Origin of the sequence: Phytobacter sp. MRY16-398 (assembly GCF_003925915.1) — a bacterium.
In the GTDB taxonomy this organism is placed as follows: Bacteria; Pseudomonadota; Gammaproteobacteria; order Enterobacterales; family Enterobacteriaceae; genus Phytobacter; species Phytobacter diazotrophicus.
Genome location: NZ_AP018756.1, coordinates 805,389 through 863,059, shown reverse-complemented (window position 1 = coordinate 863,059; position 57,671 = coordinate 805,389). Strand labels below are relative to the sequence as shown.

The 57,671-nt window shown below is 50.6% G+C and carries 52 protein-coding genes and 5 pseudogenes (2 of these 57 cut by a window edge); 18 read left to right on the top strand and 39 right to left on the bottom strand.

Annotated elements, in window-relative coordinates; translation table 11 throughout:
* A protein-coding gene (locus MRY16398_RS04140) for a DsbA family protein (protein WP_107223490.1) crosses the window boundary here: on the top strand, positions 1-303 show its end. It extends 333 nt beyond the left edge of the window; 303 of the gene's 636 nt are visible here — the last part of the coding sequence; its start codon lies off the left edge, out of view; it ends in the stop codon at positions 301-303.
* 110 nt (positions 304-413) lie between these two features.
* Here the strand turns inward: MRY16398_RS04140 and MRY16398_RS04135 are convergent.
* A pseudogene (locus MRY16398_RS04135) lies at positions 414-1,514 on the bottom strand (IS3 family transposase).
* Positions 1,515-1,749: 235 nt separating this feature from the next.
* Between MRY16398_RS04135 and MRY16398_RS04130 the strand changes: the two are divergent.
* From MRY16398_RS04130 to MRY16398_RS04120, 3 genes are all read left to right on the top strand, one after another.
* Positions 1,750-2,106, top strand: a complete 357-nt coding sequence (locus MRY16398_RS04130) for an ArsR/SmtB family transcription factor (RefSeq protein ID WP_107223491.1) — start codon at positions 1,750-1,752, stop codon at positions 2,104-2,106.
* A 276-nt stretch (positions 2,107-2,382) separates the two neighbouring features.
* Positions 2,383-5,289, top strand: coding sequence for a heavy metal translocating P-type ATPase (locus tag MRY16398_RS04125; protein WP_165157984.1), 2,907 nt, complete (start codon positions 2,383-2,385; stop codon positions 5,287-5,289).
* A 224-nt stretch (positions 5,290-5,513) separates the two neighbouring features.
* Positions 5,514-6,251: a peptidoglycan DD-metalloendopeptidase family protein gene (locus MRY16398_RS04120; RefSeq protein WP_107223492.1), complete on the top strand. Its 738-nt coding sequence runs from the start codon at positions 5,514-5,516 to the stop codon at positions 6,249-6,251.
* Between the two features lie 87 nt (positions 6,252-6,338).
* Here the strand turns inward: MRY16398_RS04120 and MRY16398_RS31220 are convergent, their stop codons facing one another.
* Positions 6,339-6,701 carry a zinc ribbon domain-containing protein gene (locus tag MRY16398_RS31220; RefSeq protein WP_107223493.1) on the bottom strand — a complete coding sequence of 121 codons (363 nt, stop codon included), beginning with the start codon at positions 6,699-6,701 and terminating at the stop codon, positions 6,339-6,341.
* Between the two features lie 231 nt (positions 6,702-6,932).
* Positions 6,933-7,898 (bottom strand): cation diffusion facilitator family transporter, encoded by a 966-nt coding sequence (locus tag MRY16398_RS04110; protein WP_125123882.1) that lies wholly within the window; start codon positions 7,896-7,898, stop codon positions 6,933-6,935.
* A gap of 345 nt (positions 7,899-8,243) precedes the next feature.
* Between MRY16398_RS04110 and MRY16398_RS30835 the strand changes: the two are divergent.
* Positions 8,244-8,518 (top strand): annotated as a pseudogene (locus tag MRY16398_RS30835) (phage integrase family protein); the annotation flags it as partial.
* Positions 8,519-8,628: 110 nt separating this feature from the next.
* Positions 8,629-9,749, top strand: a protein-coding gene (locus tag MRY16398_RS04100) for an IS3-like element ISSen4 family transposase (RefSeq protein WP_087451024.1) whose coding sequence is annotated in 2 segments (ribosomal slippage) — positions 8,629-8,887 and positions 8,887-9,749 — 1,122 coding nt in all. Because the reading frame shifts where the segments join, the coding sequence is not laid out codon by codon here.
* 30 nt (positions 9,750-9,779) lie between these two features.
* On the opposite strand, the pseudogene MRY16398_RS04095 reads toward MRY16398_RS04100, so the two are convergent.
* The 11 genes and pseudogenes from MRY16398_RS04095 to MRY16398_RS04045 all read right to left on the bottom strand — a co-directional run.
* A pseudogene (locus MRY16398_RS04095) lies at positions 9,780-9,986 on the bottom strand (DNA topoisomerase III); the annotation flags it as partial.
* A gap of 17 nt (positions 9,987-10,003) precedes the next feature.
* The gene (locus tag MRY16398_RS04090; RefSeq protein WP_125123881.1) at positions 10,004-10,720 is read right to left on the bottom strand and encodes a PFL_4669 family integrating conjugative element protein; all 717 of its coding nucleotides are present in this window, start codon (positions 10,718-10,720) and stop codon (positions 10,004-10,006) included.
* Between the two features lie 313 nt (positions 10,721-11,033).
* On the bottom strand, positions 11,034-12,248 hold the full coding sequence (locus MRY16398_RS04085) for an STY4528 family pathogenicity island replication protein (RefSeq protein ID WP_125123880.1): 1,215 nt from the start codon (positions 12,246-12,248) through the stop codon (positions 11,034-11,036).
* Positions 12,249-12,323: 75 nt separating this feature from the next.
* Positions 12,324-12,554, bottom strand: a complete 231-nt coding sequence (locus MRY16398_RS31370; RefSeq protein ID WP_125123879.1) for a ParE family toxin-like protein — start codon at positions 12,552-12,554, stop codon at positions 12,324-12,326.
* Entirely contained in the window at positions 12,541-13,143 is a 603-nt protein-coding gene (locus MRY16398_RS04075; protein WP_125123878.1) for a DUF2857 domain-containing protein, read from the bottom strand. Before MRY16398_RS04075 ends, MRY16398_RS31370 begins: the two co-directional genes overlap by 14 nt.
* A gap of 84 nt (positions 13,144-13,227) precedes the next feature.
* A complete protein-coding gene (locus MRY16398_RS04070) occupies positions 13,228-13,950 on the bottom strand; it encodes a DUF7168 domain-containing protein (RefSeq protein WP_458575210.1) in 723 nt (240 codons plus the stop codon).
* 13 nt (positions 13,951-13,963) lie between these two features.
* On the bottom strand, positions 13,964-14,215 hold the full coding sequence (locus MRY16398_RS04065) for a TraR/DksA C4-type zinc finger protein (RefSeq protein ID WP_125123876.1): 252 nt from the start codon (positions 14,213-14,215) through the stop codon (positions 13,964-13,966).
* 3 nt (positions 14,216-14,218) lie between these two features.
* Positions 14,219-15,868 carry a ParB family protein gene (locus MRY16398_RS04060; RefSeq protein ID WP_125123875.1) on the bottom strand — a complete coding sequence of 550 codons (1,650 nt, stop codon included), beginning with the start codon at positions 15,866-15,868 and terminating at the stop codon, positions 14,219-14,221.
* Positions 15,865-17,226: an SPI-7-type island replicative DNA helicase gene (gene dnaB-PI, locus MRY16398_RS04055; RefSeq protein WP_125123874.1), complete on the bottom strand. Its 1,362-nt coding sequence runs from the start codon at positions 17,224-17,226 to the stop codon at positions 15,865-15,867. Before dnaB-PI ends, MRY16398_RS04060 begins: the two co-directional genes overlap by 4 nt.
* A complete protein-coding gene (locus tag MRY16398_RS04050) occupies positions 17,226-18,140 on the bottom strand; it encodes a ParA family protein (RefSeq protein ID WP_125123873.1) in 915 nt (304 codons plus the stop codon). The genes dnaB-PI and MRY16398_RS04050 overlap by 1 nt, the downstream gene beginning before the upstream one ends.
* Before the next feature lie 419 nt (positions 18,141-18,559).
* Positions 18,560-19,711: pseudogene (locus MRY16398_RS04045) on the bottom strand (IS3 family transposase).
* Positions 19,712-19,865: 154 nt separating this feature from the next.
* Between MRY16398_RS04045 and MRY16398_RS04040 the strand changes: the two are divergent.
* Positions 19,866-20,381 (top strand): hypothetical protein, encoded by a 516-nt coding sequence (locus MRY16398_RS04040; protein ID WP_125123872.1) that lies wholly within the window; start codon positions 19,866-19,868, stop codon positions 20,379-20,381.
* 189 nt (positions 20,382-20,570) lie between these two features.
* Here the strand turns inward: MRY16398_RS04040 and MRY16398_RS04035 are convergent, their stop codons facing one another.
* The 3 genes from MRY16398_RS04035 to MRY16398_RS04025 all read right to left on the bottom strand — a co-directional run bounded on the left by MRY16398_RS04035 (position 20,571) and on the right by MRY16398_RS04025 (position 21,911).
* Positions 20,571-21,065, bottom strand: a complete 495-nt coding sequence (locus tag MRY16398_RS04035) for a hypothetical protein (RefSeq protein WP_232034376.1) — start codon at positions 21,063-21,065, stop codon at positions 20,571-20,573.
* Positions 21,066-21,129: 64 nt separating this feature from the next.
* Complete coding sequence (locus MRY16398_RS04030; protein ID WP_125123871.1) at positions 21,130-21,621, bottom strand: GNAT family N-acetyltransferase; 492 nt, start codon at positions 21,619-21,621, stop codon at positions 21,130-21,132.
* Entirely contained in the window at positions 21,618-21,911 is a 294-nt protein-coding gene (locus MRY16398_RS04025) for a type II toxin-antitoxin system TacA family antitoxin (RefSeq protein ID WP_125123870.1), read from the bottom strand. The genes MRY16398_RS04030 and MRY16398_RS04025 overlap by 4 nt, the downstream gene beginning before the upstream one ends.
* A gap of 600 nt (positions 21,912-22,511) precedes the next feature.
* Between MRY16398_RS04025 and MRY16398_RS04020 the strand changes: the two genes are divergently transcribed.
* Positions 22,512-24,701, top strand: coding sequence for a TonB-dependent siderophore receptor (locus tag MRY16398_RS04020; RefSeq protein WP_125123869.1), 2,190 nt, complete (start codon positions 22,512-22,514; stop codon positions 24,699-24,701).
* 73 nt (positions 24,702-24,774) lie between these two features.
* Here the strand turns inward: MRY16398_RS04020 and MRY16398_RS04015 are convergent.
* The 4 genes and pseudogenes from MRY16398_RS04015 to MRY16398_RS04000 all read right to left on the bottom strand — a co-directional run.
* Positions 24,775-24,915, bottom strand: a pseudogene (locus tag MRY16398_RS04015) (type II toxin-antitoxin system TacA family antitoxin); the annotation flags it as partial.
* Between the two features lie 141 nt (positions 24,916-25,056).
* Entirely contained in the window at positions 25,057-27,954 is a 2,898-nt protein-coding gene (locus tag MRY16398_RS04010; RefSeq protein ID WP_125123868.1) for a LamG-like jellyroll fold domain-containing protein, read from the bottom strand.
* 57 nt (positions 27,955-28,011) lie between these two features.
* Positions 28,012-29,721 (bottom strand): fascin domain-containing protein, encoded by a 1,710-nt coding sequence (locus MRY16398_RS04005; protein WP_125123867.1) that lies wholly within the window; start codon positions 29,719-29,721, stop codon positions 28,012-28,014.
* Positions 29,722-30,391: 670 nt separating this feature from the next.
* Positions 30,392-30,976, bottom strand: a complete 585-nt coding sequence (locus MRY16398_RS04000; protein WP_110295758.1) for an NAD(P)H-dependent oxidoreductase — start codon at positions 30,974-30,976, stop codon at positions 30,392-30,394.
* Positions 30,977-31,091: 115 nt separating this feature from the next.
* Here MRY16398_RS04000 and MRY16398_RS03995 point away from each other — a divergent pair, with 115 nt between their 5' ends.
* Positions 31,092-31,685, top strand: coding sequence for a TetR/AcrR family transcriptional regulator (locus MRY16398_RS03995; RefSeq protein ID WP_125123866.1), 594 nt, complete (start codon positions 31,092-31,094; stop codon positions 31,683-31,685).
* A gap of 63 nt (positions 31,686-31,748) precedes the next feature.
* Here the strand turns inward: MRY16398_RS03995 and MRY16398_RS03990 are convergent, their stop codons facing one another.
* The 5 genes from MRY16398_RS03990 to MRY16398_RS03970 all read right to left on the bottom strand — a co-directional run bounded on the left by MRY16398_RS03990 (position 31,749) and on the right by MRY16398_RS03970 (position 38,264).
* Complete coding sequence (locus tag MRY16398_RS03990) at positions 31,749-32,789, bottom strand: substrate-binding domain-containing protein (protein WP_125123865.1); 1,041 nt, start codon at positions 32,787-32,789, stop codon at positions 31,749-31,751.
* Positions 32,790-32,818: 29 nt separating this feature from the next.
* Positions 32,819-34,228 carry a sucrose-6-phosphate hydrolase gene (locus tag MRY16398_RS03985; protein ID WP_125123864.1) on the bottom strand — a complete coding sequence of 470 codons (1,410 nt, stop codon included), beginning with the start codon at positions 34,226-34,228 and terminating at the stop codon, positions 32,819-32,821.
* The gene (locus tag MRY16398_RS03980) at positions 34,228-35,598 is read right to left on the bottom strand and encodes a sucrose-specific PTS transporter subunit IIBC (protein WP_039078053.1); all 1,371 of its coding nucleotides are present in this window, start codon (positions 35,596-35,598) and stop codon (positions 34,228-34,230) included. The genes MRY16398_RS03985 and MRY16398_RS03980 overlap by 1 nt, the downstream gene beginning before the upstream one ends.
* Before the next feature lie 69 nt (positions 35,599-35,667).
* Positions 35,668-37,185, bottom strand: a complete 1,518-nt coding sequence (locus tag MRY16398_RS03975; RefSeq protein ID WP_079497112.1) for a carbohydrate porin — start codon at positions 37,183-37,185, stop codon at positions 35,668-35,670.
* Positions 37,186-37,337: 152 nt separating this feature from the next.
* Positions 37,338-38,264 (bottom strand): aminoimidazole riboside kinase, encoded by a 927-nt coding sequence (locus MRY16398_RS03970; protein WP_071194562.1) that lies wholly within the window; start codon positions 38,262-38,264, stop codon positions 37,338-37,340.
* A gap of 274 nt (positions 38,265-38,538) precedes the next feature.
* On the opposite strand from MRY16398_RS03970, the gene MRY16398_RS03965 reads away from it, so the two are divergent.
* The 4 genes from MRY16398_RS03965 (at position 38,539) to fucR (ending at position 41,877) form a co-directional block, all read left to right on the top strand.
* Positions 38,539-39,093 carry a DsbA family protein gene (locus MRY16398_RS03965; protein WP_039078056.1) on the top strand — a complete coding sequence of 185 codons (555 nt, stop codon included), beginning with the start codon at positions 38,539-38,541 and terminating at the stop codon, positions 39,091-39,093.
* A 74-nt stretch (positions 39,094-39,167) separates the two neighbouring features.
* Entirely contained in the window at positions 39,168-40,037 is an 870-nt protein-coding gene (gene yghU, locus MRY16398_RS03960; protein WP_071194560.1) for a glutathione-dependent disulfide-bond oxidoreductase, read from the top strand.
* A gap of 134 nt (positions 40,038-40,171) precedes the next feature.
* Positions 40,172-41,158, top strand: coding sequence for a sensor domain-containing diguanylate cyclase (locus MRY16398_RS03955; protein ID WP_110295752.1), 987 nt, complete (start codon positions 40,172-40,174; stop codon positions 41,156-41,158).
* Positions 41,155-41,877 carry an L-fucose operon activator gene (gene fucR / locus MRY16398_RS03950; protein WP_039078059.1) on the top strand — a complete coding sequence of 241 codons (723 nt, stop codon included), beginning with the start codon at positions 41,155-41,157 and terminating at the stop codon, positions 41,875-41,877. The genes MRY16398_RS03955 and fucR overlap by 4 nt, the downstream gene beginning before the upstream one ends.
* Here fucR and hybG read toward each other — a convergent pair.
* From hybG to MRY16398_RS03900, 10 genes are all read right to left on the bottom strand, one after another.
* Positions 41,868-42,122: a hydrogenase maturation factor HybG gene (hybG, locus tag MRY16398_RS03945; protein ID WP_125123863.1), complete on the bottom strand. Its 255-nt coding sequence runs from the start codon at positions 42,120-42,122 to the stop codon at positions 41,868-41,870. The two genes, fucR and hybG, sit on opposite strands and share 10 nt — an antisense overlap.
* 2 nt (positions 42,123-42,124) lie before the next feature.
* Positions 42,125-42,469: a hydrogenase maturation nickel metallochaperone HypA gene (hypA, locus tag MRY16398_RS03940; RefSeq protein ID WP_071194557.1), complete on the bottom strand. Its 345-nt coding sequence runs from the start codon at positions 42,467-42,469 to the stop codon at positions 42,125-42,127.
* Positions 42,462-42,938, bottom strand: a complete 477-nt coding sequence (hybE, locus tag MRY16398_RS03935; protein WP_039078062.1) for a hydrogenase-2 assembly chaperone — start codon at positions 42,936-42,938, stop codon at positions 42,462-42,464. Before hybE ends, hypA begins: the two co-directional genes overlap by 8 nt.
* Positions 42,931-43,425 (bottom strand): HyaD/HybD family hydrogenase maturation endopeptidase, encoded by a 495-nt coding sequence (locus tag MRY16398_RS03930; protein ID WP_110295751.1) that lies wholly within the window; start codon positions 43,423-43,425, stop codon positions 42,931-42,933. The genes hybE and MRY16398_RS03930 overlap by 8 nt, the downstream gene beginning before the upstream one ends.
* Positions 43,425-45,128, bottom strand: coding sequence for a hydrogenase 2 large subunit (gene hybC, locus MRY16398_RS03925; protein ID WP_039078064.1), 1,704 nt, complete (start codon positions 45,126-45,128; stop codon positions 43,425-43,427). The genes MRY16398_RS03930 and hybC overlap by 1 nt, the downstream gene beginning before the upstream one ends.
* On the bottom strand, positions 45,125-46,297 hold the full coding sequence (gene hybB, locus MRY16398_RS03920) for a Ni/Fe-hydrogenase cytochrome b subunit (RefSeq protein WP_039078065.1): 1,173 nt from the start codon (positions 46,295-46,297) through the stop codon (positions 45,125-45,127). Before hybB ends, hybC begins: the two co-directional genes overlap by 4 nt.
* On the bottom strand, positions 46,287-47,270 hold the full coding sequence (gene hybA, locus MRY16398_RS03915) for a hydrogenase 2 operon protein HybA (protein WP_125123862.1): 984 nt from the start codon (positions 47,268-47,270) through the stop codon (positions 46,287-46,289). The genes hybB and hybA overlap by 11 nt, the downstream gene beginning before the upstream one ends.
* 2 nt (positions 47,271-47,272) lie before the next feature.
* Positions 47,273-48,400: a hydrogenase 2 small subunit gene (gene hybO, locus MRY16398_RS03910; protein ID WP_125123861.1), complete on the bottom strand. Its 1,128-nt coding sequence runs from the start codon at positions 48,398-48,400 to the stop codon at positions 47,273-47,275.
* Between the two features lie 227 nt (positions 48,401-48,627).
* On the bottom strand, positions 48,628-48,915 hold the full coding sequence (locus tag MRY16398_RS03905) for a DUF2623 family protein (protein WP_125123860.1): 288 nt from the start codon (positions 48,913-48,915) through the stop codon (positions 48,628-48,630).
* 65 nt (positions 48,916-48,980) lie between these two features.
* Complete coding sequence (locus MRY16398_RS03900; protein ID WP_125123859.1) at positions 48,981-50,630, bottom strand: methyl-accepting chemotaxis protein; 1,650 nt, start codon at positions 50,628-50,630, stop codon at positions 48,981-48,983.
* A gap of 1,099 nt (positions 50,631-51,729) precedes the next feature.
* Here MRY16398_RS03900 and MRY16398_RS03895 point away from each other — a divergent pair.
* The 3 genes from MRY16398_RS03895 to MRY16398_RS03885 all read left to right on the top strand — a co-directional run bounded on the left by MRY16398_RS03895 (position 51,730) and on the right by MRY16398_RS03885 (position 55,350).
* Positions 51,730-52,770 (top strand): aldo/keto reductase, encoded by a 1,041-nt coding sequence (locus tag MRY16398_RS03895; RefSeq protein ID WP_107223713.1) that lies wholly within the window; start codon positions 51,730-51,732, stop codon positions 52,768-52,770.
* 214 nt (positions 52,771-52,984) lie between these two features.
* Positions 52,985-54,211, top strand: coding sequence for an ATP-grasp domain-containing protein (locus tag MRY16398_RS03890; RefSeq protein WP_039078070.1), 1,227 nt, complete (start codon positions 52,985-52,987; stop codon positions 54,209-54,211).
* 26 nt (positions 54,212-54,237) lie between these two features.
* Positions 54,238-55,350, top strand: a complete 1,113-nt coding sequence (locus tag MRY16398_RS03885; protein ID WP_172600618.1) for a phosphoserine transaminase — start codon at positions 54,238-54,240, stop codon at positions 55,348-55,350.
* Between the two features lie 48 nt (positions 55,351-55,398).
* Here MRY16398_RS03885 and MRY16398_RS03880 read toward each other — a convergent pair whose 3' ends face one another.
* On the bottom strand, positions 55,399-55,905 hold the full coding sequence (locus MRY16398_RS03880; protein ID WP_039078072.1) for an ESA_00282 family adhesion-associated protein: 507 nt from the start codon (positions 55,903-55,905) through the stop codon (positions 55,399-55,401).
* A 103-nt stretch (positions 55,906-56,008) separates the two neighbouring features.
* Here MRY16398_RS03880 and MRY16398_RS03875 point away from each other — a divergent pair, with 103 nt between their 5' ends.
* Positions 56,009-56,413, top strand: a complete 405-nt coding sequence (locus MRY16398_RS03875) for a hypothetical protein (protein WP_039078073.1) — start codon at positions 56,009-56,011, stop codon at positions 56,411-56,413.
* Positions 56,406-56,876: a cytoplasmic protein gene (locus MRY16398_RS03870; protein WP_125123858.1), complete on the top strand. Its 471-nt coding sequence runs from the start codon at positions 56,406-56,408 to the stop codon at positions 56,874-56,876. Before MRY16398_RS03875 ends, MRY16398_RS03870 begins: the two co-directional genes overlap by 8 nt.
* Positions 56,877-57,069: 193 nt before the next feature.
* Here the strand turns inward: MRY16398_RS03870 and exbD are convergent, their stop codons facing one another.
* Together exbD and exbB are read right to left on the bottom strand one after the other, a co-directional pair.
* Positions 57,070-57,495, bottom strand: a complete 426-nt coding sequence (exbD, locus tag MRY16398_RS03865) for a TonB system transport protein ExbD (protein WP_125123857.1) — start codon at positions 57,493-57,495, stop codon at positions 57,070-57,072.
* Positions 57,496-57,501: 6 nt separating this feature from the next.
* A protein-coding gene (gene exbB, locus MRY16398_RS03860) for a tol-pal system-associated acyl-CoA thioesterase (protein WP_039078076.1) crosses the window boundary here: on the bottom strand, positions 57,502-57,671 show its 3' end. 565 nt of this gene lie beyond the right edge of the window; the window shows 170 of its 735 coding nt (coding positions 566-735); the start codon falls outside the window, past its right edge; the stop codon is at positions 57,502-57,504.

Genomic DNA, 57,671 nt, shown 5'->3' with positions numbered 1-57,671 from the left:
GACCGCGTATTGATTGCACTTTTCAAAGAGCAGAGCAAATGGGCAAGTAATACCGCTTCCGACAGTGACCTTTCCAAAATATGGCAAATCGCAGTCTCTGCAGGCCTGAATGAACAGCGAGCACGTGATTATCTGACAGAAAATAAGTTCTCCAACGTTATAAGTCGAGATCTTAAACAAATTGAAGAGTTAAAAATCACGAGAACACCCACTTTTTATGTAAATGGCGAAAAACTTGAACAGCTTGAACCGGATCAATTTAAGCAACTGGTAAATAAGAAAATACGTGAGGCAAAATCGTAAAATAAGAGTCCGGAGATTATCCCCCACAATACTTTTATTTAAGTATTGAGTATGAAGGCCTGCTAAATATTAGCGGGTCTTTGACCTGCCCTCAGTATTTGATACAACCGTCAGTTTGTAATATCTGTTTTCTTACTGTCTAATTTCCCATTTAGCCACCGTGCCGCAAACTCTGATGGCGTCTGATAATTTAGTGCTGAATGTGGATAACACTCGTTATAATTTTGCCGCCAGTCATTAATGGTTTTCCTGACGTGAATGATATCTCTGAACCCGTGCTCATTCAGACATTCATCGCGAAAGCGACCGTTAAAACTCTCGATAAATCCGTTCTGCGTTGGCTTGCCCGGCTGAATTAAGCGCAACTCGACACCATGCTCAAAGGCCCATTGTTCAAGTGCGCAGCAGGTAAATTCCGGGCACTGGTCGGTTCTTATCGTCGCCGGATAGCCTCGAAACAGTGCAATGCCGTCCAGAATACGTGTGACCTGAACGCCTGAAACCCCGAATGCGGCAGTGATCGTCAGGCACTACTTCGTGAAACCATCCACACAGGTCAGGCACTTAATCCGGCTACCGCTGGCGAGTGCATCCATGGCGAAATCCATCGATCGGGTCAGGTTCGGCGCTTCCGGGCGTAAAAGCGAAAGCCGCTCAGTCGCCAGCCCTTTACGACTCCGTCTGCGTTTTACGCTCAGGCCGTTACCGCTTGTGATTAACGCAAAGGGCTTCACGCCGCAGAAACTGCCAGATACGCCGGTAACCAAAGCGCCGGCGTTCAAGTGCCAGCTCTGTGATGCGGACAGATAACTGCGCGTCAGCAACTGGTCGCTGAACTGCATAACGGCAGGTAGACAGGGACAGACCTGCCAGCCAGCAGGCACGACGTTGCGGCAGACCCGTTGCCTCACACATGACTTCCACGGCTTCACGCTTCTGGCCTGTCGTCATAACTTTCGGCCCAGAGCCACCTGAAGCGCCTCCTTATCCAGCGTGGCTTCGGCGAGCAGCTTCTTGAGGCAGGCGTTCTCCTCTTCAAGTGACTTAAGCCGCTTCACTTCAGGGACTTCCATGCCGCCAAACTTCTTGTGCCAAGTGTAGAAAGTGGCGTCTGAAATAGCATGCTTGCGGCAGAGTTCCTGGGTAGAAACCCCGGCTTCGGCCTCATGGAGGATACTGATGATCTGTTCGTCAGAAAAACGCTTCTTCATGGGGATACCCTCACGTTGCTAATGAAGACATGACTAACATCGAGATGTATTTATCAACGGGGAGCAGGTCAAAACGGTATGTTCGATAAGTTAGCGTAGGTTAGCCATTGATTGCTTCAGTCGAATAATTTTTAGAAAAAAAAATCAATTTGTGACAGTATATCGTTACATTGTGCGACCTTGCGATGTCGGACGTGCTGAGATTACTGACTCTACTTAAAGGTACTTTTTACATATGAGCATTCAAAAATCAGTAGGGAACCCAGAGCATGACATTCCAGTTGTTCCCGCATTGACTGCTAATGATGTCATGATTCTCGCTGAGACTTTTCGTTTACTAGGGGATCCATCTCGTCTAAAAATTTTGCTGTGCTGCATGGAAAACTCATCCTCAGTTAGTGACATTGCCGAAAATGTCGGTTTATCTCAATCTCTCGTTAGCCACCATTTACGTTTACTTCGTGGCGCACGCTTGGTCAAAGGAGAAAGGCAGGCCCGCCAAGTTTTTTACAGTATTGCAGATAAGCATGTCAGTCAGGTTTTGATGGATATGGCTACTCACATATCAGAAGAACATCCAGAAGATCAATAAATACAGTCACTTAATACCCCTGCGTTCAACCCCTGCCATACGGGGGTTTTTAATTATTCGGAACACCTTCGCCTATATCCATATTGATATATCTCATTGAAAATAATATTTATTATTTCACTACTAAGCGAATTCTCCTCCTGGAATTGATAATGAAAAAAAACCATAAACAAACAATACTTGAACATGTATTCATATGTGCTAGTATCCATCTTAGACATAATGGTCAACAAAAAAACTACGCGAAGAGGTCCAGAGGGTATGGATAGGAGTGACATGCACTTACTGCCAATAGATTTTGAGAAAATTCGATTCCGTGTAGAAGGAATGAATTCCGCGAGCAGTGCAGAAAAAATAGAGAACGAATTAGCACTTATCGAAGGTGTATCTAACATTGACGCTGATTTTACTAGTGAAATACTTTCGTTACTTAGGCTTAAAACCTGTCCAACTACTATTAGTGAAATCGCGCGGAAAATTAGTTCGTTAGGATTTAGTGTTATAGATCTCAATATTCAGATTGCTTTGACTTCTGGAAGTGATTCCGTTGCTGATCATCAGCACGAAGATGGGAAATACAAAAAGAATAGCGGCTGCTGTGGGCATGAGCATGCTAATAAGAACAAGCCACACCGCAGACATAGCTGCTCAAGACTTAGCCATAGTGAGGAAGATGGATGTTCCGGGCACGAGCATGCAGACGAGCTTTCAAAGCAAACCAGTTTTAAAAGCTATAATCTTATTCGCAAAAAAGAACATAGTTGTTCCGGGCATGGCCATAACCAGATGGAGAAGGAACAAGAAAGTCATATTGCTCATATTCATGATAGTCATGGCCACCACCGTGGTGATCATAATCACGACCATGATCATAATCACGACCATGATCATAATCACGACCACGACCACGACCACGACCACGACCACGACCACGACCAGTGTAATGATGGCTCACATGCAGGAGTTAAGCATTTTCATTCAGATCATGGTCCCTGTTCTACGGATGAACAATTTGTAGAAAAAGAGACTTTAAATACCCCAAATGTTTCTATGCGGGTCGAAGGCATGGATTGTGCAAGCTGTGTTGGTAAAATTGAAGCAGCCCTTTCACGCCTCCCAGGTATTTCAGAAACTCGAGTAAATTTCACGTCAGAGACGTTAGAATTATCTCTTCAACCAGATACAACCCCGGTGTCTGATGTTATAAAAATGATTAAGAGTCTTGGGTTTGGTGTTTCAAATGTATGTAATAGCTCTTCGGACAAAGATAAACCCCTAGAATCGTTAATTAATGCAGAAACAAAGAGTCAAAGATGGTGGCAGTCAAAAAAAGGTAAGCATGTAGTTGGTTTGGGAATCTTAATGGGAGCAGCTTATATAGTTGCAAAATCATTCCCATTGGAGGCTGAATATATTTTTGTTGCCGCTGTTATGGTAGGTATTATCCCATTTCTGAAAAGAGCATTTGCTCTCGCTATTTCTGGTTCGCCTTTCTCCATTGAGACTTTAATGGTTGTGGCATCATTAGGTGCACTTTTGATTGATGCAGCTGAAGAAGCCGCAGCTGTTGTATTTTTGTTCGCAGTGGGTGAACTCCTTGAAAGCGTTGCCGCAGGCCGGGCGCGTGCCGGTATAAAATCGCTTGTATCACTGGTCCCTAAAACAGCAGTTTTGCTTGACAGCACTGGTGGGCAGCGCACTGTTTCAGCAAGTGAGCTAGCACTCAATGATCGTGTTTTAATTCGTCCAGGAGATAGAGTTCCGGCCGATGGGGATATTATCCAAGGACAGTCAAGTCTGGATGAATCACCTATTACAGGCGAATCAACTCCAAAGCAAAAATCAGCTGGTGAAAACGTATTTGCAGGGGCTATAAATATTGATGGAGTCCTTGAGGTAAAGGTCCTAAAAACGGCATCTGACAATACAATATCACGAATAATACAGTTAGTTGAACAGGCGCAATCTTCCAAAGCACCAACAGCACGTTTCATTGAAAAGTTTAGTCGGTATTATACCCCTGCAGTAATGGCTATTGCTGCTCTGGTCATTGTGATACCTCCATTATTCTTGAACGTAGAGTGGGAAACCTGGCTTTATCGAGGCCTTGCTTTACTACTAATAGCATGTCCTTGTGCGTTGGTCCTGTCTACTCCGGCTGCCATAGCGTCCGGTCTTGCGGTTGCAACACGCCGTGGCCTTTTAATAAAAGGTGGCAATGCGCTCGAAACAATAGGACGCATTCAGACAATCGCGTTTGATAAAACAGGCACATTGACTGAAGGCAAACCACAAGTCACCAAAGTTGTCCCTTTCTGGGGGCATAGTGAAAATGATATTCTTGCTTTAGCAGCCGCTGTAGAGGCAGGTTCTAATCATCCTCTGGCAAAAGCAATTATCGGACAAGCCGCAGCGAATAAGCTTGTTATCCCAGAAGCAGCAAACGCATTCGCTACTGCAGGTAAAGCAGCACATGCGACAGTCGGGGAAATGAAACTGGCCGTTGGCTCCCCCTCCTTTGCTTTAGAAAAATCTAGGGTTTTCTCTCAGCAAATCGATCAAATCGCTGAACTTGAAACCAGGGGTAACACCGTGAGCGTGCTTCTAGATGAAGAACAGCGCTCTGTATTGGGGTTAATAGCATTGCGCGATGAGCCTCGGCAGGATGCAAGGGAAGCGATTTCGAAGCTAAAAGCCATGGGTGTTCGTTCTGTAATGTTGACTGGTGATAATAAAAGGACTGCAGAGGCAATAGCTGGGAACCTTTCCATTGAATGGAGAGCTGAATTACTACCTCAGGACAAGCTGTATCTCATTAATGGCATGAAGCGTGAAGCGATAATCGCCATGGTTGGTGACGGAATAAACGATGCTCCCGCTTTAGCTGCAGCTGACGTAGGAATCGCGATGGGAGGTGGAACAGATGTTGCTCTGGAAACAGCCGATGCAGCGCTATTGAAAAGCCGGGTTTCAGATATTGCTCACCTAGTATCGCTATCTCGCGCAACGATGGCAAATATTCACCAAAACGTACTTTTCGCTATTTCTTTAAAAGGCATTTTTTTGATTACCAGTGTAATGGGGCTAACTGGTTTATGGGTAGCAGTTTTAGCTGACACTGGGGCGACAGCCTTGGTAACATTAAACGCATTACGGTTGCTTCGGTTCAAAGATAAGAATTAGTACAGAATAATATTTTAGTTAATTGTTTACTATCATATTATCCGCCAAATTACTCACCCTCTATTGTTGCATAGCAGTTGCAAGCAATTGCTATGCAATCTCAAAGAAAACTCCAGTTACAATTTTAAATTCTGAATTTTTGATATGAATCTCTTTCTTGAGATGACAATTACATTTTGCTCGGTTATTATCCAGCTTTACTTAAAAAAAGTGACAATCTAATCATGTATTCTGCAGATATAGTCAAGGATGATATCTATGTTTCTTCTGACCTCAACGGCCTAGAAACAAGTGAAACTATCCTATTGCAAAAATCGTTACCCCCTAATTCAGACTTACAAAAGCTGACGAAAAACGGAGAAATTCGTTTGGTTATTGATAAAAAACTAGGAAAGCCTACTATTGTTGCATATAAAATAGAAACAAAAAAAAGCGAGTTTTTTGCTTATCGAATCTCGGAGTTAAAATACACAGTTTTAACCAACCCTAAACGTTCTGGAAACTTCAGTTACCCTAAGCCTTCTAAAGCCCGCCTCAGCTCTACATTTAATCCAGTAAGAAAAAATCCTGTTTCGGGTAGAAAGCGTCCTCATAATGGTGTCGATTATTCAATGCCTATTAATACACCAATTGTAAGTGTAACTGGAGGTGTTGTATCAAAAGCAGAATGGAATAGTTCAATGGGGAATTACATAGAAATAAAAAGTAAAAATGGAGTCAAAACCCGCTATTTGCATCTGAATAAAATCCTTGTAAAAAAAGGGCAAAAAATATCTGATGCCCAGGACATTGCGCTTTCCGGGAATAGTGGGCGTTCATCAGGACCTCATCTTCATTATGAACTAATCGTTAATAATAAGCCTGTTGATTCTTTGGCATTTAAGCCAACACTAATTAAAGACAATGAGCTTAGTGCTCATGCTCTGAGTCATATTAAACAGTATGAGGAATATCTTGATTGATTTGAACTTACTTCAAACATTACTTGGATTAAGCATATACCCAACATCCATGTTGGGATTAACATCGTATTTTTAGTAGGTTACAACTTATCGTAATGTTGGTTGTCCACATTGGCCACAAAATCGATCTCCAACCTTAATAGTTGAACCACAACTCCCACATTCAGATGGGCTTTGTTTTTCCCCACACTGGGGGCAAAAAAGATCAGTTCCCCGAATCATTCCTCCGCATTTCGAGCAATTAGTTTCTAGCTGAGAGGAAGGTAAAAACGAGGTATTTCCTGTAGGCTTACTTACATCTGTATGTCTTTCTCTTACAACTTCATAATTTTCATTACCGTATTCATGCGTACTTGCATGATGTTTTTTCTGCCGATGACCTGTAGAGTGACTTCTTTCACCATGAGAGTTGTCGTGGTGTCCTGTTAATAACTTTCGTAGAAAACTCATTGTCGACTCCAAAATATATAAAGTGGCCTTACTCAAGGAATACCAGAGAGTTTGTAAAATATTTCATGAGGTATTGCAATAAAAACATTTCTTTTAAATTTAATTTTGGTTTGCTGCATGGAATAACATGTCCCCTGCGGTTACAAATCAGAAGTAGTTAGATAACTAATCATGATTTGTTGTGGGCACCACTTCTTAAAAAGTTAGAATCAGAGAGCATTGTCAATTAGATTACAGATGCAACTTTTGAAGTTTACCTCTCGGATCCACCTGTACCGTCACATGATTAACTGCATGATTTTCTTTTAGCCACCTTGCCACTATTGCAGGCAATAATATAGGGTCCTGTTCAATGGCTGGGGTAACATGAACTGTAGCAATGATTGTATCATCGGTTAAGGTCCATGCGTGGAAATGGCCAACCTCATCAATTTCCGGCAATTCTTTGAGCCCTTGTTCAATTAACTGAGAATCCATGTTTTTGGGTACAGCTTGAATCAACACATCAATAGATTCTTTCACTAGTTTCCAGGCCGACTTCACAACCAACAATGAGACAAACACAGAAAGGATTGGATCAAGGATAGTCCACCCTGTGAACATTATGCCTATGGCCGCAGCGATTGCCCCTATTGAGCCAAGCAAATCTCCAACAACGTGTAGTAATGCCCCTTTGAGATTACCATCCTCTTTGTTACCAGAAACTAAAATCCATGCACCGATAATATTAATGACGAGTCCTATAGTAGCAACAATTAACATAGGGCCTGCCAGCACCTCTGTTTTGCTACCAATCCTCTGAACTGCTTCCCACATAATCCATACAACAAGCAGCAACAGTGCAGAGCCATTAGCCAGAGCAGCTAAAACTCTAATACGATGAAAACCATATGTCCGTTTATCATCTGCTGGACGTTTCGCCACTCTATAAGCGACTAAAGCAAGCAAAAGAGCAGCAGCATCTGAAATCATATGCCCTGAATCTGCGATAAGTGCCAGTGATCCAGAAAGAATCCCTCCTACCGTCTGTATCAGAGCGTACCCAAATGTAAGTATAAAAACGAAACGAATTCGTCGTTCGCTTCCGTCGGAAACAGATTGTTTGTGGTCGTGGTCGTGGTCGTGGTCGTGGTCGTGGTCGTGGTCTTTAGCTGTGATTTCCTTTGGAACCGATTTATTAGGGTTATTTTCACGCATGTCATTTTCCAAATTGAATTCGCATGATTGCAAGATAAAAATATTATAGTTCCCGCTATGTTAAAATAAAGAAACAAGCACTATTTCATATTAAAAAAAGTTTCATGGATCGCCTTATCGCCACGAAGATCACGCATGCAATTGATTTTATTGATATATATTTTTTTACAAAAATGCAGCGTGATTTTATTGAATATAACAATGTGGATGTCTTATGTTTTTAAAACATCAACGTAATATTATTACGTATCAACTACTCCTTAAATGAATTTTAATTTAAGAATGAATTTCTGGCTCGGTTGGTTTCTTCATCCTTGCCGGTTTGTGTGTTTTTTCTAAAGCTACTCAGATAAAGCACGCATCTGGCCCACCACTGCTCGTACCGTTCGCACCTAGCTTGCGAAAGCCGTGGCCACCGCAGCGGCCTACTACATAACCTTCTCTGTACCGGTCACGCCATACTCGTTCCGCCTCGCCTACACAATGCATATGCTCTACGTTGGTATTCTACTGACGGTAATGGCGAGTAAAACATCAGCTCAACAGAATTGTATAACAAAGTTTTTACACCCGATGTCGCTGCGCGTCACCGGATCCAGTTTCATATGCCCGGTACATAGGCAATCGAACAATCAAAACTATTAATGCCGTTATGTAATTGACCTGCTCCCCGTTGATTAGTACACCCCGATGTTAGTAATGTCTTCATAAGCCACATGAGGACATCCCCATGAAGAAGCGTTTTTCCGACGAACAGATCATCAGTATTCTCCGCGAAGCCGAAGCTGGGGTACCCGCCCGTGAACTCTGCCGCAAGCATGCCATTTCCGATGCCACGTTTTACACCTGGCGTAAGAAGTATGGCGGTATGGAGGTGCCTGAAGTTAAGCGCCTGAAGTCGCTTGAGGAAGAGAACGCCAGACTCAAGAAGCTGCTTGCCGAAGCCATGCTGGATAAAGAGGCGCTTCAGGTGGCTCTTGGGCGAAAGTACTGACGACAGACCAGAAGCGGGAAGCCGTGATGTTGATGTGTGATGCGACCGGTCTGTCGCAACGTCGTGCCTGCAGGCTTACAGGTTTATCCCTGTCGACCTGCCGCTATGAGGCTCACCGTCCGGCTGCTGATGCGCATTTATCAGGGCGCATCACTGAGCTGGCACTGGAGCGCAGGCGTTTTGGCTACCGTCGTATTTGGCAGTTGCTGCGCCGTGAAGGGCTTCATGTTAATCATAAGCGCGTGTACCGGCTTTATCACCTCAGTGGCCTGGGCGTAAAACGCAGAAGACGTCGTAAAGGGCTGGCAACAGAACGTCTGCCGCTGCTCCGTCCGGCGGCGCCCAATCTGACCTGGTCGATGGATTTCGTCATGGACGCACTTTCCACCGGTCGCAGGATCAAGTGTCTTACCTGCGTCGATGATTTCACAAAGGAATGCCTGACGGTCACTGTTGCCTTTGGGATTTCAGGCGTTCAGGTCACGCGTATTCTGGACAGCATTGCACTGTTTCGAGGCTATCCGGCGACGATAAGAACTGACCAGGGGCCGGAGTTCACTTGCCGTGCACTGGATCAATGGGCCTTTGAGCATGGTGTTGAGTTGCGCTTAATCCAGCCGGGCAAGCCAACGCAGAACGGATTTATTGAGAGCTTTAACGGACGATTTCGCGATGAATGTTTGAATGAGCACTGGTTCAGCGATATCGTTCATGCCAGGAAAATTATTAATGACTGGCGGCAGGATTATAACGAATGCCGCCCGCACTCCACGCTGAATTATCAGACACCGTCTGAATTTGCAGCGGGCTGGAGAAAGGGTCATTCTGAGAATGAAGATTCCGACGTTACTAACTGAGTGTTGTATCTAATCGTGGGGGCAGGTCAGAGGCACGATAGGCAATGCACTGATATTCCAGGGTTTGCCGAACTCTTTACCGTATGCTTCCGGAGGAGCGGTTTCCAGAAGGTGGCCGACAGCCCAAGTGACAGTTTCTCCGGGACCGGAGATAAACCCGTCACCACGTTTCGTCAGACCAAGAACACCCGCCAGGTCTCGACCCTGTGAGGGTTTTTCGCATATGAATAGCCGCATGTTCCCTCCTGATAGAGTTATAAGACCTTATGTCGCAGGCGAAGGAGGTTAACGCTGGCTTCATTAATCTGAGGCGAGAAAGCTGAACGTTTTTGGCCAAGCAAAATTTCTATGTTAGGTTCTCCGAAATCTGTGCAGGCTTGTCGCCAGACATCATTGTTTTCTACAGCATCAAACCTGGTAGCAGGTACCTGGCGGTAACGTAATACCACCCCATAGATTTCACGTAAAAGGCGGCTGCCATCACTCAAAAAATCGTATCTCTGATTACGAGAGAGAATGCCGTAATGTGAGGCTTGTAAAACACGTTTCGCAAACTGATCAAATCCCATCAACAAAAAGACACACCGGTACCCAAGAGGTGTTCCACTGAAGACTGTCAGATCAAGTGTTTCACTGGCCTGAGCATCAGAAATCGATACTCCCGTGGGTATCTGTATGACTTTATCTAATCCTGTCAACAGTCCGTTCATTTGTGTCGAGGCATCCTCAATTTTTTTCTCTAGCTCGAACATCGCCACATCTGCCCAAGGATTGTTTTGCAGAGAGTCCTTATTAATCTGTGTAGCCCGATGTAAAAACTGAGGCATTCCCATTATGGGTTGCTTACCCTTTTTACCGTCCTCTCCTCTCTCTGCTTTTCGCCCTGTCCACAACCCGATTGCATAATTGGTGTGAAGCTCGATCTTCAGCTCAGACTGAAGAGAACCGGCTCTGCTTTTACTGTCTGCCATCGTTGCCACCTGTAATCAGTTAAGATGAAGCGGCATAGTCCTGAATTTTCGACATTTACAACAATCTGAAACTCATTTTCTGTTCGGAAAAATTCCATGCTGTTACTTATTTAATCTTGCTGCGCCCCGCAGCAAGATTATTTTTTAACCACCTGCAGTTCTAACCGATGCAGTAATCACTTCGGCTGTAAAATATTTACTGTTTGAAAGCATTTCGCAGTATGTTTTTTGACCTTGCTGCGCCCCGCAGCAAGAATACTTTTCAACCATTAAATTTTATTGCCCAGTCTATTAAAAATCACTTGCAAGGGATTTAAACAAGCCTGGCGCGAATTTCCGCTAATGCAGCCCTAACCTGCTCCTGAGAAGCTTTGTGTTCTGGAAGTCTGAGGTCAGGTTTAACCAAAGTAGTACCTGCTGTAAGGGCACTATTTGTTCCGTTTGAGCTCTGCAGAGCGGCTTTAGGCGCAACAAGTTCACCTGCTCTGGCACGCTTGAGCATGGTAAACATCCAGCCAACTGGATTACTGATTTTATTCTGGGCAAGTTGTTCGCACAGCAGCTTTAGCAGAAGCTCGGACATCTCAGTAGGCAGGCCACCGAGTTGTTCGAGAAGCATATCGCGATCCTCGTCACTCAAACTTGCCAGGAATGTTTCCGGCAGTTTGATATCGACTGGTACTACGTACGTTTTTTTAATCACACTTTGTGTGAAAGAACGTACGTTACGGTTCGAATTTCGAACCCCGGTGTAACTCCTTGATTTATTACTGAGTTCGGATTCCGAACCCGGTAAAAAACCGGTGTATTCACTACTGAGTTCGGATTCCGAACTCAGTGAATTCTGTTTGTTTTTTAAGTTTTTCTTACTGGGTTCGGATTCCGAACTCGGTTTAGTGTCTTGCCCCTGCTTTACGGGTGTTGAAGGTGAACTGAGCCTCCCTTCAATCAGTGCCAGTCGACTGTGGCGGTGGCGCATACCCGGATCCTGCAAAATATCATTGAGTACCGTTAAGGCCGTCAAACGAACGGATTTGTTTTTGCTATTACAGCTGGTTTCCAGTAGCTCCAGCCAGCCAGGATCAAATGTCTCGCAATCACGTAGTCCCAGCGGCTCATCATGCTGGGCGTAAATATTGCCTCTGACACGTCCGTGGCCATCTCGCACACGCTTACACAGACTCAGCCAGCCCGTAAGCCGAAGCATGAGAAGTGCACGACTAACAGTTTCCCTGGAAGCTTTTTCAGCATGTGGGGAGGCAAGTTGCAACTGCAGCTCGTCGTAAGTGGGGAATATCGCCCCCTCATTTTGCTGGGCATATAGTCTGATCATAACCCACGCGGTTTTATCGAGCGGAGAGAGCCGGTTATCAAGAAACAGGCGACGCGGAAAAGCATCATGCACATTTCCGACAAAAAGAAGACCGCTACGCTCCTGGCTCACATCGCCGGCACAGACTCGTTGCTCCAGGTTTTTCTGCATACGTGACAGTGTCAGCGACACGATACTGTCGGGAGGTAATCCCATCCTTTGCTCCTCTTTTAAAAAACCGTGGCAGAGCGCCGGGCACTAAACCCGGCACTCTGCTTTGGTGGTCGCTGCCTACTTACGTATTTCGCGGTTATAGGTTTTGTGATCCATGAGCAGCCACTGATGGCCGCCATCCTTACTAAGCAACCGCCAGAATGGCCCCACGTTCATTTTTAGATAACCGTTTTGCTCTAACCTGCAGAAGACTTTTCGACCAGCACGAAGGGATTCCATGAGTCTACCCGCCTGTCTACGAACGGCGGGAGACACCTGTTGCCGGTGGCTGAAATCAGACAATTGCATTAGGCCTCCGACCGTTTTTGTGCACTTCCAACTGACGTGCTTCACGACACCACAGGCACACTTTGGTCCAGACAGCTGTCAGTGAAACATCATGCAGCTCACTGGCCAGCATCATTACTTCCAGCGCCTGATGTGAATCCGGCGAATCCAGTCCGGAGGCTTTCCAGTGCTCCCAGACGGCATTGTCCTGGACTTCCGTCAGGGACTGGGTTCGTCCCTGGCGTGTTTCAATCCCTATGAGACGGCGGCGCGAGCTGACCTCAGAGGGTGAAAGACCGAAATATTTATCCAGCAATTCCATGCTGCCACCGAGTTCAAGAGTCCGATCGATCATCAGAAGCCGCTTCGCTTCGTTACGAGCCTGGTTGAGCATCAGCCAGAAGTTGTCGTGGTTAATCTGGAAGTCCAGCACCGATACATGCGACTGATTGAGGTAGTGCAATTCATCAATACTGAGCTGGCTCAGCGCGCGAATTTCTTCCAGGGACATCCCGATGGATTCACAGCGGCGCACATTTCCGGCTTTAATATCCAGCAGCAGTGCTGAAAGGATCGTCAAAGTTGCCTGGGGTAAATTGAGCTGGCTCACAGTAAACCTCCTGTATTTATCTGGCCTGCAACAAGAAACAAATCCACAACCCAGCCTGTCAAACAGGCTCCCCATAACAGAACGTTAGTCATGATGTGCCTCTCCAGAACCAATCGAATCAAGCGCCCTGCCACCATTCAGGCCGTGATGAATTTCCGCGTTGCTACCGGAGACCCATCCAGCAATGCGTGCTGACTGGTCACCCCGGCAGGCTTTGGCCTCACGAACAGTAAGTGCAATGGTAGGATTGTCTTTAAGACGGTGAGAGAGCCAGTGCTGCAAAGCGCTACTTTCTTCTCCGGTGGGAGCAAAAGATTTAAGCACCAGCCAGACGCCAGTAACCCAGCCTTCGCGGAACTGATCGGCTCGGCTACGTAGAGTACGGAGGAGAATCCTACGCCCTTTATAAGTAGCCATATGTCGCTCTGTACTGATACGCAACTGACGTTGCAAGACTGTAAAAATATACTGAGCGACTGACGGCCTCTCACGGAAACCATAAAAATGGACAGAGCGCCGCTGCCGTTGGTGGCCTGCCGCTGTCGTATGTACGTGCCAGCCAAACCAGCAACGGCATCCCGAGGCCATGCAAACCACAGTGGCCAATGAACTTAGCCAGGCGGGTACTTTGCTGGCATTACTGACAAGGTTGTAGCAAACAGCCTCCCGAATCTCCGCACCTGCCAGCATCTCAGCCGACAAGTTGTGACGGAGCATGAGGCGCTGGGCTAGCGCCAGTGCACGTGCTGCTTCATGCTGATTGCTGTTCCGAGTCCCCAGAGCCATAAGGCGCTGGATACGTTGCATTAGTTTAAGGTCATCATGCATGATGACCTCCCCGCGTCCCGGAGAAATGAAGGCTGTAGCGTTCTTTAACATCCTGGCAGCCTGCACACAGCGTAACCCCGGGAACAGCTTTTTGACGCCCCGGAGGGATGGGGGCGCCGCATCCCTCACAAACCGTACTGGAGGGTTGTCCGGTGTGCACCTTTGCACGAACGGCATCAATGCCACGCTGGATAAACAGAGCCGTACTAGCCTGTGCCATTTCATCATTCAGATCTTCAGACATCAGTTACTCCCCCCTGGCAGCATCGCGCTGCAACTCACGCAACCTGCGGATCACACGAATGAGCCGCAGCGCCTTAACAACATGCACATCATCAAGAACAGGCGTATCGCCCACCGACTGAGAGCCGATGAAGTTCAGGCAGAACATGAAGTGATTAAATTCACGATTCGGTACCTGCCCTGAGATGCCTGCGAGGAAAAGAGCAAACTCACCACTGCTTTCAGAAACGCTAAAACCCGCAGAGCCAGCAGATTTATCTTCGGTAACGCCGCCAACACAACCCATTGCCTCGGTCAGTTCAAATGCCAGTCGGTAAGACATGTCCTGCAGATGCTCAACGTCATCCAGAAGCGACGGGATATGCCAGATATCGGTAACCGGCTCCAGTCCGGTTGCTGCAAACGCTATGGAACTGACAGGCCCTTCGTCTTTACCAACTTCATGGAAAGCCGATTCAAGCGCGCCAGAAATGACAGACTTACCGCCATAGAGATCATCCTGAATCTCTACCTTGGAGGTGCTGCCAGTGTTAACACTGTTGCTCTCCGGAAGTGTTAAATCCTCTGCGTTTGCAGGTGCAGGTTCGGGGCGAGACGGCGTCTGGAGGGTGCCTGAACGTAACCCAACGTTGGGTTGTGATATGCTGTCCCCGGGTGGCAACACTGTTGAATCAGGGAGATCAGGGCTGCCTTGAGCAATTGTGCTGGCGGCACGCTCAGGCATCGTAGTGAGAAAAGGTGTGGGAGGTGGCTCGCCAAACTGCTCGCGGCGTTTTTGCTCTTTCGGATCCAGTTCAATCAGCCAACGGTCATAATTGAGGCTTGGGTGTGGGAGCGCGTTTAGAAGCTGCCCGATGAACTCATCACGGAAAAGCTCCAGCGAAAAGTTATCGGGTTCATTAAAGGCACAGCAAGCCGAACCAAAAACATCATCCAGAGTTGAGTCAGGCTTAACATCATTACAGAAAGACTTCCAGACTTTGTTAGCAGATGAACGCAATCCCAGCAGAGGTATAACTTGTCCTCTGCTCATACCGGACTCAAGCAACTTTGGCATATGAGGGTAGATATAATTCAGCGTATCTTCCATCCGGCTGATACTAGAGTTATCAATTGGATACCCTTCCTGATTAAGCAAATCAGAAAGCTCACGCAACGTGACAGTTCGCCCAAGTTGTGACTCCCATATCACCCTCGCTTTGTGCACCCCGAATGCTTTTTCTATATAGCTAAGATCACCACGAACTTCGTTCTCAGCCAGATGACCAATGAGACTCTTAAGCCGCCCCTGCCAAGGTTTGAAGATGGTATGAATGCGATAAAAACCTTCATCTCCTGTCTCTTGCCAGAGTTCGCATAAAATCTGGTAACGAGTGTTCCCGCCATCACTAAAGATGAACACATCCGGATAATCCGGGTTGCGCGTCACTTTCGGTACTGAGTCCATCCCACGAGCCCTGATAGACGATTTTATTTCGTCATAGCGAGGGTTACGGCTAGTACGAGGGTTGTCAGGGTTCGGGCGTAGCTGGTCGAGTGTCAGCACCATCGCCATTTCATTGACTGGTAAGGGTATTGCCGGAGTCTGAACGGCAACTTGAGGAGATTTACCCCGCATCAGCATGGCTGCACCTAAATCACGAACATTGCTCATGCGTGGCTCCTTGCAGATGATTCAAACTGCGAAAAACGCGTGTATCGTCCTTCAAACTGCAACTTAATCGTGCCGAGTGGTCCCTGACGCTGCTTACTGATGATGATTTCAGCAAGCCCCTTATCCTCACTGTCGGCGTGGTAAACTTCATCCCGGTAGATAAATACGATCAGGTCAGCATCCTGTTCCAGCGCGCCGGATTCACGTAAATCGCCGTTGTTAGGGCGCTTATCCTGACGGCTTTCAAGCGCCCGATTGAGCTGGGAAAGCGCAACGACCGGGCAAGCCAGCTCTTTTGCCAATGCTTTAAGGGAACGGGAAATCTCAGAGATTTCCTGCGTGCGGTTTTCCTGATCCGGGGCTCGCATTAATTGCAGGTAATCAATCCCAATGATGGAAGGTGCGCCATAACGGCGTGCGTTACGACGCGCTCGAATACGTAACATGGAAGGTGTAAGGCCGCTGGAATCATCGATAATCAGACGGGATTCCAGCTCAACAAAGGTTTTATAGGCATGAGAAACCCTTGCCCAGTCCTCATCACCCATCTGGCCGCTCTTGAGGCGAGTCAGGTCCACATTTCCCACTGAGGAAACCATGCGCATGAGGATTTGCTCTGTAGGCTGCTCCAGGCTGAAGAACTGGCCCCGTGAATCCTCTTTTTTCAGTAGGTGATTAAGAAGAAGGCTGAGGAGAAAAGCTGTTTTACCCATAGAGGGACGGGCAGCGATTAAAATAAGATCACCCGCCTGCAACCCACTGGTCAGTTCATCAAATTGATCAAAACCTGTGGGTGCACCAGTGATGCCGTCCGGGATGCTGAAACGGCGTTCAAGTTCGGTCAGCAGCTTCGTCATACCGTCGATAAGTGTCTGCGCCTGTTGAGGCTCTGCGCGTTCTGCAAGTCGGGTAATTTTCTGCTCGGCGTCTTCCATAATTTGGGCAATATCTGCCCCGGGTTTCGTAACAGTTGCAATGATGTCTGCGCCGATACGGGCCAGCTGTCTTGCCTGGCTGTACTTCGCCACAATTTCACAGTAGGCGACGATATTCGCAGCGCTGGGGGTGTTTTTAGACAGTTCGGCCAGATAAGCGAAGCCCCCAAACTTCTCCAGGCCTTTTTCGTTCTGATTTTCAAGGCTGTCAGAGAGGGTAATCAGGTCAATCGGCTTACCTGCGTTGATAAGACGAGCCATTTCTCGAAAGATTGTTCGATGAACGCCGTAGTAGAAATCATCACTGCTGACCAGCAGCAAAACTTCATCCCAGCATTCATTATCCAACATCAAGCCACCGAGAACCGACTGCTCCGCATCTCTTGAAAACAGACCATCAGGTGAGTGTTTATTCTCAGACATTATGCCCCCTCACCTGCTTTGGCTAATGCATCAAATTTGTCCTTCCACTCAGGGAATAATTCAGTCGCCAGTTGATACATTGAGGCGAATGCAGAATCACTTTTACGGCTCGTATTTTTTTCAAGACGATGCACCGGCACACCTTTTACGTGGCCATGAACATAAATGGTCAGGTCATAAATGCAGGTGTTCAGGAGGTCGATGTGAATTTTGTCGGCATGCACGCTGTAGCGTTTTTCCTGAACGATTTGTTTGACCTGTTCAAGTGTTTCTACCGACAGATTGTCGTAGTCCATGCAATTGATAAGCAGTTTTGTTTCGGGGAGCTGAATCCCAAATGCACTGTACGGAAGCAGCTCTTCCATCAATGCTACAGTACCGCGCATAAACTCCCTGACATCAGGGAGAATAGGTTTTGCAACTCCGACCATTTCACCCGATGAGGCCAAGATAATCAGCTCAGACATTACTGAGCGTGATCCCTGCGAATCGATAATGATCACACCGTATTGACTAAAGAGTGGATGCATGAGCGCATTACGGAGCCGAACGCGGCCATCAGCTGCATTTAACATCGCTGTAGGAAGAAAATTACGGGGGTCGTTGGATACGATAATATCCAGGTTATCGATCGTTGTACGAGAGATGAGATTGTCAGGGTTTGAAAGGTCGGCTGTCTGCATCAATAGCTCGTACAGACCGCACGGGGCTTCGTAGCTAAGGGGAAAGATGCTACTGGCAGTTGGCTGAGCATGGTCGCCATCGAGCAATAGAGTTTTTATACCTGCATCAGCAAGGAAACCAGCCAGATTGGCGGACTGAGTAGATTTACCTTCACCACCTTTGGTTGATACTACAGGCAATACCCGAGGTTTATGCGCGCGGGCAGTATAATCGATTGAATTTGAATGCATTTCCACACCTGATTAGTAATCAGGATGCGGTCTAACAAAATAAGATCATCAGCCAATAGAATTTAACAATTGAACACGGGGATTGAAAATCCCCGTGTCCTTGGTTCGATTCCGAGTCCGGGCACCACTATTTATAAGGCCTCGCTGAAAAGCGGGGCTTTTTCCTTTCTTCGCTACGGTAGATTTCTGATCGTTGCAGCACGTTATTTGGTTGCTGGATTCTTCGTCGTTTTCTTAGTTGTTCTTTGCTTTTAAAAATATCTATACCCTCTAACGCGTCTATCTCTTGTCCCCCAGCTACGGTCTTTCTACGATCAGTTAAGGTTTCTCTCATTTCTAGTTGTTCATAATGATGCAACAGCGCGGGGGAAGCGGGGGAATTGGCATTTTGATCCTACCCACGTAATGTGGACACAGCCCTAAGCGAGGTTCTGGTTTTCAAATTGTTCCGGACTGAGACCGCCACAGGCACTGTGACGACGCCACCGGTTGTAATCGCACTCAATATAATTAAACACTGCTGTCCGCATTATTTCCCGGCTGGCAAACTCCTCTCCGTGGATACATTACACCTTCAGCGTGTGGAAGAAGCTTTCCGCATAGGCATTGTCGTAACAACAGCCTCTGGCGCTCATACTGCCCTGTAAATTATGGCGTTTCAGTAAGCTCTGGTAATCCATGGAACAGTACTGACCGCCGCGGTCGCTATGCACGATGACATTTTCCGGACGTTTACGCCGCCACAACGCCATCTGTAACGCATCGCAGGCAAGTTGTGCCGTCATCCGACCAGCCAGTGACTGACCGCGACCACAGGTCGATAACCACGGCCAGATAAAGCCGACCTTCACCGGTACGAAGATACGTGATGTCACCCACCCACTTCTGATTCGGGCCACTGGCGTAAAAGTCCTGCTTCAGCAGATTCTCTGAGACTGGCAGACCATGTTCACGGTAACTGACCGGGCTGAACCGGCGCGAAGCTTTCGCCCGCAGTCCCTGCCGACGCAGGCTGGCCGCCACGGTTTTTATGTTATACACCCGTCCCTGAGCACGAAGCTCATCCGTCAGGCGTGGCGCACCATAGCGCTGTTTTGCGTCACTGAATGCCTCCCGGACCACGTTATCACAGACAAGACGGAACTGCTGACGCCGGCTTATCTGATGACGACGCTGATGCCAGATGTACCAGCCGCTACGGGCAACCTGAAGTACACGGCACATGGCTTTGATACTGAACTCAGGCTGATGTTTTTCGATGAAGACATACTTCATTTCAGGCGCTTCGCGAAGTATGTCGCGGCCTTTTGGAGAATGACCAGTTCCTCAGCTTGTCCTGCCAGTTGACGCTTAAGACGGGCTATCTCAGCGGACATCTCTTGTTCGCGTTCAGAAGAAGAGTGCTGATTTTGCTGTTTGCTTTGCCAGTTGTAGAGCTGTGATTCATACAGGCTAAGCTCGCGGGCGGCTGCGGCCACACCAATGCGTTCAGCCAGTTTCAGGGCTTCGTGACGAAATTCAGGCGTGTGCTGCTTACGTGGCTTTTTGGTAGTCGATACAGGCTTTGTCATGTGAGTCACCTCTGATTGAGAGTTTACTCACTTAGTCGCGTGTCCACTATTGCTGGGTAAGATCAAACATCCAATATCAACAAACTCTATTGACGATCTCATCAGTATGGAATGCAATAGCGACGATACATATTTAAAAGAAAAAACAACAAGCATGTCCTGGATGATTCCCACCTTAATGGGATGGTGTGTAATCCTGAAAAAGGAAAAAGGATATCGCTCATTATTAACAGGTATAAAAGAATCATATACTAAAATATGCTCTCAGCTATGGCATCCAACGAATGACCTTTATAAACATCTTTACTTTCATCCGGCACAATCCTTCACTGGTGAGACCGAGGCACCAATAACATTTTCGGATAGTATGAGTGATTATAAGAACAGAATAGATGAGCTACGGGAAAACGAGCGATATAATATTTTCAAAGATTCAAGTGCGGTACAGGCAGGTTTAACTATACTCGATTTCATTGCCTGCCGACATTTTAGAACACCTGTACCCCCTGTTCTTTGGTATGGAATGCAAAAAAACAGAGTGATAACTGACATTTTTTGTATTTTATATCACTTCTCACCGATGGGCAGTATCTTGAAGCCCATTGGTACCTTTGAGAAGTATCTTTTGATTCATGATGTTCCCAGCCTGTTCTTTACTAAAGAGTTTTAATCCAGAGCGTCTGCTTAAGTAGAGATAACTGATATTTATACCGTTCAGTCACTAATTTTAAAGCAATTGCGCCAAGAGACATGCCAAAAATTAATGCCCAGACGAACCCTAGCCAGATATCAGCATAGCCAGAAAAACCGTCCCCCCAGAGAAAAAACGAAAAATTAACATTCCATCCAAAAAGTTCTTTCATAAACAGAACCGAAAATGCCAGTAACGCAAATACCGCTGTTTTCTCACCAAAAAAGACTTTGACTCGATTTTCATTGGCGGTAATTTTTTTATCAGTTGAAATTCTGCGTACTGGAGTTCATTTGCATCATAGCGGCTCAATGCTGCTACATGCCCTTCATCTTCCTGAACTTCCTTCAGAAAACGAGTCAAAGTCATTGTTTTCCATTTAAATAGACCTAATAACATCAGTACTGGCTCAACTAATAAAGTAAATATTCCACTCAGCATCATCAAAATGAATAAAAATTTACTCACTAGGATGAATAGCTTCTCAGGAAAAAATGTGTAGATCCCAAGAGGGAGTAACATTAACAGTAGGAAAATAAAACTAACGATCAACCCACGTAAAGAAAGTCTTTTAGCTAGAAGCTCTAATGGATCGGCCTGATTTAATGTAGTGCGCTCGCAACGATTCAAATATCCCAGTATTTCATCAACCCGATACAACATTTCTATTCCCTGAGTAATTTTATCTAAGCATAGAATTTAATGCAGAATGGTAGAAATATATCTGCTAAATACTCTCCACCAAATCCCCCAACGTCACCATCAACATCATCGGATCCATCGGCGACGGCTCAAACCCCACCCGCAGGTAAAACTCCCGCGCTTCATCCGACAGGGCGTGCACCAGCATCCCGCGAATGCCGATAGTCTCCGCCACCTGAATAACCCGCAGCCCGGCGTCGCGAACCAGCGCCCGCCCGACGCCCTGCCCGTGCAGTGATTGATCCACAGCCAGACGTCCCAGCACCACCACCGGGATCGGATCGGGCATATTGCGACGAAAGCGACCGGGGGCGGTGTTGGTCGTTACCGCGCTGGACGCCAGCGAGTAATACGCCTGTACGTTAGAATCGCTGCCGCAACATACAAAGGTACGCGATGCGCCAGTGACCTGATTTTTCATCGCCCGTTGTTTGAGCCACTTATCCATAGAATCCATGCCGCAACAGAACGGGGTAAGAATATGCCCGGTATGAAGCGGTTCTGGAGCAGAGATCATTTTTCCTGCTCCCACGGCGCAGGGGTCTGCATAGTTTTACGCAGTGCAGCGTTAGGCGCAGGCGCCTGATCTAGACGAGCCAGAAACTCCTCATAAGCCTGCGGATCGGCCATAATGATGCGTTGCTCAATCAACGCTTCCTCAGCGGCAGCGCGGGCGGCTTCCAGCACAAAGTCAGTGCGGTTTTTCCCTCTGGCCTTCGCTGCCCGGTCGATAAGATCACGCTCGGCGGGCCTGATGCGCAGATTCAGAGTTTCGCGTTTCATCGCCATACTGTTTGCGGCTGGCATGGTGTTGTCCTCCTGTGTTTCTGTGGATATTAAGTATACAACACGCGTAACGCAGATGTCATTACGATAAATTTTGAAGGAATAGACTCAGAGTATCGAACCGAAAGGTTTTCTACTTATCTTTATCCACCTTTATGATTTTCAAGAGGAAATGAGGGTCACCCTCTGGGTCTTGACAATAAGTAGCACAAGAATTTTTGATAGAAATCAAATTGGTAAGTAATTAAATGTTCCCGAGTCCGGGCACCGCTATTCAGAGAACCTGCCCACAAGGCGGGTTTTTGCTTTTGGTTTCCCCTCCTCCTTCAGGCAGAAAATCGGTGTTAGGGGGAGCATTCCCTCTCTTTCCCGGATGGCGGCGCAAGCGCCTTATCCGGGCTCCCCCCCTTTAACTCTAAAGACTCGTCAAACATCACATTCCCGCACCATAAACCACATAAAAATCATGCCATTAGGGAAATATTTTTTAACATAAACTGTTTACATGGTAACGATAATTCATATCATCTTGATAATCACTATCACCACTAAGGTGATGCGCTTGCGGCACGGGAGAATCAACGCCGCCGTACCTTTGGATTAATCAGGATTACCACAATAATGAAACCTCGTTACTTTTGGACGTTAAGTCCTTGTTTACTGATAATGTTAAATGCTAATGCCGCAGCTGAAGGTCAAAAAGAAGAGACACTGGTGGTGGCCGCCAGCCGTGCGAATCACAGCATTACCGACATGGCGCAGACCACCTGGGTCATTGAACAGGCAGAAATTGAACAGCAGGTTCAGGGCGGTAAAGAGTTCAAAGAGGTGCTGGCGCAGTTGATTCCCGGTATGGATGTCAGCAGCCAGGGCCGCACCAACTACGGTATGAATATGCGTGGTCGTTCGATGATGGTGATGGTCGACGGCGTGCGTTTAAACTCCTCGCGCAGCGACAGCCGCCAGCTTGATTCAATCGATCCATTTAATATCGCCCGCATTGAAGTTATCTCCGGCGCAACCTCCCTCTATGGCGGCGGCAGTACCGGTGGTTTGATCAATATCGTGACTAAAAAAGGCCAGCCGGAAACAGAAGTCGAGTTTCAGACCGGCATGAAGACGGGCTTTAACAGCCATAACGATAATGACGAAAACGTCGCGGCGGCGGTCAGCGGTGGCAACGACAATGCGTCCGGTCGTCTGTCGGTGGCGTATCAGCGCTTTGGCGGCTGGTATGACGGCAAAGGCAATGAGGTCAATATCGATAACACCCAGACCGGCCTGCAGTACTCAGACCGTCTGGATGTTATGGGCACCGGTACGCTGAATATCGACGCTCATCAGCAGTTGCAGCTCACCACTCAGTATTACAAAAGTGAATCCGACGGTAAGCACGGCCTGTACCTCGGCGAGAACTTCTCGGCGGTAACCGGTTCTGGCAAAGCATACAACAAAAACAACCTCGACTCCGACCGCATTCCGGGCACCGAGCGCCACCTGATCAACCTGCAATATTCAAACACCGATTTCTGGGGCCAGGACCTGCTCGCGCAGATTTACTACCGTGATGAAAGCCTGACGTTCTACCCCTTCCCTACCCTCTCCGGCGGCCGGGTGACCAGTATTGGCGCATCGCAGCAAAAAACCGATTTCTACGGCGGCAAGCTGACCATCAATAGCAAGCCACTGGAGGATTTAACCCTGACATGGGGCGTGGATGCCGAACATGAAACTTTCGACGCCAACCAGCAATTTTTTGACCTTAACAAAGCGGCGGCCAGCGGTGGCATGAAGCTGGACAACGCCTGGAACGTCGGGCGTTATCCGGGTTACAGCATCACCAACCTCGCTCCTTTCCTGCAAAGTAGCTACGACATCTCCGCTATCACCCTGAGCGGCGGCGTGCGCTATCAATACACAGAAAACCGGGTCGATGACTTTATTGGTTACGCGCAGCAGCAGGCGATTGCCACAGGCAGAGCCACCTCAGCAGACGCGGTGCCGGGCGGGAAAACCGATTACAACAACCTGCTGTTTAACGCAGGCATTCTGGGTCATCTGACGGATCGCCAGCAGTTGTGGTTTAACTTCTCACAAGGCTTTGAGATCCCGGATCTGGCGAAATACTACGGCTCCGGCACCTACCAGTTGAGTAATGGGCACTATCGTCTGGTCAACAGCGTGAACGTCAACGACTCAAAACTCGACGGTATCAAAGTCGATGCGTATGAGCTGGGCTGGCGTTTCACCGGGGATAATCTGCGCACCCAAATTGCTGGTTACTACTCACTTTCTGACAAAACCATCAACATCAATAAAACCGACATGACCATCAATATTGAAGATGACCAGCGTCGTATTTATGGTGTTGAAGGCCAGGTGGATTACTTCTTTACTGATAGCGAGTGGAGCACCGGCGCGAACTTTAACGCCATTAAATCGCAAACCCGCGTTGACGGGAAATGGCAAAAGCTGACGGTCGACAGTGCAAGCCCGTCGAAAATGAGCGCATGGGTCACCTGGGCGCCGGGCGACTGGACACTGCGTCTGCAAAGTACCCAGACCTTTGATCTCTCTGACGAAGCCGGTAAGCACATCGATGGCTATAACACCGTTGACCTGTTAGGCAGCTATGTACTGCCCGTGGGCAAGCTGAGCTTTAGCGTCGAAAACCTGCTGGATGAAGATTACACCACCGCCTGGGGACAACGCGCACCGGGCCTCTATAGCCCAACCTACGGTGCTGAGAACCTGTATACCTACAAAGGCCGCGGTCGTACCTTCGGCCTGAACTACTCGGTATTGTTCTGATGGCCGCTGCCGCCTGCGATGTGGGCGGCAGTTTTTGCCAAGAGCAGCTTCACTCCTTGAGTCGTGCGAAGCCTGCGCGGACAACGTCAAGAACGAAATCAGTTCGGTTCTTACCTCTGGCTTTCGCGGCACGATCAATTAGCTCCCGCTTCGCAGGTTTGATGCGTAAATTTAACGTTTCGCGTTTAGCAGAAATGCTATGTGAAACTGGCATAGTTAATTGCCCTCTCATTTTCTGAGCGTTAAATACACACGATGTAACGCTAACGCCATTACATGCGCACCTGACTCATTAAAAAACCCGCCCTGATGAACTGAGGGCGGGTTTGAGTTTTCTTGCGAGACAATTCAACACTCAGTTCTTCGAACCCCAGACAAATGCGCCCTGGTCTTGCGGACCGGTTCCTTTATAGACACACAGGTTGCCGTCATCCTGCATAATCAGGAAGAATTTGCCACCGTCGGCAAGCCGCTGTGTACCCCAAAGGTATTTCCCCTGGTTACCCATGGTACCAAAGTAGGTACAGAGGTTGCCGTCGGCTTGCACCACTGTAAAGAACTGTCCTCCCGGCCCCGTTTTCTGACTGCCCCAGACATATTTACCCTGATTATGGGGTGTGCCCTGATAAACGCAGAGGTTACCATCGGCCTGCATGATGGCGAAATATTGCCGATTGCTGGAAATCAACGTGCCATTCACCCCAAGCGGTTCCATCAGCGTGAGGTAATTGCTGCAGATATCGCTTGAGCCCGAAATACTGTGGGGGCCGGAATATTGCCACAGCGGGTTCCAGTACGAATTGATCATCTGGCTGACCGCATCCTTCCCTTCTACAAGATAATCAATCTCCGAGAGGAAGCCTGGGTAGAGATTATCGGAACCGACCACATACACCTCGTCATCGATAATCATAATCTTGGCGTGGTTGCCCGGTGCCGAGGGCACTTTGGAATAGATGTAACCACTGGCGTTGATCACTGCCCAGGCGGCACTGCCGATAACACCTTTCACCGGTGGCTCAACGGAAAGCGGCGGCTGTTTCAGGGTTGCCGTGTAACCTTCGGGGCTCAGATCCGGCCATTTGTAAGTCACCCCCTCCTGCGTTTTGTTCGCCGGGACTTTATCCGTGTAATACAGCGGCGCGATATGCAGACGTTTCAGGGCATTAGCACGTATACCGCCAGGGTCGCTAATGGGCGCATCCGTGGCGACATCATGCGTCATGTAATACTCCATCAGCTCGAATGTTCGGGAGGCACCAGAACCAAAAGAATATTGATCGCCCGCCGCGCCAGCCCCGGCATCCAGCGGCGAAACGACAATTTGCACCTGTAATGCCGTATTATTCAGTAACGCCTCCAGCAGCCACTGACAAACTTTATGATCGGACCAGTTTTTCTTCCATGCGCTCACCAGGTCCATCTGCGACATACGAATAGTCTTTTTGGCATGCTTGATGAGCTGTTCTTTCATGATCTCTGCCGCTTTCTGAAAGCTCGTTGCCGGGTCAGGGCCATTCCAGTATTTCCCCAGCACCAGATTACGCGTGGCGAGTTTGTACTCTTCAAATCCGGCATATTTCGTATAGATTACACGTAGCGGGAAGACCGGAAGTTTCAGATCCAGCAGCGTTTTTAAATCCTGATCGCGAATGTCCAGGCTCGCCGGGGCGTATTCCTCATGGTTTACCCCCTGTTCGCCGCCATCAGGCTGAACGCCCCCCTTATGAAGGGCAATAATCGCTTTTTGCTGGCCCTCGAGATAAGCCGCAACATCAGGTTGCACGAAGGGGTCGCGAGGTAATGTGGGATCGCTATCCTTGTTTTGCCAGCTCAGGTTGCTTACGTTCAGCGTCTCTTTGGTAATCAGGTCTTTGCCGCATACCCACATTTGATTTAGGAAAAGCTGCGACCCCTGCGCAGGCTTGCCGTGGACAACCACCGACACATCGTGCACGGGAGGATAGCTGCGAAACAGATCCATATTCAGGTTATGTCCGCCAACCAGTGCCGATGTGCCATCCATGCTGATAATTTTGGTGTGGTTCCACGTCATTTTCGTGTCGTCGACACCAATCACTGCGCTACCAAACACTTTGGCCTGAATCGCCGAAATGATCCCGGCACCGAGCCGATAGAACCGCCCCATCCAGATCTCGGGCATCACTTCCCACTCTTTACCGCGCTCCTGAATCAGGCGAATCAGCCCCGCTTTAAACTCGGTATAGTTAGCCGGTTCGCCAACCGGCGTGGTGGGGGTCTGGCCAAAAAAGAAGCGGAACTGTGTCGGCTGAGTTCTGCCCATGCGTTGAGTTAAACAGGTATCAATGGCGCCAAAAATCACCCGCTGCCAGTCCGGGTCCGGACTATTTAGTGAGGACACATCACAACGAAATTTGGTTTTTTGAATGATTTCATCAATGGCCCGGGAGAAATCCCTTTGTCGATTACGGGCCTGGGTCATAATATCCCGCCCGAAATCCATTCCCCAGATATGGGGCGTATCCATAATACGAATATACGACGGGCCGCTTAACTGATTGAAATAGCCTTTAACGGCCTGTTCAACCCGGTCGATAAAAGGCATATCCTCACCGGAAAAAACGCCGGGGGCGGAATATGCGACAGCGCCAACGGGGCTCGCATTATTATGGCTCGGTGACTGGTCCGTCGCATTCTGTCCGGCGAAAGTGTAATAAGTCACCAGGCCTGGCTCCGTGCCAGTCAGCGGTTGATTCATTTGCGTGCTAATTTGCGCTGCGGATAGTGCAATATTCCAGACGCGAACTTCATCGAGCTCGCCATTAAATTGATTATATTGTTCTTGTCGTTGCGCCGTGGCCCCAATGTACAGTGGCAAGGCGTTATTCACGTTGACAGGTGGTGTAATATTGTTTTTTGGGCTTGATGAAACTAGCGTGCCATCTACATAGACAGAGAGCTGGCTGTTCTGACGAACACCCGTTAAAAAATGCCAGTTTCCATCACTGATATGGGTGGCAACCGTATTAATTTCATAGAAGCCAAATCCATTATCCGTTGCGAGTTTAATCAGACCGCCAGGTTTAATGACCAGCAAAAAACCACCGTTACCGGCACCGCCTTCGGTTGCTTTGCGTGAAATAACGGTGCCGGATGCGCGGGTTTTTACCCAGCACTGAAGCGTAAAGTCACCTGTGCCAAAATTATAAACCGTGCTATTTGGCGCAGACAGATAAGACGGATTTCCCACTATATTGAGTGCATAGCTCATGATAATCTTTCCTGTGAATGATAATCAGGTATGTCCGTTAATTGGCTGGGCGTTGAATTATAAAAACGTCCATTTAACCCATCCGGCGTCGGTTCGTTCATTCGTGACCGGGTAGGCCATTGAATAAGGCGGGTTGCCAACAACGTTATCCATGTAGTAGCTATTTGCCGGGTTGATTCCATAAATGGAAGAAACTCTGCGCACATATGGTCGGTAGGGAAGAGAGCTGGTTCGTGTCTCTCCTCCGCCCATCGCGTCGAAATCGCGGTGGTCAGTGTTGATAGCCTGTCGAAGCGGAACAACATCTTCACCTACAGCGCTCGCCGTCGGGAAAACGGTGCCCCACTGAGTGAGATAACCGCGTGCCATTTTGTAGATAAGCTCAGGTACGGGTGCGACCGAAGCCGATACGTTTGCCGCATCATATTTTGCGTCTGCGGTGTAATTTCCCGCGACGGTGCTGTGCCTGCCGCGTATGGCGTACAGCGTATAGCCCACGGGTTGCGGATAATTGCCTTTCTCCAGAGGGTCGGTCAATTGCGCGTTATCCGCGATGTATTTCCATCTGTCCCACCATAAAACTGAGTTGTAGATTTTGGCGGTATTGTCTTTTCCTGTCATGAGCCCGTTGGGACGAGGGACCAGTGCCATAAAGGGTTTATCACCCGGTTGTATGCACATATCCCAGGCATAGACACCGACATAATTCACCACGTTGGGGGGAAGCTGCGTAAGCATGCTGTACCACTGGCCAGTCCCGGGAACAGGATCGATCGCAAAAATATTGATGGGGATTTTTTTGAGTTGCTCCGAACCGTAGGCATAGATAAACCAGGCCGCCATGATGCACTCAACGGCTCCCCGACTGTGTCCGATAAAATTAAACTGCTGTTTGCCACTTTTGCATGCGATGTTAGCGCCATGCAAAGCCAGTGCCGGGGCTGACCAGCCATCAAGCTGAGTGGCATAAGAATACTGGTCGCCGCCTGAGTAACTTTTTACATAGTTAAGCAGGCTGGAATCTGCATCAAGTGGTCCATTAAAGACCAGCGGTTCACTGTCGTTGCGGGGAACCGCCCAGTCATTCTCACCTACACCACGAACAGAAATACTCGGCGTGACGGCCTGTAATGAGCCGCTGATCTCTTTGTGGATCCGTACCGGAATATAACCCGTATTCGGACAATAGATATTTTTATCACTACCAGGACGTGATACCTCACCTTCATCGCGAGTACAGGCGGTGCCACTAAAGCAGACGGTAAACACAGAAGGAGAGCTTCCTGCCGCAGCCGCTTTTAACACATGTACAGAAGGTTGCTCTGTAAGCGTATCGGGTTCGTTGAGCGGGAGCGGATTGCCGGATTGATCAAGGGGAATAATTTCGAAGATATCATCGTCCGTTGGATTCAGAGAGTTGGCCTGCAAAATAGCACCTGCGGCCTTGATATCGACATACATCTTATTCGCTGCCAGCAGGACGATTTGCTCATCTGAATGCCAGTTGAACATCTCAAAGTTTTCGTTTTCGCCCACCGAGTCACTTATTGCGGCTAATGAATTACTTTCGCCCGGCTTAATTGTCACATACTTTCCATTAAACGCCTGGAGAGCAAAGATCATGTCTTGCTGGTAAACCAACTGAAAAATTTCATTGTTTCCACACGTTGAACTCGTCGCCGCTAATAGATTAGCCCCACTGTCGACAGTAACGTAATGTCCGCTACTCTTTTTCAACGCGATCTTAATCGGTTCTGTACTCATCATGTAGTTCCTTTTTTGAAATTAGAATGACATTCTGACGTTCACAGCCGAGCAAAATAAATTAAGGTACTTTCCTCCTTACTGATTGAAGAGTAATAGGTTATATAAAAATGAATCTTTCCTGGCGCACAGGAATTAACACACCAAAATATCTGATATTTCAGCATCAAACAATTTCGATGTTAGACTGGCTTAAATAACAACTAACCTGGAAGATTAAATAGAGACAAGAAAAAACAACCCAAACTTAGGTAAGTTTTACTGGTATTGTGATAATTATCAGACCACACATTCTCAGAAATGAATCACAAGCAGGCCTTTTTAATATAATGAGCAGGTTATGTTACCAACGCATGTCAGGATGGGAAAATATTGGCTATTAATAGTTAAGCACTAAAAGGAAAGAAGTCAATATAGAAAGAATAATTTACCTCTGCAATGTCAATCCTCAAGAAAACCACGTGCGCGTCGATTCAGCACGTGCATTTATTAATATTAACGCAGCAAATTTCGTCTGAACGGTAAAAAAATAAAATAAATAACATTCTTGAATGTTATAGGAATGATGGTCATCCACAATATAAACATATTTAAAAACATATATTTTCGCAGCAAACATAAGGCCGCAGCAGAGTGAACTACGGCCTTGAGACGGTATCAAAACAGCGTACAACTATGCGAAAACGGCATGCCCCAGCGTCAACGCTTTATCCAGATACGCCTCCCCGCTTCCCAGTTCCGGCAGTAATAGCAGCTCAGACGCTTTCACCTGCGCACCGCAGTAATCAAAAATGCCGTGGGCAATTTGTGCGTGAAAGGCGGCGGTAAAGCCGTGCCGGTCATAGGCGCCCTGGCTTGCCGCGCCGAGGCCAATAATATGGACCGGCAGGCGGCCCAGTTTTTTCACCACCTCTCCTTCGGCGGTCTCTTCATAAGCCCAACCGTTGGTAAACACGCGGTCAATCCAGCCTTTCAGCAGTGCGGGCATTGACCACCAGTAGACCGGGAACACCAGCACCAGCGCATCAGCCTTATCAATTCGAGCCTGCTCTGCCACAATATCCGCCGGGACAGGTGCGGTAAGCTTGAACGCGGCAAAGTCCTGCGCGGTGAAGGTCGGGTTAAAGCCTTCGGCGGTGAGATCGACAATCTCTGCGGTGTGTTGCGGATGAGTGGTAATCCCTTTCGCCATGGCGGCAGCGACACTGTGGCTCAGAGAGTGTGAATCCGGGTGAGAAACGACGATTAAAGCATGCATTTGGCGACTCCTGGTTGCGGGATGGCGTAAGCAAACGTACTCTATATACCAAAGGTAACCTACCAAATAGTAACTTACCTTTGGTATATAAGCATGTCAACGGAGAATTTTTACGATGGGCAGTCAGAGCACACGCCAGCGTTTATCACGGCAGGAACGCTATACCCAGTTGATTGAGGTGGCCTGGCAGATCATTCGGGAAGAAGGCACAGAAGCCCTGACACTCGGCCATCTCGCAGAACGCGCCGGGATCACAAAACCGGTGGTTTATGATCATTTCACCAGCCGTTCGGGCCTGTTTGCCGCACTTTATCGGGAATATGATCTTCGCTCGACGGCACGTATGGACGCACAGCTTAGCCAGACAGAACCTGTGCTGGAGAAGCTCGCAGCGGTCATTGCCGATGCGTACATTGAGTGTGTGCTGCTATCGGGGCGCGAAATGCCAAGTGTCATTGCCGCACTCAGCGGCACGCCGGAACTGGAGCAAATCCGTCAGGAGTACGCCACGACATTTACCGAGAAATGCCGGACGCTGTTTACCCCTTTCTGCAATGGCAATACGTTACAAACACCCGCGCTATGGGCGATGCTCGGTGCCGCAGAAGGGTTATCCTGGGCGGTAGTGATTGGCAAAATCAGCGCGCAGCAGGCGAAGGATGAACTGGTGCAGGCGATCGTGACGATGGTGCGTGGCAGCCAGCAATGATGAACACAAGGGGAAGCCCCTTCCCCTTGTGTTATCAAAATGGTGACACGCGTTGCCGTTACATCAGCCAGCCTGACCAGGCGCTGCGTTTTTCAAACGTTCATTACGCAGGCGCAGTGTGGCGGGCAAAATGCGTTGTTGTTCGGTCGGCTCATTGCCCTCAATCAACTGGGTGATGAGGTCAAAACAGTCATACGCCAGGCGCGGAATGTTCTGCTCGACGGTATCAATACTCAAGGTGAGAGAATCATAGAGATAGTGATCGTCGAAGCTGGCAATGTGAATATCACTTTGCAGTAAATGGTGCTGACTCATATAACGCAACACCCCCTCAAGCAGGCCACATGCCGCCGTGAACAGGGCTTTGGGCGGACGTCCCAGCTTCGCACACAGGGCGGCAAACATTTCGTAGCCGCTGCTGGGGTGATAGTTGCCGTGAATAATCCACTCAGGGCGCAGCGCCACCCCTGCTCTCTCCAGCCCTTGCGTGAAACCCGCCAGACGATCTTTGGTTGGCGACAGTCGCGGTTGCCCACCTAAAAAGTAGATTTCATCCGGATTCGCACGGGCCAGACGTTCAACCAGATCGGCGGTGGGTGTCACCGCATCGGTGATAACCAACGGCAACGGCGTGCTATTCATATGGCGGTCAAACAACACAACGGGCAGTTGCTCGCTGAGTTTCAGGTAATCGGCGTCGTTGAGCATGCTGGAGGCGACGATCAGCCCGTCCACCTGACGGGAGACCAGATTGTTGACCACCACCGACTCCTGGCTGGCGTTTTCATCGGTACAGGAGATAAGAAGCTGCAAGCCCGCCTCACGACACAAGTTTTCCAGTTCATGAGAAAAGGCGGCAAACCCGTGGTTGGTTATCTCAGGGACCACCAGGCCGAGCGTGTGGCTGCGATCCTCGCGCAACAGGCGGGCATGAATGCTCGGCTGATAGTGGTTCTGTTGAGCAAGCGAAAGCACACGCTGACGGGTTTCCTGCGCCACGCGTAACTCTTTACCTCGTCCATTGAGAACCAGACTGGCGGTGGCTTTTGAGACACCCGCCAGCGCGGCAATATCAGTGATGGTAACGCGTTTTGTTTTTCTCACGACAATGCATCGGTTAATGAAACAAGCGGTTATTCTACCATGCAAGGACGTAACGACCAGTATTGCGCCCGCAGTTCGCCACTTCCGCTAAAGGTTATTTGCGCAGGATGTGACGGGAAGTAGCGGCTGCTCATTACGCCAGCGCCCTCATTGATGAAGATCTCAACGCTTGAGCTGTCGCATAAAATTTGCAGCACATTTGCCTCTCCGTCCCAGTAACGCGAGAGCCATTCGCCATTTTCCAGGCTACGACGGTCAAGACGCAGATGGTCTTTATGCCAGTGCAGGATAAGCGTATCGCCAATATTCAGCGTCAGCTCACCTTCGCTCTCGACCCATAGCTCCAGGCTCCTGGCATCCATCACCGGTGCGTCATCCACACGCCCTGCAAAACGGCGCTCATTTTCGCGCAGCGCCTGCAATTCCCTGACCGGCTGTTGATACAACTTACCGTTGCGGTTGGAAAGCTCGCGCACGCAGGTCATTTGATGGATCCAGCCCTGCGCTACCGTCGGCTGGCGCATCTCTTCGCCATCCGGCACCCCCATCCAGCCCACCAGCAGGCGTCGACCGTCAGCGCTTAAGGTGGTTTGCGGGGCGTAAAACTCAAATCCGGCGTCAAGCTCATGCAGCGCGCCATGTTCAAATGTCGCCTGTTCAGGGGTGAATGCCCCACTCAGGTACGCGCTCGGGTGGGTATTAAGGAAACGGTGCGCTTCACGTGCCACCCCTTGCGGGCAACAGATGAGGAAAGTATCAGCGCCCAGAGTGAACAGGTCCGGGCACTCCCACATGTACCCTGCGTCGCCTAGCTCACCGAGGCCGCTTCCCGCCAGTTCGCCGAGCATCTGCCAGTGGTGCAAATCGTCGGAACGAAGCAGCAGCACTTTGCCGCGTAGCGCCAGATCCTGGGCGCCGAGCACCATGTACCACTGGTTTTCATGCTGCCAGACTTTCGGATCTCTGACGTGCCCGGTGTAGCCCTCCGGCAACGCGATGACGGGCCCCAGCTTATCAAACCCGCCTTCGGCGTTCTGCACCGCCAGACATTGCCAGGCCGTGCGACCACCCCCGGCGAATTTCACGTTGCCGGTATAACACAGCGTCAGTGCGCCCTGGTTGTTGACTGCGCTACCGGAATAGCAACCGCTGCGGTCATACTCCTCTTCCGGCATTAGCGCTATCGGCTCATGCTGCCAGTGCAGTAGATCCGCTGAACTCCAGTGCCCCCAGCATTTGTGATTATGCTGACAGCCGAGCGGGTTCCACTGATAAAACAGATGAAACCGCCCCTGAAAATGGATAAAGCCGTTGGGGTCATTCAACAGCCCCGTCGCCGGGGCCAGATGCCAGGCCGGATAGTGACTGTCTCGCAGTGCTTTCGGTTGGCCTTTAAGTACTGACAGTAAAATCTTCGGCAACAGGGCTGATGGCGTCATTATTCGGAGTCCGTTTTGTATTTAAGCAGGTAAGAGATAACAAAGGCGACGCTGAAAGCAATCACCATCCCGATAGCATAATTCAGTAACGAGCTGGCCTGTACAATCGCCATGCCCGGAATGCCCGTTAACCCTACGGCTGTCATATAGACATGGACCGAGACCACCCAGGCACCGCCAACCGCCCCACCAATCAACGCTGCAATAAAGGGTTTTACAAAACGCAGGTTGATACCAAAAATAGCGGCTTCTGTAATGCCAAGGAGCGCCGAAAACGCCGATGGCAGGGTAATGGCTTTGATTTTGGCATCTTTGGTTTTGAACCACACCGCCAGACAAGCACCGCCCTGAGCCACGTTGGCCATCGCCCAGATAGGCAGCAGGAAGTTCACGCCAATGGACGGGTTGCCCAATAGCCCCGCTTCGATCGCATGGAAACTGTGATGCACGCCGGTAATGACAATCACCGAATAGAGACCGCCGAACAACAACCCTGCCAGCCAGCCGGCATGGGTGATGAGCGTGCTCAACACAAAGGAGATACCGTCACCCAGCGCACGCCCCGCCGGACCGATGACCAGCAGCGCGACAAAACCGGTGATAATAACCGTCAAAAACGGCGTCAGAATCAAATCCAGCGCGTCAGGAATGACCCGGCGCAACTGTTTTTCCAGGACACTCATAAACCAGACGGCAAGCAGCACCGGGAAGACCGTGCCCTGATAGCCGATCATCGCCACTTCGATACCAAAAAAGTTCATGGTATGGAACCCGGCGGCTACGCCCCAGGCGTTGGTCAGCGCCGGGTGCGTCAGAATGCCGCCCAGCGTCGCGCCCAGGAAGGGGTTACCGCCAAATTCACGCGCCGCGGTGAAACCAATCAGGATAGGCAGAATAATGAACGCCGCAGAGCTGAACATATCCAGCATGATATAGAGCGCGTTTTCCGGATTGACCCAGCCGTAGGTTTTCACCATTCCCAGCAGCCCCATCAACAAACCCGACGCCACGATGGCTGGGATGATCGGGACGAAAATGTTCGACAACAAACGGGCCGCGCGCTGGAACGGATTCAGTTTGCGGGCAGCGATGGCAGCGGCCTCGGACTTGCTCGTTTCGCCAATACCCGCCTCTTTGATAAAGGCGGCATAGACTTTATTCACCACGCCAGTGCCGAAAATAATCTGCAACTGTCCGGCATTGCGAAAACAACCTTTCACCCCTTCAACCTTACCGATCGCCGTGGTGTCTGCTTTAGCATCTTCCGCCAGAACCAGCCGCAGTCGCGTAGCGCAATGCGCTGCGCTGACGATATTGTCCTTGCCGCCCAGCAGCGGTAAGAGCGAGCGGGAAATCTGTTCAAAGTCCATATAAGCCCCTGTTTTATGGAGATTTGTAATAATTAGCGCGTCAAGAAGCCCCTTAACGGGGCTTCATTATCAGAACCAGGTTTCCATCTGCACGCCGAAGGTCCATTCGCCGCCAGACTTAAAGCCGTTGCTACCCAAAGCATCATCGCTGGCATAGTTGTCCAGCTTGTGATCCCAATCCATCCAGGAGGCGAAAAGACGCAGTTCCGGACGTTTCAGGAACTCACCCACATCACCCGCTTTCAATGTTGGCGCAACGGTGAGTTTGTAGAAGCTGCCGTTGACCGCATTGCGGCTGTTGTACCCCTCCGGTTTGAGATCCATGTACTGATAGCTGCCTTCATACTGCATCTCGAAATTCTGCGTCAGTTCCTGTATCAGTCGCATGTTAACCGTCGCCCACTCGTAGCTGTCGCCTTTGACGTAACGGTCTTTGCTGCTCTGTGCCAGTACCGCAGGGGCAATATGCCAGCCACCACCCAGTGGGGTCATACCGTAGGTCGCCAGACGCCAGGTATCGGCCTGAGGTAACAGCGCGCCATCCGCCCCTACTGTTTTCACCTCAGCACCGAGGCCATGGCCGTAAAGCAGCGCAGTTTTCGACATCCCCTCACGCAAGCCATAGAAACTTTCGTTGTGCAGCCCTAACAGCGCATGGACACCGGTGTTAGCCGCATCGCTTTTCACTTTGTTGCCATCGAGGTCGAGGCGGTCGTTGTTGTCTTTTGCACGCATGCCGCTAACCATCGCCTGCACCGGGCCAAAGTAGTTGTTCAGCGTCAGGATGTAGTTCTGGGCATTATTTTCACTGTTTTCGATATCGCCAAAGGTGCGGCCATAGAGTGAGAAGTTGCTACGCGCGTTATCACTCCACTTCATGTCATAGATACCTGCGCCGGTCCCGGCGAGGAAAATCACGTCCGAATCAAGCCAGTGAATATCGAAGTTATCGCGGTCAAAGCGTTTTCCCGCCCAGACGGTAGTGTCTTTAAACGCGCCGGTGAAGGTGGGCAGATGGCCCAGCTCGGTAAAGGCCTGACGCAGGTTGAGGTCGCTGCTCGATGCCGTCCAGTCGTTGTAGCTGCGCTGCCCGTCGGCCAGCATCACTTTAAAGCGCGTGGTGGCACCGTTAGCCAGCGTCTGTTTATGTTCAAGATTCATCTCAACATAGGTATCCGGTTCGTTGCCCAGACGCCCGACATGTCCACCCGTTTCACCGGCTGGCGTCATCCCTGGCCCACCCTGGGTTTTAGCCGCGGAGTCGCTCATCAGCAGCCCCGAACGGGCATAGCCATGGAACTCAAAGCCACCTTCCTGTGATGATTTCTGCTCCAGTTGCGTGGTGCGCTGCGCCACCTCAGCCGTGGTGGTCTGCGTTTTCTGCTGCTCGGTTGCCACCTTTTTCGCCTGTAACTCGGCGGCTTCTGCTCTTTTTTCTGCGTTAGTCGCCCGTTGTTCGGCGGCCTGTAAACGTTGTTCCAGCGCGGCAAGACGCGCCTCTATGCTGCTATTTCCCGCCTCTGCTGCAAGGGAAGAACCCGACCCCATTAACAAACCAAGCGTGATAGCGAGCGTGCTTTTTCTCATTGTTTTTGCGTCCCTATGAAAGAGGTAAGAGTGCTGAATATTTTGCTAAACCGGTTTAGTCGCGAATCATAATCGTGGTTAATTTCAACCTGCAAACAAATTAGCTAAACCGGTTTAGTGAATGTGAGGAGGGTCGCAAATCGTTATGGAAATCAGCCCTGCGGCGCCATCAACGCCGCAAGATGGGGCAGCGCGGTCATCGCCCCTTTCGCCGTGGTCGCCAGTGCACCGCATCGCTGCGCATACTTAAGGCCCAATGCCAGATCTGGCTCGCTTTGGGGTAAACCTGTTTGCGCCAGTTGCCACAGCAACCCGGCCACAAAGGCATCACCCGCACCGGTGGTATCCACGCTAGTTACAGGCACGCAGGGATAATGGAAAATGTCGCCCTGGAAGAGCGCCTGCACGCCAGCTTTGCCCTGAGTGACCAGCAAAAGTTTGATCGCAAAACGTTCTGCCAGCGTTTTCATCGCGACACGTAAATCCGTGGAGGCCGTCATGAAAGCCAACTCTTCTTCTGAGAGTTTGACCACATCGGCCAGAGCGAAGGCACGCTCCAGACACCGCTGCAGCATCTGCGGATCCTGCCAGAGATCGGTTCGAATATTAGGATCAAAACTGACGAAGCCGCCTGCTTCACGTATGCGCTGCATGGCGAGTAACGTCGTGGTCCGCGAAGGTTCAGCCGAGAGCGCAATAGAACAGCAGTGTAACCACTCCCCCTGCCGGAAAGCTGGCAAATCATCAGCCTGCAAGAAAAGATCGGCGCTGGGGCGCACCATGAAGGTGAAGGAACGCTCGCCTTCGTCGTCAAGGGCGACGACAACGGTGGATGTCCGCTGTGCCTCGTCAAAGGTCATATAATCCGTGTTCACCTTTTCCTGACGTAGCGTGTCGTACATAAATTTGCCAAAAGGATCCTGCCCCACCCGACCGATAAAACCGCTTTTCCCTTCCAGCCGCGCAATGCCCACGGCGACATTGGCCGGGGCTCCCCCCGCGCACTGCATTAATCGCCCGTCGCCCTCTGGCAACAGATCAACAACGGCATCACCCAGACACCAGACTTGAGCTGACATGGTTTTCTCCCAGTAGAATGTATCGCTAAAATCTAATTAAACCGGTTTAGCAAAGCAAATCTATTCTGCTGCCAATGCAAAATGAGGTGCGCTACATCAAACACAGGGTCTCGCCTGGCGGTCTGCTTGTGGCATTGGCTTTTTGGGCGGTTTAGCCGTCACTCCTGCCAAATTCATCAATTCCAGTGCCTCACGAAATCACATCCTGATATTCTCTTTGGTCATCGCAACGTTCACATCTGCCACAACATCGTGCTAACCATCAGGAGTCAACATGAGCCAACCGTTACATGCCGAGCCGCTGGTCTGGGGTCACGGCCCACGCACTTTTGAAGTTTTTCTGGAACCCACCTGTCCGTTCTCCGTGCGCGCGTTTAACAAACTGGATGCGCTGCTAAAAGAAGTGGGTGAAGACAAGGTGACGGTAAAAATTCGCCTGCAATCGCAGCCCTGGCATTTGTTTTCTGGCGTCATTGTGCGCTGCATTCTTGCCGCCTCCACGCTGCCCAATGGTCGCGATGCCGCACATAAGGTGATGCAGGCGGTTGCCGACCACCGGGAAGAGTTCGAGTTTACCGACCACTGCAGCGGCCCGAATATGGATGCCACCCCGCAGCAGATCATCGAGCGAATTGAAAATTATAGCGGCGTGAAGGTGAGCGAAGCCTTTGCGCGCCCGGAATTGCAGGCGGAAATCAAATGGCACTGTAAGTATGCGCGCCAGAACGGTATCCACGTCTCCCCCACCTTTATGGTCAACGGACTGGTACAGGCGGATCTGGGCAGCGGTGATGATATCAGCGCCTGGGCGGCGCGTATTCTGGCCTGATCGGAGCGGGGAAACACGCCCCTATCCGACGGCTGCTACACTGCTTCAATACCTTAACGAAAAGGCAGGTCAACATGTCAGAGAACACCTATCAGCCCCCAAAAGTCTGGACGTGGGATAAAGACAGCGGCGGCGGCGCGTTTGCCAATATCAACCGCCCCATTTCCGGCGCGACCCATGACAAAGAATTACCCGTGGGTAAACACCCGCTACAGCTTTATTCGCTGGGTACGCCGAACGGCCAGAAAGTGACGATCATGCTCGAAGAGCTGCTGGCGAAGGGCGTGAAAGAGGCGGAGTATGACGCCTGGCTCATCCGCATTGGTGAAGGCGATCAGTTCTCCAGCGGCTTTGTGGACGTGAACCCGAACTCCAAAATTCCGGCGCTGCGTGACCACTCCACCACCCCGCCAACGCGCGTATTTGAGTCCGGCGCCATTCTGCTGTATCTGGCAGAGAAGTTTGGTCACTTCCTGCCCAAAGACCCCGCCGGGCGGACTGAAACACTGAACTGGCTGTTCTGGCTGCAAGGCTCCGCGCCGTTCCTCGGCGGCGGCTTTGGCCACTTCTATAATTATGCGCCGGTGAAAATCGAGTACGCTATCAACCGCTTTACGATGGAAGCCAAGCGCCAGTTAGATGTGCTCGACAAACAGCTCGCAACGCACAAATTCGTGGCGGGTGACGAATACACCATCGCCGATATGGCCATCTGGCCGTGGTATGGCAACGTGGTGCTGGGCAACGTTTACAACGCCGCCGAGTTCCTTGAAGCCAGTGGCTACCAGAATGTTCTGCGCTGGGCCAAAGAGGTTGCTGAGCGTCCTGCCGTGAAGCGTGGGCGTATGGTCAACCGTACCTTTGGTGAGCCGAGCGAACAGTTGCACGAACGCCACGATGCCAGCGATTTCGACACCCACACCGAAGACAAACGCAACGGCTAACCCCCCTCTTCCCGGACGGCAAGCGTCCGGGAATTCCTTTCCCAGGCCAGCCTGAGACTGTTTTTATCACATCGTATTTACAACCTCTGATATAACCAGTAAGAATGCCTTTTATTTACCCATAATCACGCCAAATGTCTGAAAATGCGTTAAAACAGCAGATCCAGAATCTGAAAAAGCATAACGCCCGTCTGGTGCGAATTGCGCGTGATGCCCGTAACAAGCTCAGCGCGGCGCTGGATGGCACGGGCCTCTGTTTATGGCAGCTTGATGTGCCCAGCGGGAAACTGATTATCTACAACCGACGCTGGGGATCGATGCTCGGCTATCAACCAAAAGAGCTCAGCGCCCACTTTGATGTCTGGAAAGAGCACCTGCATGAGGATGACCGCCAGCGCGTTCTCGATGCGTTTTACGACCACCTCAACGGCAAAACCCCGTTCTATGAAGCGCTGCACCGTATGCAGCATAAAAACGGCACCGTCACCTGGGTGCTGGACCGTGGGCGTGTCACTGACCGGGACAGCGACGGCAAGCCGTTAAAGGTCACCGGTACCCACATCGACATGACCAAAGAGAAGCAGTATGAAGAGCAGCTCGCGGCGCTGGCGAACCACGACCCGCTGACCGGGCTGGCGAACCGCCACGCGCTGATTCATCATTTCGATACGCTCAATGCGGCTGGCCCGTTGTGCATAGCGTTTATCGATCTGGACGATTTTAAAGTCGTCAACGACACCTTTGGTCACCGTAGTGGTGATGAATTGTTGATACAGTTAAGTCGGCGCCTGCGTGAAGCCTGCCCGGAAGGGTCAGTGGTAGGGCGTCTGGGGGGCGATGAGTTTGTCCTGCTGCTACCGTTTGCGCTCAACAGTTTGCTTATCAACAGCACCGCGCATAATTGCCTACACGCCGCGCTAACGCCCTTCGAACTGGATAATGGCGAGGCACAGGTGGGAGCATCCATCGGTATTGATGAAGTACAGCGCGGCGACGATTTTGTTAACGCACTACGCCGCGCAGACCAGTCGATGTATCAGATAAAACATACCGGTAAAAATGGTGCAGCCATTGGTCACACGCTGCTGTCCCTTTCATACCGGCAGGCGGAACCGACATGAAAATGACACGCCAGGCTTCGTTGATTCAGCTACTGGCAGAACATGAGACATTGACCACCGACGCACTCGCCGGGCAGCTTGGCGTCAGCAAAGAGACCATTCGTCGGGATCTAAAAGCGCTACAGACGCAGGGAAAAATTGTGCGCCGCCACGGTCGGGCGCGATTACTTCACACGCCGCAACAGAGTGATGGCGAGCCGTTTTACGCCCGACGTAAAAGCCATTATGCAGATAAAGCCGATATTGCCCGCCACGCCCTGAACTGGATTGAGCAAGGGATGACGCTGGCGCTGGATGCCAGTTCGACCTGTTTTCATCTGGCGCGCCAGTTGCCGGATATCCCCCTGACAGTCTTTACCAACAGCCTGCCCGTTTGCCAGGAGATGGCGCGCCGCCAGCATATCAATCTCATCTGCTCCGGCGGGCGGCTGGAGCGGCAAAATCGCTGCTACGTGAACCCGGCGCTGGTCACAATGCTGAAATCGCTTGAGGTCGACCTGTTTATTTTTTCCTGCGAAGGGGTGGATGCCAGCGGGGAGATGTGGGATTCAACGAAATATAACGCCACCTATAAAGCGCACCTTCTGCGGCGTGCAAATCAGTCTTTATTGCTGATTGATAAAAGTAAATTTTACCGGGCCAGCGAGGCGAAAATCGGTAATCTGGCGCTGGTCACCCAGATGATTACCGATGCCAAACCCGGTCTGGTTCATCTTTGAGGTTCGGTGAAATCCATATCCAGTTCGCGCAGGGCTTCCAGCGTCGCCAGGGCTTCTTCCTCATCAATCACGCTCATGGCAAACCCCACGTGCACCAGCACCCACTGACCAGGCAGCGCGGCGGGTTCGCTTTCACACACCAGCATAATATTCACGTCGCGGCGAACGCCGCAGACATCGACCTGCGCCAGATGATGAGCGCTTTCACCGACGCTCACCACCTGGCCGGGCACACCAATACACATAGCTACTCCTGATCGACTTCGATACTTTTGATTTGCATGCCGCTGTCGTTTTCCCGCTGCAAGCCGGGGCTGTGGCAATGCGGGCACACCTCATCCCCGCTCACCTCAACGCTTTCGTTGCAGTTCCAGCACCAGGCCAGCGAAGGACGCTGTGAAAGATGCAACTGACACCCTTCTGCCACCGTTCCCCGGCAGGTTATCTCAAAGCCAAAACGCAGGGCGCTCTCCTCGATACAGGCAAACGCCCCCAGTTCCAGCCAGACGCCCGTTACCCGCTTTGCCCCATGCTGCTGAGCCTGTTGTTCAAGGATCTCAACCAGGTTCTGGCACAGGGAAAGCTCATGCATACTCGCCGCCTTTAAGGCCAGCAAACAGGGCTCGGCGGCTGAGCTGCGGGTCACGCACCGGCAGAGAAAGCACCATGCGCAGGCAATCCTGGGCCAGCGTTTTCCCCTGCCCGACACAGAGATCGTGCGCCAACGGCGACATCAGTGAACAGGCGCAGTACTGGGATATCCCATCCAGTTCGCCGACGGTAAACATCATCTCGCCAAAGGGAAGTTGCAGGCCGATCTTCTCCCCCACTTTTCGCGGGGGCCAGCACTGATCCGGGCCGGGAAAGATAGCCAGGCTCAGCATCCAGGGCGTCAATACGCAGCCGATCCATTGCCCTTCAAACAACGTAAAGCCGGGGACAAAAACCGGCATAGTCGGATGTAAAAAGGGCAAATCCTGCATCTCATCTGTGGCAATGCGCGCAAACGCTGCTTCCACCAGTTCATGTGGGGAATGTTGAAAACCGAGGAAATCAGACATACGCGCGCTCCCGTAATGCCGGTGTTACGCCGGATTCCTGTAGCGCCATAAGTACCGCCTGTAACGCAGGCTCCAGGCTTGCCTCAACGATTGGCGTCAGCCCGATGTTCGGCTCCAGCGAGTGGGGAATCACCCCCACCAGGGTAATGTTATCCGGGAATTCGCCGGTAAAGCGCAGGGCGGAAAGGACATCAGATAGCCCCAACTGATGGGGCGAGATTTTATTGTTGAATAGCACCGGCACCTCTTCATCACGCAGGAGAAGCAGCGCGCCCGGCTCGCTTTTGCGCGACACGATCGCATCAACGATGATCAAGTGGGTGCGATTCGCCATGGCTTCCAGCAACTCCATGCCCGCAGTGCCGCCGTCCAGTACCTCTACGCCTTCCGGCATGACATAACGCTGCTCCAGCGCTTCAATAACGCGAACGCCAATGCCTTCGTCGCTCAATAAAATGTTACCGACACCCAGTACCAAAATACGCATCACAGCACCTTCACCGAGACAACATCGTTACCGTCCGCGTCGACAACATGCACCGCGCAGGCCATGCAAGGGTCAAACGAGTGGATGGTACGCACCACTTCCAGTGGTTTATTCGCATCCGCAATCGGAGTGCCAATCAGCGACTGCTCATACGGCCCGATATCGCCATTAGCATTACGCGGACCGGCATTCCAGGTCGACGGCACTACCGCCTGGTAGTTGCTGATTTTGCCGTCCTTGATAACCATCCAGTGCGACAACATACCGCGTGGCGCTTCCAGGAAACCCACCCCTTTAAACTCGCCCGTCGCCGGAATATCCGGTTTCACGAACGTCACGTGGTCGCCTTTGCCGATATTGGTAATCAGCGCCTTGTATTGATGCTGCAGGATATGCTGTAGCTCGCAGGCGTGAACGGTACGGCCAATCACGCGGCCAAGTGTGGAGTGCAACTGCTCGACGCCAAGGGTTTTCCCGGTAAGTTTCTGGTAGATAGCAATGATATCGTTAAGTTTTTCCCAGGTCGTTTCCCGTTTCGCGGCCAGCTTATTGAGCATGTTCGCCAGCGGGCCAACTTCCACGGTTTTGCCATAGAAGGTGGGGGATTTCACCCAACTGTATTTACCCTCGTCCTGCCAGCCCGTATAGGCAGGCACGGTCGTCCCTTCCCACGGCGCCTGCGGCTCCTCATCTTTATACCAGGCGTGTTTCGCGCTCTCCTGAATCCCCTTGATCAGATATTCGTCACTGTGGGAAGTGATTTCACGACGGGTAGCGAGGTCCCCGTTGGCAATGTAGCCTCCGGGGAAAAGGAAGCTGCCATTCTGGGCATCAGTAGGGAATTCCGGCGCGCTCAGATAGTTAACCGCGCCTTTGCCCATCGTCAGCCATTCCGGGTAGAACGCCGCGATCACCGCCGTATCGACCTTGTAAACCTGCTCGACAAAGTCTTCCAGCCGGTCAATAAAGGTTTTGATGTACATCAGGCGCTCAAGATTGAGCACGCCCAGCCCATCGAGGTTAATCGGGTTAGCCACGCCGCCAACCGCCAGGTTCTGGATATGCGGGCTTTTGCCACCAAGCAACGCCACCACGCGGTTGGCATCACGCTGACACTCGAGCGCCTGCAGATAGTGCGCCACGGCAATCAGGTTAATTTCCGGCGGCAGTTTCATTGCCGGATGTCCCCAATAACCGTTGGCGAAAATGCCTAACTGCCCGCTGGCAACCAGCGCTTTGATTTTCTGCTGCACTTTGGCGAACTCTTCGGCGCTGTTTAGCGACCAGTTCGAGATGCCTTTTAACAATGCCGACGCTTTTTGCGGATCGGCCTGCAAAGCCGAGGTGATATCTACCCAGTCGAGCGCGGAGAGCTGGTAGAAATGCACGATATGGTCGTGGGTGGTGTGCGCCGCCAGAATAATATTACGGATGTACTGAGCGTTTAGCGGCACATTGATTTTCAACGCGCTTTCCGCCGCACGCACCGAGGAAATCGCATGGGTGGTGGTGCAAACGCCGCAAATGCGCTGCACGATCATCCACGCGTCGCGCGGATCCCGCCCCTTCACAATCTCTTCCATTCCGCGCCACATGGTTCCCGATGCCCAGGCACGGGAAACCACGCCGTTTTCAATTTCGCAATCAATGCGTAAATGACCCTCAATACGGGTCACCGGATCGATGGTGATACGTTGACTCATGCTTTACTCGCCTCATGGCTTTCTGATTGTTTTAACGGGGGAATTATGGGTAACAGGCGGATAAGTAGGATGTACGCGCAAATCTCCGTTGCCACAAAACCAATGGAAATGATCAGCTCTTCAGCCGTTGGGAAGTAGTGGTAGCCGTCACCGGGGTTGAATGCCAGTAAAGAGTAGGACAGACGCCACAGCGCACAACCCAGCAGCATACTCACCGCACCGGTAAACAGGAACCGGGCGTCGTTGCGCAGGCGCGGCACACGAAACACCACCAGCGGGAAAGCCAGCAGCAGTATTTCGGCCCAGAACATCAGGCTGTAACCATCCCCGGCAAAAGCGAACGACAGTTTGTTACGCCAGATAAGCTCGCCAAAGCGCGCCACCAGAAACAGCGCCAGCAGCACGCTCAACGTACCGGTAAGTTTACTGAACAGGTGCCGTTCATCCGGCCCGTTTCCTTTTAACCCCGCCTGTAGCAAAGAACCTTCAAAAATGAGGATGGAGAAGCCCATAATAAATGCCGTCAGCAACGAGAAAAGCGGCAGCATTTCATAGCTTTGCCATAGCGGATGCACTTTGTGTCCGGCGGCAATCATCAGCGATCCCATTGACGACTGGTGCATGGTGGGCAGTAACGCACCCAGCGCAATGATGAAAAACATCACTTTATTGAGCCGTTTTAGCGACACCTTCCAGCCCAGACGCTCCAGCAAAGCAGGGGCAAACTCCAGCGCCATCACGCCGATATAAATCGTCATGCACACCGCAGTCTCGAACAGCACCGAGTTGACGTTAAAATGGCCCGGAATGTAGAAATACGGCAGGTTCCAGTAACGACCAACGTCGACGGTAATGGATAAGCCCCCCAGCGAATAACCGAACAGGCTGGCCAGCAGTGCCGGACGCACCAGCGGATGATATTCGCCACGATTAAAGGCATAGACCATCCAGGCGAGCGCCCAGCCGCCACAGGCGAAACCGGTGCCGATGAGCAAGTCGAAGGCGATCCAAATCCCCCACGGATACCCACCATTCAGGTCGGAAACGGATCCCAGACCGAAAACCAGGCGCTTGAGGATAAACAGCCCGCACAAGACGATCAGCGGCCCAAACATATAGATCGGTTTACTGAGTAACTTTCCGCCAAGCGGCTGCGGATCATGATGCATCGTCATCCCCTCCCTTATGGTCATCGCTTCGGGTATGGCGATACACCAGCGCGGTCAAACCCGCAAGAACGGCCAGCGGCAACATCATCCCCTTGTACACCGTATGCTGAATGTTTTCTGAACGCGCACCGGTCGAAATATCATCCAGCTCCGGCAAGCCCAGACAGGTATAAGGCACGCCCGTCAGTACCATGACCTGCGTGCCTCCCCCTTCATGCTCGCCATAAAGGTGCGGATGATATTTCGGGACTTTGCGAACGTTAGGATCGTTGGCATCCAGCGTCTGGCGCGGGTAAGAATATTCACTGCCGGGTTGCAGTTTCAGACGCTTTTGCGCCTCGGCCAGCAACGCTTCGCGCGTACCGAAAATCACCGCGCCGGTTGGGCAGACTTCGACACACCCCGGCAGCCCCCCTTTGTTGAGCCGCTCCACGCCCGCCTGATTACAGAGCTCACATTTATGCAGCGCGCCGAAGGGGTTGTTGTAATCATACTTCGGCACGTTGTAGGGACAGGCAACCATGCAATAGCGGCAACCGGTACAGACGCTGGCGTCGTAATGGACGATGCCGGTTTTGGGATCTTTTTTCAGGGCCGAAACCGGGCAGACAGAAACACAGTTCGGGTCAACGCAGTGCATGCACTGTTTTTTGATGTAGGCATAACCGTCTGTCGGCTGATCTTTATACTGCGCCGTACCGCTACGCCACACCTGGATAATATTATTGGTATAGGGGGTGAGTTTGGCATTATTCGACCAGGTCTGTTCGCCCTGTGGGTTACGTGCCGGGAAGTTGATATCCTGACAGCGGGTGACGCACGCCTGGCAACCGACACACAGGGTGGAGTCGTAGAGCATTCCCCACGCGCCCGGTATCGCCGGGCGGTTATGCACAGCGGCGGAAACGGGTAGTGCTCCCCCCGCCAGTAGCGCTCCGCCGGAGGCCACCTTCAGAAAGTTACGTCTGTTCACGGTCACTCTCCCTGTGAGTCAGCGTTGTTTTTCTTTTGCTGGCGGCCCAGCTCGCGCACCGTCATTACCCCTACGCCTGCCAGTAATCCCACCACACCACCCAGCAGACCGACAGCGGAAGCCGACATCACGCCGCCTTCTTTGCTGTTCACCTGTGGCTTATCAACGCGAGGCGTGGTGTTTTCAACATGCGCCAGTTGGTGGATGCCTTTGTGGAAGCCAACGCCCTCTTCGTTACAGCCATAGCAAGGGTGACCAATGGAAACCGGCCAGACACCGCCCACGTCGCAGAATTGCAGCGTTGAACAGTTGCCCCAGGTTTCAGGTCCTTTACATCCCAAATGGTAGAGGCACCAGCCTTCACGATGCCCGTCATCGCCAAACTCTTTGGCGAAGCGTCCGGCGTCGAAATGGGGACGCCGCTCGCAATGCTCGTGAATCAGGCGGCCATAGGCAAAGAGCGGACGGTTTTTCGCATCAAGCTTCGGCGGTTTGCCAAAGGTAATAATATGCACCACCGTGGCGAGGAAATTGTGTGGGTTTGGCGGGCAGCCTGGAATGTTAATCACCGTTTTGCCTGGGAGCACCTCTTGCAGGCCCACCGCCCCGGTGGGGTTAACCCCGGCTGCGGCCACACCGCCCCATGCAGAACAGGAACCAATCGCGATAATCGCCGCGGCATTTTCTGCCGCTTTACGGATATGGTCGATAATCGGTTCGCCCGCCACCATGCAATAAATGCCGTTATCTTTAAGCGGAATCGAACCGTCTACCACCAGAACGTACTGCCCTTTATAGGTTTCCAGAGCGTGGTGTTTGTTCTCTTCGACCTGGTGACCAAACGCGGCGCTCAGTACTTCGTGGTACTCCAGCGAGATGGTTTCCAGCACGAGGTTTTCAACGGTGGGATGCGTTGCGCGAAGCAGCGATTCAGTACACCCAGTACACTCCTGTGCGCCAATCCAGACCACGGGCGGGCGCTTGCTCTGGGTGACGGCTTGCGCCATCTTCGCAGCAGCAGTGCTGCTAAGCCCCATCGTGGCTGCCAGTGCGGTACAAAGCTTCATAAAATCGCGACGATTAATGCCGCAGGAGGTAAAAGAAGTCAGTTGAGGAATTTCGTCGGCCATGCATTGTCATTCCTTTGCCAAAAATTAGCCCTGTTTTTACACTGGATTTAAGCAATGGGTGTGCGCGTGCGATCAAGTAATCATACAAAAAGTGTGTCTATACGAACGAAACATTCAATATCAGCGTGGTATGTCACAAAGTACAGGGTGTTTACACAGGGCATAAAAACGAAGAAAGCCACGCAGAAGAGTGGCTTTCTAAAAGGGTAAAAACGGTTCCGGTATGCTTAGCGCCCGGCCCGGTAGCCTGCCATAAAAAAACGCATCGCCGTGCCGGAATGGCTCTCACGGAAAAAATCCATGATCATCTCTTTATCCAGCCCATAGCGGCGCGTCAGCACGCCAGCCTCCCAGGCATTCAGTTGCCTGTCACCGGTTTTTTCGAACATACGATGCGAAAAACCGAGCACAAAACCGCGTTTATAGTCAGAACAAAAACGCGCGACCCTACTGGCTTCATCCGCCTGTGTTGCCTTAAGCCCTGCCATCAACCCTTTGCCAAAATGGTTTTCCATTCTTACTGCCCTCAACCGATATATACATAACTATATAGCGATATTTTGAGCAGTAACAGTGTTATTTAAAACGCGACCCATTCATCTGACGAAGAAGCGGCTTTCTTAGCCGTACCGCGCAAGGCAGGTGTTTTCACTGCCGTCGGCGCAGCGACGTTGACCTGCTCATTAGCAGACAAACGGAACTGTTGTACAGAACGCTGCAACTCTTCTGTTTGTACCTCAAGTGCCGCCGCTGCAGCAGAAATTTCTTCTACCAGCGAGGCGTTCTGCTGGGTGACACTATCCATCTGAGTAATCGCGACGCCTACCTGCGAAATGCCTTTGCTCTGCTCCGCGGATGCGGCAGCAATCTGTTTCATGATGGTGGTCACTTCGGTAACCGCACGCAGAATGCCTTCCATCGTAGTGCCGGTGTCATTGACCAGTTTGGCGCCTTTCTCCACGCGGGTAACGGAGTCCGCGATAAGCGATTCGATCTCTTTCGCCGCGCCTGCGCTTCGGCTGGCCAGGTTACGCACTTCGCCTGCAACAACCGCAAAGCCACGCCCCTGCTCACCCGCACGAGCAGCTTCGACAGCGGCGTTAAGTGCCAGGATATTGGTCTGGAAGGCGATGCTATTAATGACCGTAGTGATTTCCGCAATTTTCTTCGAGCTTTGAGAGATGCCATCCATTGTGCTGATGACTTCCTCTACCAGCGCGCCGCCCTTACTCGCCGTTGAGGAGGCGACATCGGCCAATTCACTTGCCTGGCTGGCGTTATCGGCGTTCAGTTTCACCGTTGCCGTCAGTTGTTCCATGCTGGCTGCTGTCTGTTCCAGTGCTGCCGCCTGCTCTTCGGTACGGGAAGAGAGATCATTGTTGCCGCTGGAAATCTCGGTCGCGCCGCGCCAGATATTCTCACTACCGTTACGGATAGAGCTGACTGCATCTCGCAGGCTATCCTGAGTCGCACGCAGCAAGGGCACGACACGTCCTACGCAATTGCGGCCAAAATCCGGGATTGGCTGGCTAAGGTCACCCTGCGCCATTTTCGTGAAGTGATCACGAATGGCGTCCAACGGTCTCACCAGCATCGTCACCAGGTAGCGGTCGGTGAATAGCAGAATCAGTAACCCCAGCACCATTGCCACGATAATAATCGCACGGGTGATGTGGGTCTGGCTGTCAACCATCACACGGGTTTCGTCAAGACTAACACCTGCCGCTTTATTAAAGCTGTCAGTGGTTGCGCCAAATGCCCGACTCAATGCAGGGGTCACGGTGTTTGCCTGCTGACGATAGGCTTCAACCGACCCTTGTTGGGCCGCCTGCATCTGCGGTGTGATGCCCTGATCAAGCAGTGCCTGCCAGGCAGCGATTACCTGCTCTGATACCTTGGGATTCATAGGTCCTGGAGAGATAGCTTTAAACTCGGTGAGTTTTTTCGCCATGCTCTCAAGCGACTGCTGTGCAGGACCAAAATCGACTGCACCGCCTGCGCTTTTTGCCTCCATCGCACGACTAAGGCGCGTAACAAAACGGAAATACTGGTCATTGCCCTGGCTAAGCAACGTCATCTGTGACACAAGCTGGCGATCAACTTCATTGCCATCAGCCACTTTTGAAAGAGAGAAAACGCTATACAAACCGACGCCGGACCACAACAGGCCAAAAATGCCCAGGATCACCAGCATGACGATTCGGATAGTAAAGTTTTGAAGCATACGCATAATTATTTCCTTGCAGTGAAGGGACATGCTTACTCGGAATTGAGAGTTAATTCCTTTATCGGCAACATTTAGGGAATTTGTATGGTTCAAAGTAAAAAATTGATCACAAAATGGGCAATATTTGTCCATATCCCATCGTGGTTTACCTTCACTTATGGATGTTATTTTTTGAAAACAAGGCGCGGTTTATCATTCGATTTTTAAGGTTAGCAACCTAACTAAACTATATGTAACTGCTTTATATTATGAGAGAAATTTATTGATGAGTTATTACATCCGTAATTAAAATAAAAAATACAAAACGTTTTTTATAAATAAAACAAAAATTAAAAAAGATCTGAGAAAAACATTATAAATAAACAAAAAAAAGACACCCAATAAATGAAATAACAACATACCGACACCGCATTCAAATTTAAAACAAAGATGTAAGAATCATAATAAAATACAAAAATAAATATTAACCATGCTGCCATAAATAAAATCAAAGAAACAATAACCATACCACTTGTAATGCTAATGCGTTTTTTGTTACCCGTAATGGTGACAAAAGGCGGTCTCCACCGTGACGTCCAGAGAGAATGGTAATCTTCTGATTAAAATGCGATAAATGGAACAGCGCATTGCTTTGAAAGTGACACTGCGCAGGCAGGATGACGGGAAGCGTGGAAAGCCAACTGTTATTTCGATCATATTCAATAAATATAATTTATCGTTTTTCCGTCTCATAGCAACAACGGTGCACGAACGTCATAACCTAAGAATTTTCTCAGAAAATTTGCGCATCTTCCGGAAAAGCTCGCATGCCGCATCGCCGACAGCACTGTCGATATGAAGCATTTGCGCAAGCCTATTTTACCTTGCCGTAACGTCTTAAACACAATATAACCTCAACGCCCAGAGCCCCTTCGTCGGAGTTCAGTGTCGACAATCTATTTCAGCACCTGATAACACCATAAAGCGAATAATCGCGCGACGTTATCATTAGAGAGGAGAACGCTAGCGAAGAGATTTTTTTATCCCGTCGAGAGCACGCCACCAGAACCGTTATAGAATAAAAACACTGTTTCGACCCTACATCTACAAGAAAGGAGACATCATGCCCTGGTTTGCCAACCCTGCTCGCTATGAGCAGATGCAGTATCGTTACTGCGGTAAAAGCGGCCTGCGCCTGCCCGCACTGTCGCTGGGTTTGTGGCATAGCTTCGGCCATGTTCAAGCTCTTGATTCCCAGCGTGCGCTGTTACGTAAAGCCTTCGATTTAGGCATCACCCATTTTGATTTAGCTAATAACTACGGTCCGCCTCCGGGTAGCGCGGAAGAAAACTTTGGGCGTTTGCTGCGTGAAGATTTCACCGCTTACCGCGATGAGTTGATCATATCCACCAAAGCAGGATATGACATGTGGCCCGGCCCTTACGGTTCCGGCGGCTCCCGTAAGTACTTACTCGCCAGCCTCGATCAAAGCCTGAAACGCATGGGGCTGGACTACGTCGATATCTTCTATTCGCACCGTGTCGATGAGAATACGCCGATGGAAGAGACCGCCGCTGCGCTGGCCCAGGCCGTACAGAGCGGTAAAGCGCTCTATGTCGGTATCTCCTCTTATTCAACGCCGCGAACCCAGACAATGGTAGCGCTGCTGCGCGAGTGGAAGATTCCCCTGTTGATCCATCAGCCTTCTTACAACTTGCTTAACCGCTGGGTCGATAAAACCGGCTTACTGGATACGCTCGACGCCAACGGCGTTGGCTGCATCGCCTTTACCCCGCTGGCACAGGGATTGCTGACCGGAAAATACCTTAACGGGATCCCGGAAGGTTCGCGGATGCAGAAAGAAGGGAAGAAGGTTCGCGGCCTGTCGGAAAAAATGCTGACCGAAGCCAACCTCAGCAGCCTGCGGCTGCTCAATGAGATGGCCACCGCTCGTGGGCAATCCATGGCGCAGATGGCGCTGAGCTGGCTGCTGAAAGACGACCGTGTCACCTCCGTGTTGATCGGCGCAAGCCGTCCGGAGCAACTGGAAGAAAACGTGCTGGCGCTAAACAATCTGACATTCAGTGAACACGAACTGGCGCAGATCGATAAGCATGTTGCCGACGGTGAACTCAACCTCTGGCACGCCTCCTCCGATAAGTAAAAATGATGGGGGCGCAGTTCCCCCTTCTTTTATTACCATTCAGGTGGTTTATCGGCATTTCATAGAAAAATTCGCACTATTTACCCCAGCAATGACGCACTTTCCGAGGGTAACTCCCGTTATCCCGCTTTTTATCCCCGCTAATCACCGCATTGCCATCTGGTCATTTATAGCATCATAAGTCATATCGACTGTATAACCAGAGGCACTCAGTATGTCGTTAACGTCAGAGCCGGAAGCTCAATCGTTGCCATTCCTGGGAATGGCGCCGTTTTTACGTATGAGCATCGCAGGTATTGACTTCTCCTCTATGGCACAAGAAATGATCGCCCTTGCGGAAAAAGCACCGGAAGATGCGACCCTGTGGATGAACCTTGCCACGGCCATGATGAGCCTGAAACATGAAGAGTTAGGTCTGCAAATTCAAAACCAGGCGCTGCAGATGCAACGCGTTTACCACTGGCATGCGCGTCAGCCAACGAAACTGCGTGTACTGATGCTGATGGTGCCGGGTAATCTTTCGGCCAATATTCCGCTCGACTGCCTGCTTGAAGATAGCGACATCGATCTCATCAATTACTATGTCGATCCCACTGCGCCGCATCCGTTGACGTCACCCGTGCCGGAACACGATCTGGTGATGGTGGCGATTGGTGCCAGCGACGAACAAAGTGCCGTTTTGCAGCGCCTGGAGAATGTTCTGCGCGACTGGCCTACGCCGGTCCTGAATCCACCTCAAAACGTCCCCAATTCTGAACGCCACAATGCCAGTATCCTGCTGCAAAATGTGCCCGGTCTGGTGATCTGTCCGGCGCTGCATATCAGCCGCCAGTCTCTGCAGTCTGTGGCAGCGGGAGAGAAGTCCGTCTCCGATATCGCCGACGATCACGCCTTCCCGATTATTCTGCGCCCGGTCGGCAGCCATGGTGGTCACGGTCTACAAAAAGTGGATAACCGTGAGGCCGTCGCGTCCTATCTGCAGCAGAACGACGAGGATACGTTTTTCTTGTCCCGTTTCGTGGATTACAGCGGTGACGACGGTCTGTTTCGCAAAATGCGCCTGGTGCTAATCGACGGCAAAGCGTATGCCTGCCATATGGGCGTGTCGTCCAACTGGATGATCCATTACGTCAACGCAGGGATGTACGAAGACGAAAACAAACGCGCTCAGGAAGCCCGCTTCCTGAACGAATTCGCTGATTTTGCCGCACGCCACCATGATGCGCTGGACGCAATTAGCCAGCGCACAGGCCTTGAGTACATCGGTATCGATTGTGCCGAGACGCAGAACGGCGAACTGCTGATTTTTGAAATCGATCCGGCGATGGTCGTGCACGCCATGGACGACGAAGTGATGTTTCCCAACAAGCAGATTCATATGCATAAAGTCAAAACTGCGATGCGGGAAATGTTGTTACAACGGGCCGGTAAAACGCTCTAACCCATTTATGCTACACAGGTATGAACATGTCATTGAATCCGAATAACGCACTGAACTTCTCCGGCGGCCCGGGCGCGCTGCCCGAGGTGGTATTAAACCAGGTCCAACAGGCGATCATTAATGTCCCTGAGGCGGGGCTGTCCATTCTTGGTATCAGCCACCGTTCAGACTGGTTTGAAAATGTGGTGCGTGAAACCGAAAACAATATCCGCACGCTGTTAGGCCTGCCTTCCAACTACCATATCCTGTTCCTGCAGGGTGGTGCGACACAGCAGTTCTCTATGGTCCCAATGACCATGCTGCGGGGGAAAAAACACCCGGCAGAATATTTTGATACCGGCTACTGGAGCCGTAAAGTGGTGACCGAGGCCATGCGTGAAGGCCCGGTTCGCGTCATCTGGAGCGGTGAGGAACATGGTTATCGCCGTTTGCCGACCGATGAAGAGTTAGATTTTTCGCCGGACGCTCCGTACATTCACTATGTCTCCAACGAGACGGTAGAAGGTCTGCAGTTCAATCGTATTCTGGGCCGCGACGACGTGCCGCGCGTCTGTGACATGTCTTCTGACTTTTTGTCTAAGCCGTGTGAGGCCGATAAATTCTCGCTGATTTACGCCCATGCGCAGAAAAACATTGGTCCGGCAGGCGTTACCATCGTACTGGTTCGTGACAGCGTGGTACAAAACGCCCCGGATAACCTGCCGTCATTCCTGGACTATCGCCGTCAGGTTGAGTCACACTCGAACTTCAACACCCCGCCGGTCTTCGCAATTTATGTTGTACTGCTGGTCACACGCTGGCTGCTCAATGACGTCGGTGGGCTGGAAAACATGGCTCAAATCAACCAGCAAAAAGCGAAATTGCTGTATGGCCTGATTGACGGCAGCAATGATTTCTTCCGCCCATGGGGTGAAGCGGCTTTCCGTTCTGATATGAATGTTGCGTTCAATTTGCCGACGAAAGAGCTGGAAGCGTTGTTCCTGAATGAAGCGACAGCCGCTGGATTCTCCGGCCTTGGCGGTCACCGCGCGATTGGCGGCGTACGTGCCTCAATCTATAACGCGCTGACGCTCGGTGCGGTAGAAAAACTGACCGGTTTTATGGAAGATTTCCGCTTTAAACACCACGCGAAATATTGATTCGCCTGTTCCACTGCTGCACCGGCAGCAGTGGAACGTCACGACAGGTTACACCTGTGCCGGGTCTATCTCCGGGCGCTGATATTCCGGCCATACCAGCACGACCAGTTCCGGGTAGGCCTCCATGCTGAACTCGCGAAAACACTGGCGCAGGTTCAACACATCAAGGTCAGAGTGCATCACTTTTTCGCCGTTTAAACAGCGCTTTTTAATATTGTCATAATACTTGTAGACGGCAGAATTGAGATCGCTGCAACGGCGCTGCGCCTCAAATAACCCGGGAACGCTATTTATCTCCGCCATGTTCATGCGTTTAATCGTCGCATGAAGAAAATCGATATATTCATGATTTACACGCCAGTACCACACCGGGGTAATGGCATTCATTAGCATTGCGAAATGGTCTTCGCCCTCCTCTTTGGACAGAGGCTTAGCTTGCGGCGCCAACGTTTCAGTTTCAGCTATGGACGGCTTTTTATTGTTCTCGCGCATCAATAAAAGTACGCCGCCCGTTAACAGCAATAAAATGACAACAGAATAATAAATACTGTTCATATGCAGGCTCCATTTTTTTTGATTTTAAAAGTGCGCCATGATATTGTCAACGAACCTCACGCCTGAACTTCTCCTACCTTATTGATATTAAAGGATATTAGAAATGCTCCCCGAGAATCTTGTCCCGGCTCGATTTCACATTTCTGTTACGGAAACAGAACCGGGAGAAGCAGAAAAAGACACTAATTTAACTCAGGGAAAAAGAACTCTCTCTGATTATGCCAGCGATATATTAGCGAATGCCAATCGTACCGGTCAGTCGCGGAATATGTTGCTTGAGGAGCGCGATCGTCATATAAAAGATCGATTATATCGTGTGGTAAAAATCGAAACTTTTGCCCGCCTGCTGAACGATTTGCAAGCCGAAGGCGAGATTGATGCCCAGACATTAAGCCAAATAATTTCCGAAAAGACCAAACAAATTAATGAAGCAGGAAATGAAATTTGGCTTAATCTCATTACCCGCGAAAAAGATACGCCTTTGTTTTATAAGCTAGGGGATGAATGACGTGGAGAAAATAGATAATAACGACGTTTATTTGACTTTAGACAATCAACCCAGCGACGAATTTATCTTAAAGCAAAATATTGATGCACTGATTCAGAGTAAGAACGCCACCATACAGCGCATTGCCCATGAGCTCATCTCTATCCCTGCGGCCCTTGTACGACTAAAGTGGCAAAATCGCCGGGAAATCTATGCCTTTCAGGTAAAAGAAGAGATCTATGGTGCGACAATCAACGCTATCGTGGAGGAGCGCCCTGAACTGCTGGAAAAAATAATGGCCAGGCTGGAAGCCAATTACCAGCATATCCTTGCCAGAGAGACCGCAACCCTGCGCATCAGCCGTAAGCTTGCCGATGAAGAATACCGCACCGCGGTTGTGACGACCGTTGCGCCTGAGGAAAAACCTGCGTCAGAAGACGCGGCAACGCCCCTCACGTCAGAGCCTGCGCAAGCAGCGAAATAACCTTATTATCCCTCCCCTTATTATCAATAATTATTCACCCGATTTGACTATTCACTGAATCATTCCCACTGTATTGGTTTACGCATTCTCAGGTTAAGATTCCCTGAAATAAGGTGTTATATCGTCGGCTGAGCGGAGCCCTGAAAACAAAAAGGCCGACCCGCAGGCCAGCCTTAATAAGCAAACGCGAAGGTTACTTCGCGGCTGCAACCTCTTCGCCGACCAGGCCAATTTTGAGATAGCCCGCGCGATGCAGAGTATCCATCACCTTCATGATGGTTTCGTAATCAACAGTCTTATCCGCACGGAAGAAGACCGTCGTGTCTTTCTTCCCTTCGGTGATGGCATCAAGCTGAGTCACCATCGTTTCGTCAGTCACCGGATCGTTACCAATGAACATGCTGTTATCCGCTTTGACAGACAGGTAAATGGGTTTTTCCGGACGCGGCTGCGGCTGACTGGTAGAAGCCGGCAGATTAACTTTCACATCTACCGTTGCAAGCGGCGCAGCCACCATGAAGATAATCAGCAGAACCAGCATAACGTCGATAAACGGCGTTACGTTGATTTCGTGCATTTCGCCGTTATCGTCGAGGTTTTCGTTAAGACGCATTGCCATGGGGCATCAACCTACTCGTAGTTTCTGGGCGGCGTGAACGGGTTTTGCTGCGGCGCTGGCAGCCAGATCCAGATCGCGGCTTTGCAACAGCAGAACCTGTGCGGCAACATCACCCAGCGTCGCTTTATAACCGCCGATCATGCGGGCGAAGATGTTATAGATAACCACGGCAGGAA

What these genes read in the sequence shown, in the direction of transcription:
- MRY16398_RS04130 (WP_107223491.1), top strand. Translation starts at nt 1,750, where the DNA reads ATGAGCATTCAAAAATCAGTAGGGAACCCAGAGCATGACATTCCAGTT.
- MRY16398_RS04125 (WP_165157984.1), top strand. Translation starts at nt 2,383, where the DNA reads ATGCACTTACTGCCAATAGATTTTGAGAAAATTCGATTCCGTGTAGAA.
- MRY16398_RS04120 (WP_107223492.1), top strand. Translation starts at nt 5,514, where the DNA reads ATGTATTCTGCAGATATAGTCAAGGATGATATCTATGTTTCTTCTGAC.
- MRY16398_RS31220 (WP_107223493.1), bottom strand. Translation starts at nt 6,701, where the DNA reads ATGAGTTTTCTACGAAAGTTATTAACAGGACACCACGACAACTCTCAT.
- MRY16398_RS04110 (WP_125123882.1), bottom strand. Translation starts at nt 7,898, where the DNA reads ATGCGTGAAAATAACCCTAATAAATCGGTTCCAAAGGAAATCACAGCT.
- MRY16398_RS04090 (WP_125123881.1), bottom strand. Translation starts at nt 10,720, where the DNA reads ATGGCAGACAGTAAAAGCAGAGCCGGTTCTCTTCAGTCTGAGCTGAAG.
- MRY16398_RS04085 (WP_125123880.1), bottom strand. Translation starts at nt 12,248, where the DNA reads ATGGGATTACCTCCCGACAGTATCGTGTCGCTGACACTGTCACGTATG.
- MRY16398_RS31370 (WP_125123879.1), bottom strand. Translation starts at nt 12,554, where the DNA reads ATGCAATTGTCTGATTTCAGCCACCGGCAACAGGTGTCTCCCGCCGTT.
- MRY16398_RS04070 (WP_458575210.1), bottom strand. Translation starts at nt 13,950, where the DNA reads ATGCAACGTATCCAGCGCCTTATGGCTCTGGGGACTCGGAACAGCAAT.
- MRY16398_RS04065 (WP_125123876.1), bottom strand. Translation starts at nt 14,215, where the DNA reads ATGTCTGAAGATCTGAATGATGAAATGGCACAGGCTAGTACGGCTCTG.
- MRY16398_RS04060 (WP_125123875.1), bottom strand. Translation starts at nt 15,868, where the DNA reads ATGAGCAATGTTCGTGATTTAGGTGCAGCCATGCTGATGCGGGGTAAA.
- dnaB-PI (WP_125123874.1), bottom strand. Translation starts at nt 17,226, where the DNA reads ATGTCTGAGAATAAACACTCACCTGATGGTCTGTTTTCAAGAGATGCG.
- MRY16398_RS04050 (WP_125123873.1), bottom strand. Translation starts at nt 18,140, where the DNA reads ATGCATTCAAATTCAATCGATTATACTGCCCGCGCGCATAAACCTCGG.
- MRY16398_RS04040 (WP_125123872.1), top strand. Translation starts at nt 19,866, where the DNA reads ATGTCCTGGATGATTCCCACCTTAATGGGATGGTGTGTAATCCTGAAA.
- MRY16398_RS04035 (WP_232034376.1), bottom strand. Translation starts at nt 21,065, where the DNA reads ATGTTGTATCGGGTTGATGAAATACTGGGATATTTGAATCGTTGCGAG.
- MRY16398_RS04030 (WP_125123871.1), bottom strand. Translation starts at nt 21,621, where the DNA reads ATGATCTCTGCTCCAGAACCGCTTCATACCGGGCATATTCTTACCCCG.
- MRY16398_RS04025 (WP_125123870.1), bottom strand. Translation starts at nt 21,911, where the DNA reads ATGCCAGCCGCAAACAGTATGGCGATGAAACGCGAAACTCTGAATCTG.
- MRY16398_RS04020 (WP_125123869.1), top strand. Translation starts at nt 22,512, where the DNA reads ATGAAACCTCGTTACTTTTGGACGTTAAGTCCTTGTTTACTGATAATG.
- MRY16398_RS04010 (WP_125123868.1), bottom strand. Translation starts at nt 27,954, where the DNA reads ATGAGCTATGCACTCAATATAGTGGGAAATCCGTCTTATCTGTCTGCG.
- MRY16398_RS04005 (WP_125123867.1), bottom strand. Translation starts at nt 29,721, where the DNA reads ATGATGAGTACAGAACCGATTAAGATCGCGTTGAAAAAGAGTAGCGGA.
- MRY16398_RS04000 (WP_110295758.1), bottom strand. Translation starts at nt 30,976, where the DNA reads ATGCATGCTTTAATCGTCGTTTCTCACCCGGATTCACACTCTCTGAGC.
- MRY16398_RS03995 (WP_125123866.1), top strand. Translation starts at nt 31,092, where the DNA reads ATGGGCAGTCAGAGCACACGCCAGCGTTTATCACGGCAGGAACGCTAT.
- MRY16398_RS03985 (WP_125123864.1), bottom strand. Translation starts at nt 34,228, where the DNA reads ATGACGCCATCAGCCCTGTTGCCGAAGATTTTACTGTCAGTACTTAAA.
- MRY16398_RS03980 (WP_039078053.1), bottom strand. Translation starts at nt 35,598, where the DNA reads ATGGACTTTGAACAGATTTCCCGCTCGCTCTTACCGCTGCTGGGCGGC.
- MRY16398_RS03975 (WP_079497112.1), bottom strand. Translation starts at nt 37,185, where the DNA reads ATGAGAAAAAGCACGCTCGCTATCACGCTTGGTTTGTTAATGGGGTCG.
- MRY16398_RS03970 (WP_071194562.1), bottom strand. Translation starts at nt 38,264, where the DNA reads ATGTCAGCTCAAGTCTGGTGTCTGGGTGATGCCGTTGTTGATCTGTTG.
- MRY16398_RS03965 (WP_039078056.1), top strand. Translation starts at nt 38,539, where the DNA reads ATGAGCCAACCGTTACATGCCGAGCCGCTGGTCTGGGGTCACGGCCCA.
- yghU (WP_071194560.1), top strand. Translation starts at nt 39,168, where the DNA reads ATGTCAGAGAACACCTATCAGCCCCCAAAAGTCTGGACGTGGGATAAA.
- MRY16398_RS03955 (WP_110295752.1), top strand. Translation starts at nt 40,172, where the DNA reads ATGTCTGAAAATGCGTTAAAACAGCAGATCCAGAATCTGAAAAAGCAT.
- fucR (WP_039078059.1), top strand. Translation starts at nt 41,155, where the DNA reads ATGAAAATGACACGCCAGGCTTCGTTGATTCAGCTACTGGCAGAACAT.
- hybG (WP_125123863.1), bottom strand. Translation starts at nt 42,122, where the DNA reads ATGTGTATTGGTGTGCCCGGCCAGGTGGTGAGCGTCGGTGAAAGCGCT.
- hypA (WP_071194557.1), bottom strand. Translation starts at nt 42,469, where the DNA reads ATGCATGAGCTTTCCCTGTGCCAGAACCTGGTTGAGATCCTTGAACAA.
- hybE (WP_039078062.1), bottom strand. Translation starts at nt 42,938, where the DNA reads ATGTCTGATTTCCTCGGTTTTCAACATTCCCCACATGAACTGGTGGAA.
- MRY16398_RS03930 (WP_110295751.1), bottom strand. Translation starts at nt 43,425, where the DNA reads ATGCGTATTTTGGTACTGGGTGTCGGTAACATTTTATTGAGCGACGAA.
- hybC (WP_039078064.1), bottom strand. Translation starts at nt 45,128, where the DNA reads ATGAGTCAACGTATCACCATCGATCCGGTGACCCGTATTGAGGGTCAT.
- hybB (WP_039078065.1), bottom strand. Translation starts at nt 46,297, where the DNA reads ATGCATCATGATCCGCAGCCGCTTGGCGGAAAGTTACTCAGTAAACCG.
- hybO (WP_125123861.1), bottom strand. Translation starts at nt 48,400, where the DNA reads ATGGCCGACGAAATTCCTCAACTGACTTCTTTTACCTCCTGCGGCATT.
- MRY16398_RS03905 (WP_125123860.1), bottom strand. Translation starts at nt 48,915, where the DNA reads ATGGAAAACCATTTTGGCAAAGGGTTGATGGCAGGGCTTAAGGCAACA.
- MRY16398_RS03900 (WP_125123859.1), bottom strand. Translation starts at nt 50,630, where the DNA reads ATGCGTATGCTTCAAAACTTTACTATCCGAATCGTCATGCTGGTGATC.
- MRY16398_RS03895 (WP_107223713.1), top strand. Translation starts at nt 51,730, where the DNA reads ATGCCCTGGTTTGCCAACCCTGCTCGCTATGAGCAGATGCAGTATCGT.
- MRY16398_RS03890 (WP_039078070.1), top strand. Translation starts at nt 52,985, where the DNA reads ATGTCGTTAACGTCAGAGCCGGAAGCTCAATCGTTGCCATTCCTGGGA.
- MRY16398_RS03885 (WP_172600618.1), top strand. Translation starts at nt 54,238, where the DNA reads ATGTCATTGAATCCGAATAACGCACTGAACTTCTCCGGCGGCCCGGGC.
- MRY16398_RS03880 (WP_039078072.1), bottom strand. Translation starts at nt 55,905, where the DNA reads ATGAACAGTATTTATTATTCTGTTGTCATTTTATTGCTGTTAACGGGC.
- MRY16398_RS03875 (WP_039078073.1), top strand. Translation starts at nt 56,009, where the DNA reads ATGCTCCCCGAGAATCTTGTCCCGGCTCGATTTCACATTTCTGTTACG.
- MRY16398_RS03870 (WP_125123858.1), top strand. Translation starts at nt 56,406, where the DNA reads ATGAATGACGTGGAGAAAATAGATAATAACGACGTTTATTTGACTTTA.
- exbD (WP_125123857.1), bottom strand. Translation starts at nt 57,495, where the DNA reads ATGGCAATGCGTCTTAACGAAAACCTCGACGATAACGGCGAAATGCAC.